The organism is Periweissella beninensis, assembly GCF_016908275.1.
GTDB classification, from domain to species: domain Bacteria; phylum Bacillota; class Bacilli; order Lactobacillales; family Lactobacillaceae; genus Periweissella; species Periweissella beninensis.
Map to the genome: position 1 here is coordinate 1 of NZ_JAFBDN010000005.1, position 57,671 is coordinate 57,671.

Below are 57,671 nucleotides of genomic sequence, written 5' to 3' on the forward strand. Positions count from 1 at the left end.
ATACACCTGTACCCATGCCGAACACAGAAGTTAAGCTCTGTAGCGCCAAAAGTAGTTGGGGGATCGCTCCCTGCGAGGATAGGACGTCGCCATGCAAGTGCAAAGGTTGAAGTAATTACTTTAACCTTTTTTTGTGTCTTGGGAAAATAGTACGAATTGCCAAACATACAGATGTTAGTTTCTAAATGATTAAACTATGGTCGCAAAAAATCACAAAAATTGGTAATCGCTAAGAAATGCGATAGGCATTATTATTGTCTAAGGAGCTATTCATTTACAAGGGGTTGTATGTTGCTGTTAAGCGCTAGCCTACAGCATATAAATGGAGCGCCGATAAGGTTTATTTTAAAGACGGGCAACTGTAAATAAATGTAGTTTAGATATTAAGTATAAAAAGTAATCGATATCTTCCAAAAGAGATATTGGATAACGTAGCATGTATTAGGGATAGGTGGGTGATAAGCATCTATACGAATAAAAAGACCCTTACTTGGAAGTATTCCAAGTAAGGGCTTTAAGTCATAATTTGCTAAGTAAATCAGCTAATCATCTTTAGTGAAATCAGTTATTCATTAATGTGGCAAAATTCAACGACTTCGCCATTAGGGCCAGTGATATTGAAATATTGAATACCATGATCCCAGAATGGTAAATGTTGAATTTCATTTTCAACCATCTTAAAACCATGTGCCTTAACATCATTAAAGGCTTTTTGAATATCAGTTGTATCAAGTGAAATGTGATTGATTGCACCAGCAATACCAGTTGCTTCAGCACCTTCCCAAGACTCGATGACAACGTTTTTATATTCAAAAAATTTTACTGTAACGCCATCGTTGTCAAAAGTCCCTTTAACGGTAAAGCCAAGACTTGTCCAAAATGCAGTTGTTGCTGCCATATCTTTAGTGGGAATACCGATATGTTGCAAACCGGTTGTAAAATTATCAATTAAACTCATAATTAGTTATTATCTCCAATATCAATATTTTGGTGTGCTAAGGAAGGAATGACGCGTTTATCAGCCCAACCAGTAATGTTTCCTTGGAGAAGGAAGGCAAATAATGTTCCTAGACCAAAGTTTTCAAAGTTGTGAGTAATAATTAAAGCAATAATTGCCATAATTGTAGGTGGGATATATGAAGCCCACATCGCGATACCAGCCCGCCCGTTGAAGTATTTAAAGCGTAAAATTTGCATTAAATCATCTGCTGGATGCAAGACTAAATTAGCTCGTTGATAGATTGAAATAGCTGTTCCGATTAAAGCAACCCCGAAAAAGTTAATTACAATATACAGACCAATCATGAAAGGTGTCGTTGCATCGGGCATGTGTGCATTGAAAAAATTAGCGAAAATTTGAATGAAAGCAGAGAAGGGAACCATAAAAACTAAGTTACCAAAAATACGTCGCCAATTAAGTTTACCAACTAAAAGAGCATTAAGAAACGAGATCAACATTCCTAAGACTAAAAAGGTCCAAAATAGGTTAACACCGAGGGCTTTTCCTAAATTAGTTTCTGCAGCAGTCCAGTAAGCGGAACCAAGATAACTAGGGTGTATATGGGCACTAGTTACGATTGTCAAAACATTTCCCAATGAATTAATGACTAATGACAACACAAAGAAAATAATGCGGGTTGTCATGTTAGCTTGTTGTGGACTCGTTGAAATGTTTTCTTCCATACTAGGCTTCTTCACTAACTTTTACGATCGCTTTTGATACCGTACCAAGCTTACCAGTTAGATAATCTTCAACAGTGTTAAAGTCTAATTCATGAGAGATAAGTGATAGGACATCAAGTTTATCAGCTGCTAATAATGCTAGTGAGTCTTCAAAAGCATTTGGATTAATGAATGAACCTTGCACAGTTAATTGTTTTTGGAAAACTTCATAGGTATTCATAGAGAAATGTTGATTTGGTTTACCAACACCAAACATAAGTACTTGGGCACCCTTAACTGTCGCTTCAATTGCTTGTTCTTGGGTTTCAGGTAAACCAACGGCTTCGATGACAACATCGTAATCTGCAGGAATTTTTTCTTCCGGCATCTTAAAGGTCCGGGTTGCCCCAAAGTTATCTTTATTATTTTGGAGTTTTTCAGCACTGCGTCCAGCAAGGTCAACTTGGTGAACACCATAGGCTTGAAGTAATTGGACAAAAATTTGCCCCATAAAGCCATCACCAATAACAAGGGCTTTTTGGTAAGGAGTTAATTTTAATAATTTAACACCGTGTACGGCACAAGATATTGGTTCAGTAACGGCTGCAGCCTTTAATGAAACGTTATCTGGCACATGGTAAACCACTTCAGTAGGAGCAGTGAAATAGTCTTCAAAACCACCATCACGAGTAACCCCAACAGCTGAAAGGTGATCACAAAGTTCGGGACGACCAGTCCGACAGTACCGGCATTTGCCACAGTAGATGTTAGGATCGACAGTTACACGATCACCAACTTTAAAATCAGTAACAGCCGCACCGACTTTAGCGATAACACCTGAATTTTCGTGACCTAAAACAATTGGTGGTACAGCATCAGCTGAACCTGGAAGACCAGCATATAAAGCATGATCAGTTCCACAAATCCCAGCATAGGCAGTGTGAATTAAAACTTCATCATTAGCTAAAGATGGTTCTTTTACGTCTTGGACATCTAATTTTTTAGTACCATTTAAAACAAGTGCTTCCATTACTCTATCTCCTCTAAAAACAAAAAGTATATATTTATTTGAACAACTACATTGTAGAACTGTTCACAAATTAATTCAATATGTAAATACTAATATTACGATAGCTTAATTAACGATTATCATTTGTAATTAGCTAAAAGCCTATTTAATCAGGTTTTTACTTTATTATTTTGAAATATAAATTATAAAAAAGATTTTTTTGATATATATCATTAGTTATAACTTTAACTAATCATTGTTAAAGCATTACTTATTAAAGCTATTTTGTTAACAAGCCTGTGGTCTTTAAATACCATAGGCAGTATATTATGACAGATATGCTAAAATTAGTTAAAAGAAATTAGAAAAAGAGGGGCTTGACAATGATAAAAAAATGGCAACAGGTGCGCGATAATAAATGGTTAAAAGTAAGCCAGGAGTATTTTCTACGGGCAGATATTAGTAATGCCAGCGCTACAATTGCTTATTATTCACTATTAGCGCTTTTTCCAGCAATTATTGCATTAGGTGCAATTTTGCCTTTTTTAGGAATTAACATTAATCACTCGTTAGAATTACTAAAAACGGCAGTGCCTAATAATATTTACCAAGTATTAACACCAATCATTCGTTCTGTCTTAGCACGGCAGAGTGTCGGGTTGTTTTCAGTGGGGATCATAATTACACTGTGGTCATTGAGTAAGGTGGTTGCTGCGTTTAGACAACGTTTGGATATTATTTATAATATTAAAAAACCTAAGTCACCCGTCTTAGTTCGTATTATATCAATGGCGTGGTTGGTCGCAACAGTTGGATTATTAGGGTTAGTGATTATTATTATGTCATTGAGTCGTTTGATTCTTGAACAGCTCACAACCTTCAAAGAATTAAGGGGTTGGGTAACCTTAATACAAAATGCAAAATGGCCGATTGTCTGTGTGGTTTTAGTCATTGGTGTAATGATTTTAAACTACGCGCTACCTGCCAAGCGCCCAAAGTTTAGATGGGCACTATTAGGAAGTAGCCTTGAAGTGGGTGGCTTTTTAGGATTGTCACAGTTATTTGGGCTTTATGTTAATATCGCTGCTGCCAAATACAGTTTTTATCAAGCAATTGGTACTTTTATTATCTTGTTAATTTGGCTAAATTTAGTGGCATCGATTGCTCTAATTGGGGCAACTTTTATTGCAATTCTAAATCATGTAGAAACTGAGCAACACACAGCTAGCCAAAACGATGATGAGCAGCCTAACCAAATTAATGAAAATTGGGGTAAAACAAGATTTTTAAGAAAGTAGAAAGGGACTCGTTATAGCATGAATGATGAACAAAAAAAGGAGCAACAGCGTGTTGATTTAGTTATTACTGAAATAAAAGCACAACAAATTTTAGTAGATGACCAATTAAATAAAGCACACCAAGAAACGCGGGCAGTTGAAGGTAACTATACCGATAATGCTTCAATTAACACCTTTGAAATTGATGATGCGAGTGAGACGAATGCTGAGGTGCAACAGCAACGGCAATTAGTGGCGCGCGTTGTCGAGACTGAAAATATTTTAAAGAAACAAGGTGCTACGTTAAAAGCGCTAGCGCAAGCACCGTATTTTGGGAAAGTAGATATTACTGAAGCAGCCCAACCAATGAGCCTCTATATTGGCTTAGCATCGTTTCAAGACAAACAGCAGCATTTTTTAGTGTATGATTGGCGAGCCCCGATTGCGGCAATTTACTATAATGGTACCTTAGGGCAAGTCACATATACCACACCGAGTGGAGCTAGGACAGTTCAATTAACCAATAAACGGCAATTTACGATTGAAAATGGGCAGATTACCAATATGTTTGATACCGACGAAACAGTTGGTGATGAAATGTTACAATATGCCCTAGGGCAACAAAGTGATGCATATATGCAAAACATTGTCGCCACCATTCAAAAAGAGCAAAATGATATTATTCGCGATACTAAACATGACGTCTTATTAGTACAGGGGGTTGCTGGTTCGGGCAAAACTTCAGCAATTTTACAGCGGATTGCGTATTTGTTGTATCATGCACGGCGTGAATTAACGGCTGATCAAATTGTTTTATTCTCGCCTAATCGTTTATTTAGTCATTATATTGCTGATGTGTTACCAAGTTTGGGTGAGCGTAATATGCGTCAAATTACGCTAGCCGAATTTTTAGATGCTCGGTTAGAGGGCTTAAATGTTCAGAGTTTATTTAACGAATATGAGATTAATCAAATTAGGCATGTGCCTACTGCGCTTAATCAAGCGATGGAAAGTGTTAAATTAGTTACTAATTTAGATGCATATGTTGCCCAGTTAGCACCAACTGATTTAAAATTTGCGGATATTTATCATGTTGATCAGGTTATATTTAGTGCATATCATAGTCGGATTATTTTTAATCGATTATCACCTAAATTATCAATTGGTGAACGTCTATTACAAACTAAAAATACGCTAATAAAAGAATTGAAACGCAAGTTAGCTCACTTAGCTGAGTCAGCGATTGTTGCAAAAGAAGTTAATCAATTAACCGTTGATGAATATCAGGCATTATTAGGATCACAATCGGCTTTTCATGACTTGGCCCGGCAGCAAGCATATGCGCAAAAACAATATGTATATAAAAAATATCAACCTATTTATGATGCAATTTATAATAATTATTTCATTGATATTTTTAAGCAATATGCTGCTTTTTTACAATATTATGGCACACAAATTGGGCAAAACGCCATGTTAGCAGCTAAGGAAGAGACCTTTTTAACAGAGCTTGAGTATCACCGCATTGATTTACAAGATGCAGTACCATTATTGTTACTTCGTGATATGTTAACTAAAAATGGCCAAAATCGTGAAATTAAGCATTTATTTATTGATGAAATGCAGGATTATTCATTAGTCCAGCTAGCATATTTAAAACATGCGTTTCCTAATGCCAAATTAACGATCTTAGGGGATATGCAACAGGCCTTATTTAGAACCAGTACTAATTTACATTTTTTAGCGGCTAATTTAAAGACCTTATTTAAGACAAATAATTTAGCAACAATTGTTTTAAACAAAAGTTATCGATCAACACAAGAAATTACTAACTTTGGCAAGGCTTTATTAGAGAAGGGTGCTGCCATAACAGCCTTTACCCGGCATGGTGAACTGCCTGTATTGTTAAGAACAGGTTCGCGTGGCTGCTTGCCAGTGTTACTTGAACTTTTGCAGCAACCAACGCAGCAAAAGACCACAGCAATTATTACGAAAACGCAACAACAAGCGGCAATGGTCAGTCACCAACTAACTAACGCTAAGCTTGCTAATAATTTAATGACCGCCACGGATCGGGAACTAAAAGCGGATCTCGTCGTGTTACCAATTTACTTAGCAAAGGGTTTGGAGTTTGATCGTGTGATTGCATATGATGTATCAGCTGAAAATTATGCCAAACCGACTGATGCAGCGATTATATATACTATTGCATCGCGGGCAATGCATGAATTAGTATTAATAGCAGATGGACCAGTTAATCAGCAATTAGCCCAAATTGATCCATCTTTGTATCGTAAATTAATTGTTAATAAATAGAAGATAGGTGGAAAATCATGGCAGATATTAAATTAATCGGTTTAGATTTAGATGGAACTTTATTAACGAGTAACAAAACAATCACGGCTAAAACAACATTGGTGTTAAAACAGCTGCATGCTAAGGGCTACCATATTGCGATTATGACTGGTCGACCAATTGCAGCGATTGGCCCCTTTATTGAACAATTGGGCTTAACAGGGCCAGAGGATTATAGTTTAACGTTTAATGGCGCCTTGGTTTTAAATAATGTTACGCGTAAAAGTATTGCTAAATTAACTACAACTAAAGCAGCGTTGGCACCGTTACATGATTGGTTAAAAGAACACCACTATCCGATGGATATTCTTGATTTTGATCAAAATTGGCAAATGGCCCAAATGGGGGAACGTTCGGTGTATGCCTCAATTATGAAAGCACCGCTTTTATTTGAATATGTACCATTTAGCGCCTTACCAGACAGGCATGATTATGCAAAAGCAGTGGTGGCGACAACACAACCGCGAGTTGACCAGTTAGTAGATACTTTGCCAACTGCGATTAAAGCGCAATTTCATATCGTGCGCTCACAGCCACAGATTTTAGAATTTTTACAACCAATCCTAGATAAACGGGTGGGTGTACAAGCCTTAACTGAATATTTTCAGTTAACACCGGAAAATGTGATGGTCTTTGGGGATGCCGAAAATGATTTAGGTATGTTTGATTACGCTAAATATCCAGTTGCGATGGCTAATGGGACACGTGAAGCGAAAGCAGCCGCAGTATATGTAACACCGACAACCAATGATGAAGATGGGATTGCTAATTTTTTGACAGCATATTTTAAACTGTAATTACAAGATGGGATGGGCTAATGAGGGCACTCAATTATATTAAAAGTGATTTATATCGGTATACTGGTAAACAAAATGTGGGGGCTTTTGTTAAGTTATACTTTGTGGATGCTGGCTTTGCAACGCAAGTATGGTTTAGATTAATGCTATTACCTAGTATTTTTGGTAAGTTTGCTAAGGGCGTATCCTTTTTTAAACAACGGTGTCATGGAATTTATTTAGGGTTTTGACCGCTAAATGTTGGCCAAGGGGTATACATTGGACATAACAGGCCAATTGTCATTAATTCAAATACCAAAATTGGCAACAATGTTAATTTGGAGCAGTACACGTCGATTGGTTCAAATTCGAATAATTTTGCCCATATCGGTGATGATGTTTATGTTGGGCCAAACACCTCGATTGTTGAAGGGGTGACGATTGGCAGTGACGTTACCATTGGTGCTGGGAGTGTTGTGACTAAAGATATTCCAGCAGGGGTAACGGTTGCCGGTAATTATGCCAAAGTGGTGAATCAACACAACCATGCTGAATATATTGTTAATCGGTGGGGTGTTAAATAATACAAAATTTTAAACGCTGACATAGAAAATATCGGGACACCATCAGTATTCTAGGGTATAATTAAGCAGAATATCCGCGTTGGGTCATTTGTCAACGCATGGAAAGGAAGATAATTTTAAATGACAACAAACGATAAATTTTATATTACAACGCCGATTTATTACCCCTCTGGTAAATTACAACTAGGTAACTCATATACAACGGTATTGGCTGATGCCGCCGCTCGTTATAATCGTTTACTTGGTAAAGAAACTTATTTTTTAACTGGTACTGATGAGCATGGCTTAAAAATTGAGCAAAAAGCAGCAGAATTAGGCAAGACACCTCAAGGTTATGTTGATGAAATGGCCCAACAGTTTAAAGATTTGTGGCAATTGATGGATATCTCATATGATCAATTTATCCGCACCACTGATGCTATGCATGAAAAGGCTGTCCAACAAATTTTTGAACAATTATTAGCCCAAGGCGACATCTATAAAGGAGCCTATGAAGGTTGGTATTCCGTTTCAGATGAAGAATACTTTACCGAATCACAGTTAGCGGAAGTTTATCGAGATGCTGATGGTAATGTGATTGGTGGGAAAGCACCATCGGGCCATGAAGTAGAATTAGTTAAAGAAGAGTCATATTTCTTCAAAATGAGTAAATATGCGGATTGGTTATTGGACTACTATCAAAAGCATCCCGACTTCATTCAACCAGATGCACGGATGAACGAAATGATTAATAACTTTATCAAACCAGGCCTTGAAGATTTAGCGGTTACGCGTACTTCGTTTAACTGGGGTGTTAAAGTGCCATCTGATCCTAAACATGTTGTGTATGTTTGGATTGATGCGTTGGCTAACTATATTACGGCCTTGGGGTACGGTAGTGCTGATCAAACGTTATTTGAAAAGTTTTGGCCAGCTAATGTCCATCTTGTTGGTAAGGAAATTGTTCGCTTCCACACCATTTATTGGCCAATTGTATTACATGCTTTAGGGCTACCACTTCCCGATCAAATTGTAGGGCATGGTTGGTTAGTGATGAAAGACGGTAAAATGTCGAAGTCTAAGGGAAATGTGATCTATCCAGATGTCTTAGTTGAGCGCTATGGCTTAGATGCTGTCCGTTATTATTTATTAAAAGCAATGCCATTTGGTAATGACGGGGTGTTCACACCAGAAGACTTCATTGGTAAGTTAAATTATGACCTAGCCAATGATTTGGGTAACTTGTTGAATCGGACCGTCGCCATGATTAATAAATACCAAGATGGTCACATTCCAGCTTTAGCCAGTGGGACCACTGAGTATGATGCTGACTTAGCTCAAGTGGCCACGGCAACGATTGCTGAGTTTAATGCACAGATGGCACAAATTAGGACTGCTGATGCGCTTAGCACAGTTTGGAAATTAATTGCCCGGGCAAATAAGTACATTGATGAAACAGAACCTTGGGTATTAGCTAAGCAAGGAGCAAGTGCTGAGCTAGCCGATGTGATGGCGCATTTAGCTGCTAGTTTACGGATCGTAGCTATCCTATTACAACCATTTATGACGCATGCACCAAAACAAATCTTTGCACAACTGGGCTTTGATCCAGCCGCAATGCAAATTGCCGGGTTAGCCTTTGCGGACTTACCTGCTAACGCGCAAGTTGTTAAAAAGGGTGAGCCAATTTTCCCTCGACGTGATGCCGATGCCGAAATTGCCTTTGTTGCGGGCTTACTTACTAAATCAGATAAAAAGAAGGGACGTGCAGTGATGGAAGATGCCAAACAAGCAGAGACAACACCGTTTGATCCAAGTAAAACTGAATTAGTATCAACCAAGGATGCCCAAATTGAGTATGCCGATTTTGACAAGGTTGAGCTAAAAGTGGCTGAAATTATTGAAGTCCAAGAAGTACCTAAATCAGATAAACTATTACAGTTCCGTTTGAATGCTGGTGACAAGGATGATCGACAAATTCTTTCAGGAATTAAGAAGTGGTATCCAGACTTTGAAAACCTCGTAGGTAAAAAAGTTGTGATTGTTGCTAACATGAAGTCACGTAAAATGATGGGTCGGTTATCACAAGGAATGATCTTATCAGCTGAACATGGGGATGCAGTGCAACTTACGATTTTACCAGATACAATGGTTCCAGGTAGTGAAATCGCCTAAGCCTTGGTAGAAATGAAAAATTGTCCAAATAAGTAATTAGCTAATTAAGAAGGCGATTTGACACCACTCTCTTTTGAGTAGTGTCAAATCGCCTTATCTATTTATGCAAACTGTAAGTAAAGAGGGTAAAGATGCTTAGAATCTTATTATTAGGGGATAGTTTATTGGCACGCTATGAAGGGGCCAAACAACCGATGATTAATTATCAGTTGGGTGTTTTAAATCCGGATGTAGTAATTGATAACTGGGCGCTAGCAGGTCAAACTTCAGCTGATGTTTTAAATCAGTTAAAGCAGACTAGCATTCGTAAAAAATATGATAAAGTCTGTTTGTTGATTGGAACCAATGATGCCCGGTATCAAACGATTAAGCCGGTTAACTTTGCGGAAAATTTACTAGCAATTACAACTTATCTAACTGATTTTTCCGTGATTTTAATTACGCCACCGCCAGTTGATGAAAGTAAACAGCGGCCAAAACGAACCAATGCTAATTTACGGCAATATGGTAAAATAGTAAGTGAACTTGCAGATAAGCACCAATATCAGTTAATTGATTTGTATCACTTGTTCCATCGTCAAACCAATTGGTTAGAATTATTAAAAGGACAACTAGATGACGGTCTTCACTTTGGTGAGACTGGCTATAAATTACTAGCGACTGCGATAAATACACAAATACAACTAAGATAAAGTGAGGAAAAAAGATGCCAATATATGATCCAACCAAAATGCCAGCAGATAGTTTTGATACGCACACTCATTTGAATGATGATTCATTATTTGAGGAATTAGCCGCGTATGTTGGGCGGGCCCATGAATTTCGGGTAATGGAAATGAATGTCGTGGGATATGACGGAATTGGTAACCAACGGGCGCTTGAAATTGCCCATCAATACGCTGGCATTAATGCGATTTTAGGTTTTCAACCGGAAGATGCAAAATTATTCAGTGCCGATGAAGCAGCGCTTTTAAAAAGCCAGATTAGTGACCCGGCAGTGGTTGGCTTGGGCGAAATGGGGCTAGACTATTATTGGGACACTTCAACTAAAAAGCAACAATGGGATGCTTTTGAACAACAACTAGCTTGGGCAAAAGAGTTTAATAAGCCGGTAACAATTCATGCTAGAGATGCCATGGATGATGTCTACAGTATTCTAAAAAATGCTGATGTTAGTACGATTGGTGGCGTTATGCATAGTTTTACTGGGAATGCTAGCGAAGCTGAAAAATTTCTTGATTTGGGGATGCATGTCTCATTTAGTGGTATTGTAACCTTTAAAAATGCGAAAGAAATTCAAGCAGCTGCACAAGTAGTACCCATGGAACGGTTATTAGTCGAAACGGATGCCCCATATTTGGCCCCCACTCCATTACGTGGTAAACAAAACGAACCAGCGTTTGTTAAGTATGTTGTTGATGGCTTAGCTGCGGTACTAGGTCTTGATCCCCAAGAGGTTGCGCAACAAACAACTGCAAATGCGCGACAATTATGGAGTATTCAGCATGACTAGGATCCAAGAAGTGATTGTTGTTGAAGGTAAAGATGATACTTTGCAACTTAAAAAAGCAGTGGATGCTGATACAATTGAGACAAATGGTTCTGCTGTTTCACGTGAAACATTAGCACAAATTAAAATGATTGCCCAAAAGCGAGGGATAATTATTTTTACTGACCCGGATTTTAATGGTGAACGCATTCGCAAGATTGTGAGTGCTGCTGTTCCGAATGCTAAACACGCCTTTATTAAGCGACAAGATGGCGTGCCAAGGACGGCAGGTGGCAGCCTTGGCGTTGAACATGCGAGTGTTACTACGATTCGTGAAGCCTTAGCGAACCTTTATCAAGAAAGTAGTGCAGCACCACAGGTGATTACGCAACATGATTTGTTAGAAGCTCAATTGATTGGGCATCAAGCAGCCCGGATGCGCCGTGAACAATTGGGCCAAAAGTTACAGATTGGCTATAGTAATGCCAAACAATTATTAAAACGATTACAAATGTTTGAAATTCAAAAAAGTGAATTTTTAGCAGCGATTAGCGAAATTGATCGAGGAGAATAACATGACACCAGAATATCCAGAAATTGCAACACCGGTTCGGACGCAAGCAATTATGAATCAATATGGGATTGCTACCAAAAAAAGTTTAGGGCAAAACTTTTTAACTGATCTCAATATCTTACGAAATATTGTGGCCGCTGCCGAACTTGGCCCTGACGATGATGTCGTCGAAATTGGCCCCGGAATTGGTGCTTTAACAGAGCAATTAGCTAAGAATGCACATCAGGTTTTGGCATTTGAAATTGATGATCGGTTAATTCCAGTATTAGCTGATACTTTAAGCCCTTATAAAAATGTTAAAATTTTACAGCAAGATATTTTAAAAACAGATTTACCAACGACTTTAGCTCAAGAATTACCCGGTAATGGGCCTAAAAAGCTCGTTGCTAATTTACCATATTACATTACAACACCAATCCTGATGAATGTGTTACAAAGCGGAGTGGCGTTGACTAACATTGTGGTTATGATGCAAAAAGAGGTGGCTGAGCGATTAGCAGCAAAGCCTGGGACAAAAGAATATGGTTCATTATCAATCATTGTGCAGTATCGAATGAATGCCGAGATTGCTTTTATCGTGCCCAAAACAGCCTTTGTACCACAACCAAATGTGGACTCAGCGATTGTTAAATTAACTGAGCGAGAGCCATTAACAGTCATGCCGTTTGATGAAAAAGCTTTCTTTAAGTTTGTTAAAGGTAGTTTTGTGCATCGGCGGAAGAGCTACTGGAACAATCTGTTAGTCTTGTTTGGTAAAAGTGATGATACGAAAGCAAAAATTACAGCGGCCTTAGCAGAATGTGCAGTTGATCCTAAAATTCGAGCTGAAAGGTTAGACTTACGGCAGTTTATTACGTTAACAAATGCTTTTCATGCGCAAGGGCTAATTTAAATTTAATCAAGGTATTGTATAATTAGGTTATTACGTAGAAGGAGAAAATAGATGGCAATTTTAGTTTTAGGTGGTGCTGGTTATATTGGTTCGCATATGGTTGATCAATTAGTTGCTAATCAGCAAAAAGTAGTAGTTGTTGATAATTTACTAACCGGTCATCGGCAAGCAATTCCAACCGAGGTGCCGTTTTATCAAGTTGATATTCGGGACAAAGCGGCCCTAAGTGCTGTTTTTGAGCAAGAAGAGATTGAAGCAGTCGTTCACTTTGCGGCATCATCAATTGTGCCTGAATCAATGGAAAATCCTTTAAAATATTTCGATAATAACACTGGGGGGATGATTACTCTATTAGAAGTAATGCATGAACATGGTGTTAAAAAAATTGTCTTTTCATCCACGGCAGCAACCTATGGCATTCCCCAACAAGTGCCAATTAAAGAAGACGATCCGCAACAACCAATTAATCCATACGGTGAATCTAAGTTACAAATGGAACATATGATGCATTGGGCTGACCTAGCTTATGGAATTAAATGGGTTGCTTTACGGTACTTTAACGTTGCGGGTGCTAAACCTGATGGGTCAATTGGTGAAAATCATGGGCCAGAAACACATTTGGTGCCAATTATCTTGCAAGTGGCGGCTGGTAAACGAGATAAAATTATGATGTTTGGTGATGATTATGCCACTCCAGATGGCTTTAATGTGCGCGATTATGTGCACGTTGTCGATCTCGTGACAGCCCATATTTTAGCCTTAGACTATCTTGCCAAAGGGAATGATAGTAATCAATTTAATTTAGGCTCATCAACTGGTTTTTCAGTGAAGGAAATAGTAGAAGCGGCTCGCATTGCGACTGGTCATCCTATTCCAGCTGAAATTGGCCCACGGCGTCAAGGTGATCCAGATACTTTGATTGCGGCTTCGGATAAAGCACGTGCTGTATTAGGTTGGACACCGCAGTATGATGATGTCACTGAAATCATCAAAACGGCATGGACCTGGGTACAAAAACATCCGAATGGTTATCCTGATTAGCTATATACTATCTGTTTCTTGATTTGTCAAGATAAAAATGTTAAAATTATAATTATCTTGCGAAGAAAGGTCAGGTGGATAAAATGCCAAGCACATTAGCAAGTATAAAGAAGAAGTTAGATGCTCATCTTGGGCAGGAAATGACCGTCGTTGCGCAAGCCGGCCGCAAAAAAACGACTGAACGAACAGGCGTTTTGCGGGAGACTTATCCAGCAGTTTTTGTTGTTGATTATGATAAAACACAAAGCTCAGTAGAAACTGTATCATATAGCTATACTGATATCTTAACCCAAAATATTGAACTTTCTTTTGCGGATTAAGTCGCCTTTAAGGCGTAACCTATCTACTTAGTATTAGTTAGCCAAATTATTGTTGCAAACAATTTGGTAGAACATATCGTATATGTAAAGCTTTTAAAATAAGGATATCAAAATGACAATTGGCAATTGGCAATGAATTAAGCTGATTGACAAAGTCATTGTTGAAAAAGATAGTGCAAAAACCTGAGCGGCCACAATTTTTATTGAATTGTGGTCGCTCAGGTTTTTTTAATCAAGGATTTGTTGTCAAACGCTAGCCAAGGTTCCGATAATTAAGTATTACTTCTTAGCAGCTGTTGGGCGTAATCGTACTGGTTTTAGATAATTAGTGACAGCGGCAACTGATTTTTTGTATAATTTTAATATAAATGCGCCATAGTTGGCAGAAAGGGCGTCATGAATATGCAGATTATTGAAAAAGCAGCTGCTAAAATTAATCTAAGTTTAGACACACCATTTAATCATGCCGATGGCAAACAAGAATGGCAAATGATAATGACCTCAGTTGATTTGGCGGACTATGTTACGATTGAAACTTTGGATCATACGATGCGCATTGAAGTGCTAAATGATACGGGCTTTTTACCAAATGATCGTCGTAATTTAGTTTATCAAGCAGCTAAGTTATTACAGAAAAGCTTTAAAATTAAACAAGGTGTAAAGATTTCAATCGAGAAGCATATCCCAGTTGCAGCCGGGTTAGGTGGCGGATCTAGCGACGCAGCTGCCGTGTTGCGGGGGTTGAATAAGCTATGGGACCTTAATTTAAGCTTGGCTCAATTAGCGATTTTGGGCTTGGATATTGATGCTGACGTGCCATATTGTGTGTACTCACAAACCGCCTATGTTCACGGAAAAGGTGAGAAGATTGAATTACTCGAGAAGCTACCGACTGCGTGGGTTATTTTAGCTAAGCCCAATATTAGTGTTTCAACACCGTCTATTTTGAGACAAATCGATCATGCTAAATTAAAACATATTAATACGCCAAGGCTCAAGCAAGTAATTAATGATCAAGCATATCAACAAATGTATCAGTTAATGGGTAATGTGTTAGAACCGGTTACTTGTCAACAGCATAATCAGATTATGCAGCTTAAAGAACGAATGCTAACTTATGGGGCAAACGTTGCGCAGATGAGTGGGACTGGACCGACAGTCTTTGGTATTTGTGAGAAACAATCACGAGCGCAACGCGTGTATAATTCAATGAAGGGGTTTTGCCGTGAAACCTATTTAGTAAGAACATTAGGATAATGATCAATGGAGATGTAAAACATGTTTAAGGCACAAAATATCATTAGTATCGGTGTTTTTGCATTTTTTGGGGGAACACTCAGATACTTATTAGGTGAATGGTTAAGTTATAACGGGACGATTCTCGTTAACTTGAGTGGGAGCTTTTTATTAGCGCTATTAACCTATTATGCGATTGCCAATAACCGTTGGCCAGAGTGGCTCACCGTCGGCTTAGGGACCGGCTTTGTCGGCTCGTATACGACATTTTCCACCTTTAATATTGATATGCTAAAGATGATTACACAAAACCAAGCTGGACTTTTGAGTTACTTTCTTACGACGGTAATCGGTGGGCTTGGTTGTGCATTTTTAGGTTATCTGGTAGCCAAGCAATTTAATAAGCGAGAGCAGCGATGATATTAATGATTGGATTAGGGGCAGCCGTGGGGTCAATTATCCGCTATGTGTTAACCCAGATCGTGAAGCAAAAGCAAAAAACAGTCTTTCCGTTAGCGACCTTTGTGATTAATTTGAGTGGTAGTTTTTTACTAGGGATGTTGCTAGGCCTAAATAGTACCCCAGTGGTTTATAAAATTTTTGGCACGGGCTTAATTGGTGGCTATACGACATTTTCCACCTTTAATACCGAAATTATATTACTTAAAAATAGTGACCAACCGAAAATGGCAATGGCCTATCTGCTAAGTAGTTATCTCGGTGGCGGTTTGCTAGCCATAATTGGTTGGCAGTTAGGTAAACTATTAGGCTAAGATAAATTGATTGATATATAAAAAAGCGGATTCATCAAGGACCAGTTAGTTACGTTTAGTGTTAAACGAGTGGTCTTTTTGATGCATCCGCTGTTTGCGTAGTAGGTAATGCCTAGCTAAATGTTATTTAAAAAGTAAGAGAGCTAGTAAGGCTAAAATGGCCGGAGTTCCTTGCATTAAGATAATTTTAGGATTTTTGGCACTCAGAGCACCATAGACCGCTGCAATTACGACAAAAATAACAAAGAGTAGGCTACCGTAATAATGAATATTAGTAGGGAAGATAAACCGATTTATTAATAAACCAATCCCGATAAAGCCATTATATAAGCCTTGGTTTTTCATCGCAATTTGCGCATTGGGTAATTGTGTGTAGGTTAAGGGCATCGAAAAAGCTTGGGCGAGTTTGGTTGGTGATCCAAACATTTCAAGGAACATAATACCTAATGCTTCCAGTGCCACGATCGTAACTAAAATTGTTGAAATTAATGACATAAATAAGTTTCCTTTACATGAATAATTGTTAATGTTATTATATATCGTGCACGATATATAATCAAGGCTAGGATACACTATGGATAAAAATAATGAATTATACGATGAACTTTGTTTATCAGTTTATAACACGAATCGCTATTTTCACCGCTTATATCAAAGTGTTTTAGAAGACTTTGATTTAACCTATTTACAGTATTTAAGTATTTTAATCGTTTGGCGCCATCAGGAAACACAACTGATGGAAATTGGTAAGTTACTCGATTTGTCAAGTAACACCTTAACACCAGTGATTCAAAAATTAGTAAAAAAACAGTGGCTTTGTAAAATTGAAAATCCTAATGATAAGCGGGTCAAGTTATTGACGATTGATGAGACGCATCGGCATGATTTTGAACTTATTTTGGGTCGTTTAAGTCAAGTACAAGCGGTATTTAGTGAAAAAACACAACACGATTTACCAAATATTATCGAAAATCAAAATAAGTTGAATAAGATACTATTAACATTAATTACAAAGGAGTTTCGAATCGATGAAAGCAGCACAAATTAATAATTATGGTAGCGCCGATGAACTGTTTGTCGGTGAGCTAGCAGTACCTGAAATTGCGAATGATGAGGTTTTAGTACACGCTAAAGCAACTAGTATTAATCCGATTGATTGGAAAGCCCGCGAAGGACTGATGCAAAAGATGTTTGCTTGGCAATTTCCAGTTGTTTTAGGTTGGGATGTCGCTGGAATCATTACCGCAGTGGGGAGTGAGGTCAAGGATTTTAAAGTCGGTGATGCCGTCTTTGCACGGCCTGATATTTATAATGATGGGCGCCGGGGCACGTATGCGCAATATGTCGCCGTTAAAGAAGATAAACTAGCTCTTAAGCCAGCGAATGTCTCATTTGCCGAAGCAGCCAGTGTACCATTAGCAGGACTAACAGCGTTACAAATGTTAAATAAATTACAAGTAACTGCTGGTACGAAAGTGTTAATTCAAGGGGGTGCTGGTGGTGTCGGTTTATTTGCTATTCAGTTAGCCAAAATAATGGGGGCGACAGTAGCCACAACCGCCAGTGCGCATAATCATGATTTTGTGCGTGCATTAGGTGCAGATATTGTAATTGATTATCATCAAAATAAAATTACAGATGTGTTGGCTGACTATGATGCGGTTTTTGATACCGTTGGCGATATTGATGGCGGCTTAGCAATCTTACAACCCGAAGGTAAGTTGGTTACGATTACTAAACAACCAACTAGCGAGCAACTGGCTGCGGCCCAAACGGTAATATACGGTTGGCTACAACCAAATGGTAAAGAATTAGCCTATTTAGGTGAGTTATTAAGTAGTGGCCAGTTAAAAACAGTGATTGATAGTACTTTTGATTTAACTACCGCGGGAATTCAGGCTGCTCACCGTAAAAGCGAAAGTCATCATGCTCGTGGGAAGATAATTATTAATATTGACTGATTATTTAGTAAAAAATGATTGTAATGTTCGGGTATTTCTTGCATAATTAAGGTACATTATGAAAGTTGAAGGTTATGTTAGCTATGCAAACAGGTTTACAAAGTCGAATTTACTTAGCAGGGCCATTTTTCTCTGATGGTCAAAATGAACGGTTAGCAACGGTTAAAGCTGTTTTAGATCAAAATCCAACGGTGGGTTATGTTTTTGAACCCGCAAAACACCAACAAGATGCGATTGTGGCCGAATTTGGGAATGGTTCATTAGTAGAAGCGATGAAGACACCACAATGGCAAAATGCAACTTATCATGCCGATATTCAAGCGATCAATCAAGCGGATGCTGTCGTTGCGATGCTAGATTTTGATGTTGAAGGTGGTAATCCACGGCCGGATGAAGGAACCATGTTTGAAATTGGTTATGCCATTGCTAACCATAAACCCGTAATCATTGTGCAGTTTACCCAAGATGATGAACCTTTGAACTTAATGTTAGCCCAAGCTTACACCGCTTTCTTTTGGGGGCAAGCTGATATTGCTAATAACTTAAGTCAATATGACTTCATTAACTTACCGAAAAAACTAGTTGCTAAACCAGTTATTTAACGTAATTTAAAAAAGTTAGAAACGTGAGCGAAATTTTAAATTTCAATCACGTTTTTCTTATTTTACCACGGCTTAATTATTAAAAATCTTGACAATTTAAAAAAATATCGATATAGTTAACTGGTTAATTAATCGGTTAACTATATACTGGGAGGTCAAGATGACAAATCGAGCAAAGGTAATTGTTAATATTCAAACGCAGTTAAAGTATTTTATCCGTAAGATGACTACGAAAACTGAATTTTTAAATGCATCAATTAATGAAGAGGTTAATGAAACCCAAGCACATATTTTAATGCTATTAGACCAAGCGGACTTAGGGAAATTAACTAATAGTAGACTAGCCGTGTTAATGAATGTTTCTAAACCAGCGATTACGAAGATAATTAAAGTGTTAGAACGTGAAGGGTATTTAATTTGTAGGCGTGATGAAAATGATCGCCGTATTAGTTATCCGGAGTTAACGGCAATGGGCCGCCTGGTTGCAGCAACCCATGTTACGGTACATATGCAAAGCAATGCCCGCTTAGTGGCCGTGTTTGATAAGTATTCAGAAGATGAATTAGTCGTTATTCAAAAATTCATTGGTGATATCGGACAATTATTTAAGGATGTGAAATAGTAGATGCGAGATAAGATTAAGATAAAATGGCTGCTAGGAGTAATATGTTTGGTGCTCGTTTTAGCAGGTTGTAGTGGTGTTAAAACTAAAAATAGTACTAAGCAAATTAATGTCGTGGCAACAACTGATTTCTACGCGCAAGTTGCCCAAACTGTCTTAGGCAAGCATGGAACCGCGACGGCCATTATCCATAACTCAAGTGTTTCACCAGAAGAGTATGAAGCCAAGCCAGCAACGGCCAAGTTAGTCGCACAAGCTGATCTGGTGGTGGCGAATGGATTAGGCTATGATAGCTGGTTAAGCAAATTGGTTAAAGCAACCGGTCAACCGGATAAGGAAATAACGGTAGGGCAAGATGTGCTTAAGCAGCCAATGGGGAGTAATCCGCATGTTTGGAATAATCCACAAAATATGATTAAACTGGCCAAGGCACTCGCTACTAAGTTTAGTAAAATGGATAAAAAGCATGCGCGTGAATACCAACAAAACGCCCAAAAATATATTAATCAACTAAAACCAGTAACACAATTACTGAAGCAATTAACGGTAAATGGGCAACATAATCAGGTGATTGTCAGTGAACCAGTGTATAATTTGATGCTACAAGCGTTAGGGTATCAAGTTGTTAACGCTAAATTTGCTATGGCGGTTGAAGAAGGTAATGATCCAACACCCCAAGTCTATCATCAGTTACAAAAACAGATCAAAAAGCACCAAGTACAATTTTTAGTTGAGAATACCCAATCAACTAGTAATATTGTAAAGCAAGTGGTAACACTAGCGAAAAAGAATAATTTACCAATCGTGAAGGTCACGGAAACATTGCCCACAGGGTTAGATTATGTAAGTTGGCAACTACAAAACTTACGGCAAATTGAAAAAATTCAAAAGGAGTAATTGATGGAGACGATAATTAGCATTAAGAACTTAGCGGTTAATTTTCCAGATAAACAAGTTTTTAATGATATTAATTTAGAGATAAACCGCGGGGATTTTCTATGTGTGGTGGGAGATAATGGCGCTGGTAAAACCACTTTTTTGCGGACATTACTTAAGCAACTGAAACCCAATCAGGGTAAGATTGTCAATCACGCCCAGACAATGGGCTATGTGCCACAATTTAGAAATATCGATAGTGAATACCCGTTGAGTTTACGTAATTTCGTAGCGCTAGGGTTAACCACTAGTATGCGTCCTTGGTTGAGTCGACTGGAAAAGCACAAATTGACGAATATTTTAGCAGAAACAGAGCTAACCAGCTTAGCCAATATTAGACTTGGTACTGCTTCGGGTGGCGAAAAGCAAAAAGCCTATCTAGCCCAAGCCTTAGTTAATCAACCGGAACTCTTGATTTTAGATGAGTCAACAGCGAATTTAGACAATGTGATGAAATATGAATTATTGGATTTGGTGGCGCATTACCGACAAGTACATGAATTAACGGTGATTTTTGTCACCCATGATTTACCACTGGCCAAACAGTATGGCACCCATTATTTATTAATTCAAAATGGGCGTGGTGTGACAGGGGCGATGGCGAACCTAGATACGACGCAACTTATGGCGAGTGGTGAAAATCAGATTGCGTGTGGAGAGGAGCATCTTAATGTTTGAGTTTGAATTTATGCGCAATGCCTTTATGGCGGGGACACTGATTGCGATTGTTAGTGGCTTCGTGGGTGTTTTCGTCGTGGCGCGCCAATTATCATTTTTATCACATACCCTAAGTGAAATTGGGTTTGCGGGCGCCGCATTCGGTCTTTTTCTCGGGTGGAGTCCTCTGCTAGGAATGCTATTGTTTACGGTCATTAGTTCCATGGCAATTGGCGGATTATCATTAAAGGAAGCCCGGCGGGAAGCGGCAACGAGTAGTATTTCGGCATTGGCCATCGGTTTGGGGATTTTATTTTTATCATTGTCGAATAAAAATGCTAGTTATGCGACAAATATCTTATTTGGTTCGGTCTTAGGAATTAGCCAGCAAGATATTCAACGCATGATAATGTTAGCGTTGGCGGTATTAGTGATTATGCTGGTTAGCTATCGTAAAATGAAATTTTCGTCGTTTGATAGTATTGGTGCAAAGGTCAGTGGTATGGCTTCATGGAATATCACGATTATATTTCTAATTATTGTGGCGTTGAGTGTGTCGATTGCCGCACAAGTTGTCGGATCACTGCTAATTTTTATCTTATTAACAATTCCAGCGGCAGCAGCTAAATATTTTGCTAAAAGTACGAGTGGCTTAATCTGTTGGGCCGTCGTGTTTGCGTTGATCGGGGTATGGTGTGGTCTGGCATTAAGTTATTGGACTAATTTACCGGTTAGTTTTTTCATCGCAGCCATTGAAGCCGCCCTATATTTTATCGGTATTAGTTGGAATAAATTACAAAATAATTAGAAAATAGTTGCAAGTATGATAAAAACACGCTAAATTAAGCAGTAATAATAATTAAGTGAGGTTAAGGGAATGGTTAATGAATTTCCACAAGTCGTCACAATTGCTGGTTCAGACAGTGATGGTAGTGCGGGGATGCAGGCAGATTTGCATGCTTTTTTCACGCATCAAGTTTATGGAGCGAGTATTCTAACTGCAGCTGTTGCGGGTAATTCGTATGGAATTCACGCCGCAATCAATTTGCCGACTGATTTTATTGATCAAGAATTTGCGACATTAGCTGCGGATTATCACATACGAGCCGCTAAAACAGGCATGTTAGCAGATAGTACATTGATTAGAACCGTCGTAAAAAATTTAAAAAAGTATGATTTTGGCGCGCTGGTCGTCGATCCGGTAATTTATACAAAGCATGGTGATATGTTACTCGAAGAAGCGGCTTTTGCAACTCTTAGAAATGAATTAGTACCGCTAGCAACGGTTATTACTCCTAATTTCTTTGAGGCTCAAAAATTAGCAGAAATGCAGATTGTTACCGAGGCGGATACGATTGCCGCTGCACATAAACTACAAGATTTAGGCGCTAAAAATGTTGTTATTAAAGGGGATCATCCAGTTGGGAAGACAGATGATGTGCGTGATTTTATCCTGTTAGAAAATCAACAAAGTTTTTGGTTGGCAGATGAGTATGTGGCGACACAGCGAGTTAATGGTACCGGTGATACGCTTTCAGCCGTGATTACCGCTGAATTGGCTAAACATACGCCAATCGCCGAAGCAATTAGGCGTGCCCACGACTATGTCCATCTAGCGATTGAACAAGAAATTGCGGTTGCCCATAAATATGGTCCAATTAATCATTGGGCTAAATAAATTAAAAATATTAAGTTTATTACATGGTAAATAAGAGTAGCGTAAAAAGGACCGAATTTTTAAAATTCGACCCTTTTTTATTTTATGCATATATTTGTTGTTGAATAATTACCAACAACAATAAAGCAATTACAGCACCATTTTTATTTGTTAATTAATAAGTATTCGGTTGAAACTAATTCTTTTTAAATAAGTCAGTTAATAATTGCATGAAGTAAGCAAGATAAGCTACATCATCAACACCGACAGCGGCTTGCATATTAATACGCTTATCATGGAGCCGGTCCGTATCACCAATTGTCCGGCCATAGTCCGCCCCATCATGGGTTACTTTCATATTTAGCGCAAGCGTGGTGACAAAAGCTGGATTAATTGCAACACCGACAGCTAATGGATCATGCAAGGCACAGCCGTTTTTATCAATGTCTAAGTTATAGTAAGCATCAATATAGAAATCAACAATATCAGCAAATGCTTTCCCTGCTTTTGTGTCAAGTTGGCGCCATTGGTTAGTTTCATTTTTGGTTAACAAAGTACGTAAAGTAACATCTAAACCAATCATGGTCATTTTAGCAGGTGAACGGAAAACCCGATCAGCCGCTTCGGCATCTTGGTTGATGTTAGCTTCGGTGAAAGGCGTTACATTACCAGGAACCGTTAGGGCGCCACCCATGAAGGTAATATTGCCGATTAACTCAGCAATACTAGGATCTTTGGCAATTGCCGCATCTAAATTAGTCATTGGACCAGTGGGGATTAAAATTAAATCATCTTGATACTTATGTGCAGCTTCGATTAAGAAGTCAACCCCTGATTGGGTTTCAAGGGCGCGGTTGGCTGTTGGTAATTCAACTTCACCAATTCCGTTTTTACCATGAATTAGTTGTGAAATTTCCATAACATCGAAGTGATCAGTCGTGCTTGAATGACTTTCTCCTAAAAATACCGGTACGTCAGTTTGTCCTAAAAGTTCTAACAGCTTTAATGAGTTTTTACCAGCTGTTTCAACCAAGGTGTTACCATATGAACTGATGATACCAATTAAATCAACCGCCGGATCAGCGATTGCATAGGCTAATGCTAAGGCATCATCGATACCAGTATCTAGATCAAGAATCATTTTCTTTTGAGCCATGTCTTATTTCTCCATTTCCAAATCCAACAATATATAGGTGACAATAACGTCATTAGTTTAATTTTACCTAACTCGCCCCATTATTTCAAACTAGTTGGCATAATCTAAATTAGGTGATAACTAATGATATAGGCAACAATCTAAAAAAAGCGTAAAATAGTAATTAATACAAAAAACAGTGAGGGCAATAGCTATGGAAGAATATGATTTAACAATTATTGGTGGTGGCCCAATTGGCATTTTTGCGGCATCCTATGCTAATTTACGGTCATTAAAAGTACAACTAATTGAAAGCCTAGAACAATTAGGTGGGCAAATTACCGCTTTATACCCTCATAAAAATATCTTAGATGTGGCTGGTTATCCAGCCGTTGAAGGGGAACAATTAGTCAAAAATTTGGTGGCTCAATTACAACAATTTAAAACGACAGTTAAATTGGCGACCTTAGTGACAGATATTACTAATCCAGCCCCTAATGAATTTATTATTACGACTAACCGAGGAATATCAAAAAGTAAGGCCGTCATTATGGCGACAGGAAAAGGCCGTTTTGAACCGCGTCGACTCCCTTTTGATGGTACGTTGACACCAGCAATCCAAAAGCATATCCATTATGCCCTTAACCAACCGGCCATATTTCAAGGGAAGCGCGTCTTAGTGGCGGGTGGTGGGGACTCGGCCGTTGATTTAGCGCTTCAAGTGAACGCGCTTGCTAAACAGACCTATTTAGTTCACCGCCGTGACCAGTTTAGAGCGTTGGAGCATAGTGTTGCCCAACTTAAGGCTTCGACAATTATTAAAACAGTCCCGTATTTAATTGATAGCATCACCCAGGCCGCAGATGGTAGCTTAGCAGTGACATTAAAAAAACTCAGAACTGATGAAACGCAAGTGATCGTTGTTGATGAAATTATTATCAGCTACGGTTTTATTTCGGAAAACAAAATGTTACAAGCTTGGTCAGTTAATGTAGCACAGGATCCTAAAACCTTAAATGTCCTAGTAAATCAAGAATTGATGACCAATGTAGCCGGTCTTTTTGCGATTGGGGATGTTAGTCAATATCAAGGGAAAACTGATTTAATAGCAACTGGTTTTGGAGAAGGCCCGTTAGCCGTGAATGCGGCGGTCCGCGGATTTGCTCCCAACCAACGAGGGCCAATCCATTCTAGTTCGTTAAAGATTGCTAATGGTGAAATTGAAAAGTAGGGTTTAAAGATGGGTGCAAAGAATAAAACGTATGATGTTTTTAAATATACCGCGGTACCAGTTGAAAATGATGCGAGTGGTAATTATGTGATTAAAAAAGATGCTAAGGCGCACGTGTGGCGCACAGGTAAACATACGAAGGGTAAATTTAGTGAACTTGGTCAGATTTTTCTAACTGAAAATAATTTACCGATGGCCGTAATTGATGTTACAGCAGTGCCTTTTAGCCAGCGCCATGCTTACCAACCAATGCAAAGATGGACGACCGCCAAAACTGATGTGACCAAATGGAGGCCCTCATGCTAGATCGAACACGTTTACAAGTCGTAGGGCATGCGATATTAATTGGGATTGGTGTTGGAATAGTTGTCAGTTCATTTCGTTTTCTAATCGAAAAAAGCTTAAAAATGTGGCAACTGGGTTATCACTGGGCTCACAGTAATGCTTCTTTAATCCTAGTGATGATCGGCCTGTTATTACTAATAGGGGTCTTTATAGGCAAACTACTAAAAAACACCCCAAACGCAATGGGGTCTGGAATTCCGTAAGTCGAAGGCCAATTACACGGTCAACTTGCGCTTAAAGCCTGGCCAATTTTATTGCTCATCAAATATTTGGCTTGCAACCAGTATTACGCATCATATACGTACAAAGTTTTCCACTTAATAGTTATTGGCTGTTACTTTTAATGGGATTAATATTAGGGCTACTTGGTTATCTTTATCAAATTTTTTTACTACATACGGACTATTTTTACCGGTATTTTAGAATGATACCACGGCAATATCACGGAATTATCGCCTTCCTATTAGTGATACCAATTGGTTGGCAATTTACTGATACCTTAGGTGGTGCTCCAATTTATGAATCACTACTAGCTAAAATTGTTGTGCCTAAGCAATTAGCAACATTGCGTGGGCAAACCGATACGGTGGAAATAATTATTAATCAACCGAGTCATTTAGCTGAAAAGCAAGTTCGGGATATTAACTGGCCAAAGGGGGCTTTATTGGTAAAAATTTTTAGAGGTGAGCAAGAATTGGTGCCTAACGGTGACTTAATTTTACAAGTGGGTGATCGTTTGGAAATTTTGACGGATGGTAATCAGCGTTCCCTTGTATGGCAAACGATGACGAAGCTTAATTAATAAGTAAAGTGGTATTAAAGGGACCGTACCTAGTTTCAAATACACAAAAAGGGTCGAATTATTAAAATTCGACCCTTTTTACTATGTTTAATTATGAAGGATAACTATTTTTGCCCAAGAGCAACAACATAGTTGGCTTGATAAAAGGTACGGTGGCGATAATAAATGCTTAAACCAATGCCGGCCCCAATCACGGCTGGAAATAAGAAATCTAATTGATAACTATACAATGGAATATACGTTTTTGCCCAAGAAGCAAAATGATTAAGCCATGGCACATTAATTATTTGGGTTAAACTACCAAGTGTATCAACAAATGAGGCCAAAAAAGTTAGATAGATGGCCCATTGATAAACGGGTTTCGCACCGTAGAATAACGGCCGGGTTAACGACAGCACAATTAAAACAATGGCAAGCGGGTAAATAAAGTATAAGAGTGGAACAGAAACTTTAATTAGCGTAGTTAAGCCCACATTGGAAACGATAAAACTAATTAAGATAGCTACTAAGGCGAACCGTTGGAAGCCCACCTTTGGAGATGCTTCATGAAGTGTTGTTGCAAAAGCAGATGTTACCCCAATTGCAGTTGTAATACAGGCTAAGTAGATAATACCCGCAAATAAAATATTACCAGCACTACCAAAGTAATGGGTCGCAATGTTAGCGAGAATAAGGCCACCATTAGCATTATGGCCGAATGTTGTGGTTGAGGTGGCACCGGCAAAAAGGAGGCCCAGGTAAATTAAACCCATCCCGAGCATGCCAACACTGCCCCCTTTGAGGGTGGCCATGGCTTTAGCACGGGGCTCAGTAATCCCAAAACTAGTAATAATTGAAACCGCTAGGATGCCGTATTCTAGTGATCCAAGCGCATCCATCGTGTTATAGCCAACTAAAAAACCGTCTGTATAGGCACGCTTAGTTAGTAATTGTTGCCAATGTGTTGATAGGTTTCCAAAAGGTTGAAAGAAGACAAAAAGCAGAAGGGCAATTAGTAAAACTAAAAAGATGGGATTCAAATATTTACCGATGTAAGCCATTAACTTATTTCTATTAAGGGCAAATAAAAATGTTAAGGTAAAGAAAATGCCAGAAAAAAGAGCTAGGAAAAGCGTATTATGACTTGCTTTGACATAGGGTTGGATAGCCATTGAATATGGAACGGTTGCTAACCGGGGTAACGCGTATAAAGGACCGATTAAAGTGAAGAGGGCAATGACCATGAACTTAGCAAAACGTGGACCGACTGGTTTCGCTAAATCATAGATCCCATTAGCTTGCGTAAAAGCAACGGCAATGATCCCTAATAAAGGTAACAGAATCGCTGATGATAAAAAACCGATACTAGTAGCCCAAAAATGATGAGTAGCTTGTTGACCTAAGCTAACCGGGAAAATCAGATTACCAGCCCCAAAAAAAAGGCCAAAAATGGTTGATCCAACTAGCAATAATTGCTTGAAGGAGAGTTTATTATTTGTTGTCATAAAAACCTCGAATATAAATTATGAATAAGCATGTTTGTAAAGCTCAATCATAGCATATCGGCAAACCCACAAATTAAAGATGATTAAAAGTAAAGCTGGTTTTAATCGTATTCTTAATTTGTTTTAAGGCAAATACAACAATTACAATTTCCAGAAGGTCTATGATAATATTTAAGAGATAATGATATCGAGGAGTTAACGATGGCTAAGAAAAATAAAAGCAAAAAAACGTTAGTAGAACAAATATTAGATAAAGCTAGTATCGCTTATGAACCATTAACCTTTGCCACCTATGAAGAGCATGGAGTTGTGCAGTTTGAACATGGTGATATTGACGAACATACGATTTATAAAACGTTAGCATTAAATGGTAATAAAACAGGGCCAGTGGTGGGAGTGGTACCACTTGACTGGCATTTATCAGAAAAAAAACTCGCCGCTGTTTCTGGTAATAAGAAAGTAGAAATGATTCCATTAAAAGATTTAGTTAAAACAACAGGCTATATTCATGGTGCTAATAATCCAGTCGGGATATATAAAACCAAACATTTTCCCATTTTTATTGAACAAGAAGCCCAAAAACAGGGAACCATCATTGTTTCAAGTGGTGAGGTTGGGCGATCAATTAAGATTGCCGCTAGTGATTTAGCCACATTTGTTGCGGCACCATTTGTGGATTTACAGCGATAAACTGGGGGGAAGCGATTTGACACAAGCTGAACAATTATTAGCAATTAAAGCTTTTGTGGCACACATGTTTGAGCATGAGCAGACAGGTCATGATTTACCACATTTACAACGCGTAGTGTTATTAGCGCAAAAAATAGTGCTAACTGAGCCAACTGCTGACCAATTTATTGTTGAAGCAAGTGCTTGGCTACACGATACATATGATGATAAGTTGGTTGCCAATCAACTTATTGCTAAACAGCGTGTCGGGGCTTTTTTGACTACAATTAAAGTTCCATTGGCGCAGCAAAAAGTAATTTTTGCAATTATTGATAATATGTCATGGTCAAAAATGCTAACGCAACAAGCAAAGAGCCTTGATATTAATGGTAAAATTGTGCAAGATGCTGATCGCCTTGATGCAATCGGGGCGATTGGGATTGCTCGGACCATTATGTATGGGGTCAAACACAACACACCACTATATGATCAAACGATTAGGCCCCGTCAGGAAATGGATAAGCAGACGTATCGGCAAACCACAAATACGACAATTATTAATCACTTTGATGAAAAATTATTAAAAATAAAAGATCACCTCAATACCCAGTATGCGCAACAAGTTGGTCAGGATCGGCATCAAGTCATGCTTACTTATTTAGCAGCCTTTAAACAGGAATGGCAACTAGCTGAGCTTTAATAATTGGTATTTAAACTTAAATAATTGGTTATAATTTAAAATAAAAGTGGTCAGACCAATTGAAGTTGATTATAATAGACATTGGATAATAACGATTAATTGTATCGTGAAAGGATTGATTATGGCTGATGTCATTTATATGAAAGTATTACAAGATTTAAAACATCGGATATACAGTAATGAATTTCCGGATAAAAAATTACCAGATGAACGTTCATTATCAGAAAGTTATGGGGTTAGCCGTTCATCGATTAAGCGTGCGTTAAATATCTTAGCAGCGCAGGGCATTATTTTTAAAAAAAGGGGCTCAGGGACGTTTGTTAATCCGTTATACCTTAAAAATCAACCAATATTTCATAACGAAGGGTCAAATTTAGGGGTTACCGATAGTTACCAAATTGATGGCCAAGCACCATCGATTAAATTACTTAATTTTCAAGTGGTGCCAGCTAATGAAGACTTGCAACAGGCATTATTTTTAAGTCCGGGTGATTTTGTGTATCAAATTGAACGTTTACGGATTCTCGAAGATGTTCCGTTTATGATTGAAACGGGTTTTATTCCCATTAAGATTATTCCAGAACTATCGCTGGGGGATGTGGAAGGCTCTATCTTTAATTATGTAGAAGAAAAAAAGAAAAATGCGGTAACCAAATCATTTATGTCAGTGATGGCAGCACCATCAACGGCCAATGATCAAGCATTATTAGCTTTAAAGCCCACTGAACCAGTTGGTATTATGGAAGGGATTTTCTTTCTAGATGATGGGACACCGTTTGAGGTATCGACGATGCGGCTAAATTACAAATACATGCGCTATAATGCCTTTGTCAGTTTAGATTCAGAATAAATTTTTGCGGTAAGATTGTTTTAAGGATTATTAGATTCGGTTAAAAAAGGCACAAGCTTAGATTTATTGATGGAATTTAGTTCATAAAACAGGTAAAATGATGGCGTAGTTTGGTAGAGGGATAATTTTTATTAAAAATTGGTGCGGTCCAATTAATTAATTAATTGACTTTTACGCAAAAAAAGCTACAATAAGATTGTAAGCATTGACAATTGTGTCATGTTTTAAACTAAACTATAACAAATTAATTAAGGAGAGCTATTCCAAATGGCAGTAGATTACGATTCAAAAGAATATTTGGAAAACGTTGACGCCTGGTGGCGTGCAACTACTTACATCTCAGCTGGTGTTATCTTCTTGAAGGACAATGCATTGTTCTCAGTTACTAACACTCCACTTACACGCGAAGATGTTAAGGCTAAACCAATTGGACACTGGGGTACTGTTTCAGGACAAACATTCTTGTATGCACACGCATCACGTTTGATTAACAAGTACGACTTAAACATGTTTTACGTTGAAGGTCCAGGACATGCTGGTCAAGTTATGTTCTCAAACTCATGGATTGACGGTTCATACACTGAAGATTATCCAGAAATCACACGTGACCTTGAAGGTTTGAACCGCTTATTCAAGCGTTTCTCATTCCCAGGTGGTGTTGGTTCTCACGCAACTGCTCAAACACCAGGTTCACTTCACGAAGGTGGCGAACTTGGTTACTCACTTTCACACGGTGTGGGTGCTATCTTAGATAACCCAGATCAAATTGGTTTCGTTGTGGTTGGTGATGGTGAATCAGAAACTGGTCCACTTACAACTGCATGGCAATCAAACAAGTTTATTAACCCTGCAACTGATGGTGCTGTGTTACCTATCTTAGACCTTAACGGCTTTAAGATTTCTAACCCAACAATCCTTTCACGTTACAGTGACGAACAACTTGTTAAATACTTTGAAGGTTTCGGTTGGTCACCTCGTTTCATTGAAAACGACGACATTCACGATTACATGGCATACCACGAATTGGCTGCTAAGGTATTCGACGAAGCTATCGAAGATATTAAGCAAATCCAAAAGGATGCTCGTGAAAACGGTCGTTACCAAGATGGTGAAGTTCCAGCTTGGCCAGTAATCGTTGCACGTCTTCCTAAGGGTTGGGGTGGTCCTACTCATGATGAAGCTGGCATGCCAGTTGAAGATTCATTCCGTTCACACCAAGTGCCATTGAAGTTCTCTTCAAAACACTTTGACGAAGACATCGATGCCTTCAACGAATGGATGAACTCATACCGTCCAACTGAATTATTCAACGAAGATGGTACACCAAAGCAATTCCTTATTGACCTTGCACCTAAGGGTGACAAACGGATGTCAATGAACCCAATTGCTAACGGTGGTGTTGCACGTGGTGAAGAACCTAACCAATTAGACTTACCAGACTACCGTGATTTTGCTAACGATGTGACAGCTGAAAACCGTGGTCACGAATTAGCAGATGGTAACCGTAACATGGATATGTTTGTTCTTTCAACTTACCTACGTGAAGTTACTGATCGTAACATGAAGGACTTCCGTTTCTTTGGTCCTGATGAAACAATGTCAAACCGTCTTTGGGATATGTTTGAAACAACAGATCGTCAATGGATGGAAGAAGTACGCACACCAAATGACCAATTCGTTGGTGCTAAGGGTCGTATTATTGATTCACAACTTTCAGAACACCAAGCTGAAGGTTGGTTAGAAGCTTACACATTGACTGGTCGTCGTGGTTTCTTTGCTTCATACGAATCATTCTTGCGTGTTGTTGACTCAATGATTACACAAATCTTCAAGTGGTACCGTCAAGCTGATGAAATCAAGTGGCGTAACAAGTACCCATCATTGAACTTGATTGCTACTTCAACAGCCTTCCAACAAGATCACAATGGATACACTCACCAAGATCCAGGTCTATTGACTCACTTGGCTGAAAAGAAGACTAAGTACATTCGTGAATTCTTACCAGCTGATGGTAACACATTGTTAGCTGTTGCTGATAAGGCATTACGTTTGAACCAAACTATCAACTTGATTGTTGCTTCTAAACAACCACGTCAACAATGGTTTACTATTGATGAAGCTACTGAATTAGTTGAAAAGGGTCTTAAGATCGTTGATTGGGCATCAACTGTTGCTGACAATGAAACACCAGATATTGTCTTTGCTTCAGCTGGTACTGAACCAACTATTGAATCATTGGCTGCTGTTTGGTTACTTAACCAAAACTTCCCAGAATTGAAGATTCGTTACGTGAACGTTGTTGACCTTCTTCGCTTGAAGAAGCAAGACCCACGTTCATTATCAGATGATGAATTTGATGCGATCTTCACAACTGATAAGCCAGTTGTCTTTGGTTTCCACGGTTACGAAGATCTTGTTAAAGATATCTTCTTTGATCGTCACAACCATAACTTGGATGTTCACGGTTACCGTGAAGAAGGTGATATCACAACTACATTTGATATGCGTGTATACTCACAACTTGATCGTTTCAACCAAGTTAAGGATGCGCTTAAGATGCTTGATGGTGTTATTGATGCCGCTAAGTCTGCCGAAGTTTCTGCTAAGATGGACGCAATTTTGGCTAAACACTTTGAAGTTACTCGTAATGAAGGTATTGATATTCCTGAATTTACTGAATGGAACTGGTCACCACTTAAAAAGTAATCTACTGCCGATTATTTTGAATGGTTACCAAAGAAAGGTCGTTGCCTAGGCAACGACCTTTTTATTATGCAAATATCGTAAAAACGCGTTGGAATAGCTAGTTGTGTATAGTTATTTGCACTATAAAGGTAACTCGCAGGATAAAATAGCCTAAAAAAGCTGAATTTGCATAAATTCAGCTTTTTTTAGGCTATTTTAACTTTTATCGGTTGATGAAAGCTGATACTTTGCGTATTTACTAGCATCAGCTAAGGTTAATTCGACCTTGACTTGCGTACCTTCAGCGACATAATTGGTTTCAATCACGTGGGCATTATCATTTAAATAGGTGATGATCTGACCATCGCTAAATGGAATTAGGAGATCAACAGTTGTGTAATCATTAAAAATATGTTCTTTGATGATTGCTAATAAAGCCATGAGCGAAGCTTCGTCTCGCGCTGAATACACTAAGGTATCACCTTCACGCGTAGGATAGGCAATTGGATCAAGTAATTTATCAGCTTTGTTATAGCCAACAATCATAGGGATATTAGTAACACCGATGGCTTTGAGGGTTTGCTCAGTCGTTTGCATCATATCCTGATAATTAGGATCAGCATAATCAACAACTTGAATTAATAAATCAGCTTGGGCAGCTTCGGCTAATGTTTGACGAAAAGCACTAATTAAGTTATGTGGTAATTTCGAAACAAAACCAACCGTATCACTGAGTAAAAATTGCTTTTGATCAGGTAAGGTTAACACTCGAACTGAGGTATCAAGCGTTGCAAAGAGCATATCTTTTTCAAAGACTTGTTTGTCTAAATGTTGACCAAATAAGCGAACTAAACCATTCATCGTGGTTGATTTACCCGAGTTAGTATAGCCGACTAGGGCAACCGTGGGTAAACCAGCTTTGACTCGTTGATTACGGCGGGTAGTATCAGCTTTTTCAATCGTTGCGAGTTCCTCTTTAAGATGCGCAATTTGTTTTTCAATCGTACGCCGATCTAATTCGAGTTTAGTTTCACCGGCACCACGGTTAGTGAAACTACCGCCACCCGCACCAGTTTGTTGATCAAGCCGGATATTCATACTAGTTCTTAGGCGAGGTAGTTGATACTGTAACCGGGCAATTTCAACTTGTAGTTTAGCAGCCCGACTTTGGGCACGACTCGCAAAAATATCGAGAATTAAACCGGTACGATCAAGCACTTTAACTTCAGTCTCGGCTTCGATATTCCGAATTTGGGAAGGCGATAATTCATCATTGGTGACAATCATATGACTATCGTGAATGGTCACTAACTCCTTTAGCTCGGCGATTTTACCTTTACCAAAGTAAGTTGCTGGATTGGGATGGTCCAATTTCTGGGTCATTTGGGCACTGACTGTCATGTTATTAGCAGCTACTAAGTTGGCAAGCTCTTCCATTGAGTAAGCAAAGCGTTTTGCACCATCATCTAAACCGGCCAGAATTACATTTTGTATATTTGTTTCCATTAAGTATCCTTCTAATTTTTAAATTAAGCTTCAGGGAGCTGTTCTGTTTGACTATAGAAAATGACTTTTACATCATCTGGGGTTAACGTGAGCTTAGTAATGCTACCATTTTCAGGGGCAATGCCTTCATATTCTTTTTTACCGAAATGACCAGCAATACTACGGATAGTTGAGCCATGCGATACAAGCAGAATGGTTGCGCCATTCGGATGGGCTTGGCGTAAGAAATCAAAACCAGCATCAATACGTGTCCAGAATTGCGCGGCATTTTCGGCATCATGATATGGATCAGCCGCTTTTAGCGCGTTAAGGGCGTTATCAACACCTTGTTTAGTTAGGAGTTCACTAAAACTTTCAATGTCAGTTAGATGATTAGCTTGCGTAATTTTTTTAATTGCTGCAACGGTATCAGTTCCCTCAAATGAACCAAAGAATTGCTCACGAAATTCAGGAAGGGTAGTTGGAGTTTTGATAGTGGTATGTGGGTTTTCGCTTAAAATATATTCAGCTGTTTTAACGGCTCGTGATAAATCACTAGAATAAGCAGCATCAAATTTAATATTTGCAAGCAAATGACCACTACGATGTCCATCGGCCACACCTTTTTTGGTTAATTCAATATCTGACCAACCTTGAAAACGTCCGTAAAGGTTAAAATAGGTTTGACCATGACGGACAAGATAGATGTTTATGTTATTCATAATTTACTCCTTTAATCTGCTAATTCAATAGTTTCTTAACTTATATAGTAACATAAGATGGCAATAAAACGTTGGCTAGCGTATAATTGTATGCCAATGGGATAACAATGTGGTTAGCATAGCAAAATTGTTAGCTTCCATGACTTAATTAATTTAGGTATGATTTATCTAAAATAAAAAATAGAAATAAAGTGAGATAGATAATGTCAAATTCAAACTACACATTCGAACAACAACACTTGAATGAAGTAATTGAAAAAATTAAAACTGCTCAAGTAAAAACACAACAAGAAATTACAACCGTAAAAAAGGACCGAACAGATATTGAATCTGGTTGGAATGATGTCCGGATTAAAACTAGTACCTACGAAAATATGTTAGATACTGCTTTATCAGTCCGGCAACAACAGCAATTATTAATGGAACGAGAAAATAATTTACAGCATGCTACGGGACGCCTAGCAACGTTAGATAAATTACGAGCTAATCCTTATTTTGCGCGGATTGATTTTCAAGAAAACGGTGAGCAAAATGCGGAAACAATTTATATTGGGTTAGGCTCATTTTCAGATACGCCTGATAACTTTTTGATTTATGATTGGCGAGCTCCCATTTCATCAATCTATTATGATGGTGGGCTAGGCAAGGTAGAATATAACACGCCAGATGGACTACAAACCGCAGATGTTAAGCTCAAACGCCAGTTTCAAATAGAAGATGGTGTTATTGTAACAATTTTTGATACTGATGAAGCGGTTGGCGACCAAATGTTGCTTGATGCTTTAAGCGGCGAGTCAGATACTAAAATGAAAAGTATCGTAACGACGATTCAAAAGGAACAAAATAAAATTATTCGAAATACTGATGCGGATCTATTATTTGTGCAAGGGGCTGCAGGTTCAGGGAAAACAGCTGCGGTGTTACAACGGGTAGCATACTTGTTATACCGTTATCGTGGAAATTTAAATAGCGGGCAAGTAATTTTATTTAGTCCTAATCAACTTTTTAACGATTACATTGATCAAGTCCTGCCTGAACTTGGTGAGCAAAATATGGTGCAGTTAACCTATTTCCAATATGCTAATCGGCGCCTACCTAAGATGCAGGTTGAAACTTTGCAAGAACGCTTTGAAAAAGAAAATCCCACTTTACGGAAAATTAACGGCTTGAAAGGGAGTGCTAAGTTTTTTGATATTGTGACACAATATGCGCAGACTTTGAATAAGAAGGGTGTTCATTTTAAAGACATTAAATTCCAAGGCGCACCATTTTTTGATCAGCAAAAAATCGCAAAGTTATATTATGGTTATAATGAAAATTATAAATTGGGTCAACGGATTAATGCAGTTAAAGACACATTGATTACTTCATTAAATGGGCGCGTTGGGAATACATTAAAAGAAAAATGGGTTGAAGAAGCAATTCAGAATTTGACCAAAACGGAAATTGACTCACTCTTTGGAGACCAACCACGTGAATTTGCTTCAGAAGCAAAAGAATATAATTTTATTGCTAGAAAAATCGTTATGAATGCCTTTAAACCGATAGCTAAGGCAATTCGGCGTAATCGATTTATTAACTTTAATGCGCAGTTTGTACAACTCTTAAAGAGTGTGCCAACTTATATTAATTTAGCAAACTGGGATATTAGTGAAGAAGAATGGCAAAGTCATGTAAATGAAGTTGTGCGTGACTTTAAACAACATCGGATTACGATTGCTGATGTTTCAATTTATTTATATCTATATGATTTAATTACTGGTGCGCACGGTGAACGGGATATCCGCTTTGTATTTATTGATGAAATTCAAGATTATTCTGCGTTTCAATTAGCATTTTTGAAGTTTAGTTTTCCAAAAGCGAAATTTACCATGTTAGGGGATCTTAATCAGGCTATCTTTACCAAAGAAAATGCGCGAACACTCTTACATGAGTTAAATAAACTGTTTGTCAGTGCTAAAACTGAGGTTGTCCAATTAACCCAGACTTATCGCTCAACGCAACAAATTACTGATTTTTCAAAGGCTATTTTAGTCAATGGGGAAAAAATTACGGCCTTTAATCGGCATGGTGCGTTGCCAACGGTCTTAGTTAGTGCGAACCAAGCCACTTTAGCCACTGCGCTATTAAATCAACTAGCGGTGCATAATGCCCACGAAGATACAACGGCCATCATTACTAAAAACTTAGCTGATGGCCAAGCGGTCGCCGACATGCTAGCAGCCAAGCAGGTTACGGCAACGTTAATTAAATCGGAAAATCAAAGGTTAGCTAGTGGGGTTTTAATCGTACCGTCGTACTTAGCTAAAGGGTTAGAATTTGATGCTGTTATTATTTGGGATGCATCAAAAAAGAATTATCCAAGTGAAGGCGATCGTCAATTACTGTATACGATTGCTTCACGGGCAATGCATCAATTAAGTGTACTGGCTTATCAAGAACTAACGCCATTATTAGCACGGGTAAGTCCGACTTTATATGAGGTAATTAATGAATAAACTAGATGATTTTCAAGTGGTTGACCGTACAACATGGCAAGCCATTGAACCACATACGATTTTTACCAAACAGCAACTTGAAAAATTAGCGCAGACTTTTCCAATGTTTGATCCAACGGAAATTAAGGTTATTTATCAGCCACTAATGGCATTATTAGAGTTGAAATTGGCGATTCAAAGCAAGCAAATGCAACAATTTAGTACATGGTATCCTAAAATTAATGCGCAACCATTTGTGATTGGAATTGCTGGGAGTGTTGCGGTTGGTAAATCAACAATGGCCGCTTTACTAGCCGCTGCGCTAAAAATTATTTTTCCTAATTTGCAGACGGAATTAGTTTCGACCGATAGCTTTTTATATAATAATGCTTATTTAGATCAAAATGACTTAATGCAAGCGAAAGGATTTCCAATTTCATATGATACGGCAAGTTTTATTGCGTTTTTAAAAGCCTTTAAACAACGCCAAACTAATTTGAAAATTCCAATTTATTCACATCAAAAGTATGATATCTTAACCAACCAACAGCAACTTGTTAATAATGCCGATATTTTAATCGTTGAGGGGATTAATGCTTTGCAACGAGTATCAAAAGACGAAATGCCAGTTGATTTGATGGATTACAAAATTTATATTGATGCTGATGAAAAAATAATTGAAAAATGGTTTTTAGAGCGTTTTGAACGGTTAGTAAAAGAGGCAACGCCAAATACGTATTACTACCAGTTTCAAGCAGACTTAAATGTCGGGCGTTCATTAGCAAAGAACACTTGGCATAGTATCAATGGGGTGAATTTGCATCGCTATATTGGTCCATCAAAAATCAATGCCAACTTAATTTTAATAAAAGGACCTAATCATCATTTAGAAGCTGTTGCTTTTAAGAAATATTAGTAATAAAGCTGTAAAATTTACTTGATTTTACAGCTTTTTTTGATGAAAAAAACTTTTTTATGTATTTTTTTAATTTTTTTTGGCTAAAAAAGGGATTTATTTTGTAATAATTAAGGGGGTTAACTATTTTGCATAAACGCTTGTATGATAGGTTTGAAACCACGAGATTAATTTAAATTAAAGCAAATATTACGAAAAAAACTACTTATATTACATTAAACCAGGTATCTTGCAATCAAATCGCGAAGTCACTGTCATATAAAGCCAGTAGTATATAGCATGTTGATTGATACGAACGAATCAACTTAAAAGAAAAATAACTGCAAAGATCAGTTATATAAAACGAGAAGTAATATAAAGTATAAAATTCAAAAACATTTCAATCATGAAGGAGAATTAATAAAATATGTATAGTTTAAAAAATGCTAAGAAAATTGTTTTAACGGGTGCCGGTGTTGTGGCTGCTTTAGTATCAACTGGTGTTGTGGCTCACGCCGATACAACTGTTACTGTAAAAAGTGGTGATACTATTTCAAAAATTGCCAATGCGCATAATACAACTATTTCAGCAATTGCTAATGCTAACAAATTAAGTAACGTTAACTTGATTTTTGTTAACGAAAAGTTGACGATTCCAACAAGTAGCACAGCTTCAGTTAACCAAACTCCTAAAACAACTACGACCCAAGCGCCAGTTTATAAAACAAGTACAACTAAAAACTATGGGTCAACAAATAATGTAGCTAAAGCAGCAACAACTAAGAGCTATAGCTCAACTAATACAACTGCCAAGGCTACTACGACAACTCAAACTGCAAGTACTACTGCTAAGACAACTAATGTTTCAACAAGGACGTCAACTTCAACGTCAAGTAACTCTGCTAAAACTTGGATTGCACAACACGAATCAGGTAACAGCTATTCAGCACGGAATGGGCAATACATTGGTAAATACCAATTGAGTTCATCATACTTAAATGGTGATTACTCAGCTGCTAACCAAGAAAAGGTAGCTGATAATTACGTTTCAAGTCGTTACGGTTCATGGGAAAATGCTAAGCAACACTGGTTAGCAAATGGTTGGTACTAAAATAAGGTTTAAGCATTAAATCAGGTTAGGATTAAATTCCTAACCTTTTTTGTGTTAATTAGTAATTACGGCTAATTGAGGCAAACACGTGATAAGCTAAGTTTTAATTTTTTGTCAAATAAATTGACAAAAAATTATAAAGTAAGTAGACTATACTATTGTACGAAAAACAAAAAAATGTTTAAAAGCACGCATAAAAGAAGAGGAGAAATGTATGATTGATACACAAGGGAAACCTTTTAATCGAGGTTTGTTGATTGCTGTGTTATTAACGGGGACATTTGTAACAGTTTTGAATCAAACCGTTTTAGCAACAGCCTTACCGACATTAATGAAGTCATTGCACGAATCATTGGGAACGGTGCAATGGTTGACAACTGGATTTATGTTAGTTAATGGGATTTTAATTCCCATATCGGCATGGTTAAGTCACCGGTTTAATACTAAGTGGTTATATTTAGGTTCAATGCTTATTTTTTTAATAGGGACGGTGATTGCATTCACAGCCGATAGTTTTAGCCAATTACTAATTGGACGGTTAACTCAAGCGGTCGCTGTTGGAGTAACGATGCCATTATTACAAGTTATTATGTTATCGATATTTCCCGCTAATAACCGTGGGGCAGCCATGGGAATGGCAGGATTGGTCATTGGTTTAGCACCAGCCTTGGGGCCCACTTTATCTGGTTGGATTTTGGACAACTACAAGTGGCAAATGCTATTTGGGATTATGATTCCAATTATTTTAATCGTTCTAGTTGCTGGTTTTTTCTTTATGCGGCCGGTTATTGCAACCAAAAAGGAAAAGCTTGATTATTTCTCAGTAATTTTATCAACGATTGGTTTTGGGAGCCTATTGTATGGCTTCTCAGAAGTTAGTTCTAAGGGATGGGGCGATATTAATTATGTTATTGTACCGTTAATTATTGGTTTGATTTTTATTGTGTTGTTCGTTTATCGGCAAACTAAAATCGAAAAACCTTTACTACAAGTCAAAGTGTTTAAAAATGTGCAATTTACAGTTGCAACTATTTTGGGAGCATTGGTCATGATGACCATGATTGGTGCAGAAATGGTTATTCCACAATACTTACAAACGGTGCGCGGGATGACACCATTTCATGCGGGATTAACATTACTAGCAGGGGCCTTTATGATGGGAATTATGTCGCCCATTACTGGTCGCATTTATGACCAAATGGGAGCCAAGCGCTTAGTAATTGCTGGGCTCGTAATCTTAACCGCCGGATCACTGCCATTCACGGCGTTAACTGAAACAACCCCAATTGTAACTGTGACGGTTTTATATGCTATTCGGATGTTTGGTATCTCGATGGTCATGATGCCGGTAACAACGGCTGGTATGTCAGCGTTGACTGGGGAGATGGTGGCTCATGGAACCGCAGTTAATAACACCACCCGGCAAGTAGCTGCTTCAATGGGAACGGCCATTATGATTTCAGTTTTATCAAATGTCATCAATAATAATATGCCAAGTAAACATTTATTAACGACAACACCGTTAGAATATAAAAACCAAGCCCTTAATGCTGCAATTGATGGTTATCACGCCGCTTTTTGGGTCGCCATTGGTTTTGCCATTATTGGTTTAGGGGTATCGTTCTTTTTAAAGGCGAAACGTAATAAAAGTCAGACATTGCAAAGTGGAGGTGCTAAATAATGATATTAGTAATAATTGCAATTAGTACCATCTTATTTTTCATGAGCTTTGTTTTGATTAAAAAAAATAGCTATCGTTTTATAACGGCTGGTCTGTTTTTAATCATTTTAATGGTAAGCGTTGCTGCGTTGGTTGCTAATGACAAAAATCATTTTGGTATGGAACAAAAGACAACTAGTAAAACAATTAGCATTAAACCGATGGTTGCTAATAGCCAAATGCCATTGAAAATTGTCCTTTATCAGCCAGTTGGCACGTCTGGTAAAGATAATGTTTACCTATACAAAACTACTAATAATAAGAAAACTAATACGCAAACTGATGGTAAAACTAGCAACAAGGTTTTGTTGACTACCACTAAAGAAGCGAGATTGACGGTAAAGACAACTAAATATGTCTATAAAAATAATTTAACTAAATGGTTATTTAAATTAGATAAGAAGCAACAAATTGTGCGCCGTGAGAATAAATTTATCTTACCAAAAACTAATTGGGTGCAATTAAGTGTTGCCCAAGCAAAGAAATTACAAGTGGCAGCTACTAAAGCACAAACTAAAACAGCACAAGCGCGCCAAAAACAAGCCGCAATGGCTTTTGTAAGTCAAAAACTAAAAGGTGCAATGACGAAAAAACCAGCGTTAATGACTGATAAGCAAGCCCAACAGGCATTAACGCAAAAATATTTAGCTGAATATAAAATGATGGTGGCGCGACAATTAATTGAAAAGATTAAAAAATAGCGTAAAAAAAATATCTAGTAAAGAAAACTTTTAATTACAAATTAATCATGTTATAATTACTCGTGTAGTTTGGTTCGGTAAAAATTAGGTCTTGTTTCATCAGTTTTGAGAAATATCTCCAGTTGCACCAATCAGTTACATAAACAATATGCTACTTTATTAGTAGTCAATAATAAGGAGATTCATCTAATGGAACAAGGTACAGTTAAATGGTTTAACGCAGACAAAGGTTTTGGCTTCATCACTCGCGAAAATGGTGACGATGTATTCGTACACTTCTCAGCTATCCAAGGTGACGGTTTCAAGACTCTTGAAGAAGGTCAAGCCGTAACTTTCGACGTTGAAAGTTCAGATCGTGGCCCACAAGCTGCTAACGTTAACAAAGCTTAATTTTAAATTACTTATTTAAAATTTGGAAAAAGACTAGGATCATAGATCCTGGTCTTTTTTGTGCGGTCAAAACTTTTGTGGTGCGCTATTGTAATGACCAAAGGTGGTAATTATGTGTGACCAGTTGAACTGAAATCTGTTCCAAAATAAGTTTAAAACTAAAAGTAAGATGGTCTGATTTTAGTTTAGAAAATGATAAAATATTTCCCAATATTCTTGAACAAATGTTTGAGCAAACAACGTTTTTAAGGTATTATTAATTTATGTGAAGTTACCAAGATATTCACAATTTGGAGGGATCTGATGAACGAAGAACAATTTGTGGCAGCATTAGCAGCACAAGACATTACGTTGTCAACAAAGCAATTACAGCAATTTGCTGATTATTATGATTTGTTAATTGAAACTAATGAAAAATTCAATTTAACAGCAATTACTGAAAAATCAGATGTATATTTAAAGCACTTTTATGATTCAATTAGTGCCGCTTTTTATTTTGAAGATTTTAAAACAAAGGAATTACAAATTTTAGATGTCGGTGCTGGTGCCGGCTTTCCATCAATTCCATTAAAAATCGTGTTTCCGCAGTTACAAGTGACCATCGTTGACTCCTTGCAAAAAAGAATTAATTTTCTAGGAGCGTTAGCTAACAAATTAGGACTAACGAATGTCGCGTTTGTTCATGATCGCGCGGAATCATATGGGGCTAAAAAAGCCCCCCACCGGGCAAGTTATGATGTTGTCTTGGCACGTGCGGTCGCTAGAATGACTATTTTGAGTGAATTGACATTACCGTTATTGAAACTAAATGGTAAGTTAGTGGCAATGAAAGGTTCTAGTGCTCAAGTTGAGCTAGCAAATGCCCAAACGGCATTGAAAATTTTAGGCGGACAAGTGATTGCCACCCACGCGTTTAAGTTGCCAAATGGTGATCCACGTGAAATTGATATTGTGGAAAAGATTAAGGTAACGCCTGCTAAGTATCCCCGTAAACCAGGGACACCTAATAAAGAACCATTAGGAGAATAGTTAAGATGATGCTAAAGGGGGTTGATTAGCTGTGACGGATGAGATACACAAAAAAGTGCAGCTATCGCCAATACAAGTTGATAGATTGGTGCAAGAGTTACGTACCAAAACAACACAGCATCAGCTATCAATTTTGGCAGAAGCGAAGTGTTACGCTGAAATCATGCGGTTGAGTGATTATACCCAAGTCGCATTAGCACATGAATTAGGTAAATCACAAGCAACAATTGCAAATAAAGTACGGTTGTTAAAATTAGGGCAACCCGCAAAAACTGCACTCGAAGAGGGTTTGATTACGGAGCGACATGCGCGCGCCTTATTAAAATTAGATAAGCGCACACAAGCAAATGTGGTCAAAAAAATAATTCAACAAAATTTAACTGTTAAGGTTACGGAAATGTTGGTTAAAAAATTATGCTATAACCAATTAGATTTGCCAGCTCAACAGGCAGTTGTCCAGGATTATTTAACAGTAGGAATTGAAAAATTCAAGAAACAGGGGATTTATCTTGATTATCATGCTAGTAAAAATCAAATCACATTAAAATTTATATCGAGAGAAGAAGCAGAAAGGAAAACGTAAATGGCACATGTTATTGCAGTTGCAAATCAGAAAGGTGGGGTTGGTAAAACAACTACCAGTGTAAATCTTGGAGCAGCCCTAGCAACCGCGGGAAAACGCGTTTTATTAGTTGATATCGATGCCCAAGGTAATGCTACTAGTGGGACAGGGATTCAAAAATCAGCAATTGAAAAAGATATTTATGATGTCTTAGTAAACGAGGTTCCTTTAGCGGAAACAATCTTAGCGTCAACCCATGAAGGTATGGATGTTGTACCCGCAACAATTCAATTATCAGGAGCTGAAATTGAATTAGCCCCACAAATGGCACGTGAAATGCGCCTAAAAGATGCTTTAGATACAGTGCGTGATCAATATGACTATATTATTGTTGATAATCCGCCTTCGTTGGGAGTTATCACGATTAACGCCTTTACGGCAGCGGATTCAATTTTAATTCCAGTGCAAAGTGAATATTATGCGTTAGAAGGATTAGGGCAGTTATTAAATACTGTTAAGCTAGTTCAAAGACATTTCAATACAGATTTAAAAATTGAAGGTGTTTTATTAACGATGTTTGATGCGCGAACTAACTTAGGACAAGAAGTAAATTCAGAAGTTCGGACATATTTTGGGGATCAAGTATATAAAACAATTATTCCCCGAAATGTCCGATTAAGTGAAGCACCTGCCCACGGATTAGCAATTACTGATTATGATCCAAGTTCACGTGGAGCAGAAGTGTATACTGCTTTGGCAAAGGAGGTCTTAGCGGCCCATGGCGACTACTAGAAAGAAAAGTATTTTAGGTGAAGGTAAAGGATTAGGCGCATTATTGAGCAGTAATAATATTGACATTGATATTGAAGATTTAAATACTGAAAAAATCCACAAGATTAATATTACTGATATTGTTGCTAATCCATTTCAACCAAGGATTACATTTGATCCAACCGCATTAGAAGAACTTGCAGAATCGATTAAAAATGAAGGGGTTTTTCAACCGATTATTGTCCGGCAACCAAACAGAACTGAAAAAAAGTATGAAATTATTGCTGGTGAGAGACGGTTTAGAGCGTCTAAGTTAGCCGAACAAAAAAATATTCCGGCGATTGTTCGCGATCTATCAGATAATCAGATGATGGAATTGGCAGTTGTTGAAAATTTACAACGTGAAAATTTATCCCCTTTAGAAGAGGCACAAGCATATCAAACGTTAATGGAACGTTTGAATTTAACCCAAGCACAAGTCGCTAAACGGCTCGGTAAGTCACGCCCATTTATTGCTAATTACTTACGGCTTTTAACCTTACCAGCTACGGTTAAGGATATGGTCCAAAAAAATGAATTATCAATGGGGCAAGCACGGACACTACTTGGCTTAAATGACAAGCAAAAAATTACACCATTAGCTAAAAAAGTGCTTGATCAAGGGCTCACAGTTCGCCAATTAGAAGCATTGGTTAATGAATATAATGGTATGACTGAACCATCAGCTAAAGTAGCAACTAAAGATGTGCAAAAACCAAATAAAAAGCCCAGTCTGTTTATTAAAGCAGCTGAAAATCAATTAGAAGAGAAGTTTGGCACAAAAGTAGCCTTAAAGGGGAATTCCAAAGGACAAGGTAAGATTGAAATCAATTATTTATCAGATAATGACTTGAATCGAATTTTGGAAATGTTAAACATTACTTTAGATTAGGTGGTAAGTGAGATGGACTATCAAATTTCTGATATAGTAGAAATGAAAAAAGCACATGCATGTGGGACTAATGCATGGAAAATTTTAAGAATTGGTGCTGATATCAAATTAAAATGTGAGGGTTGTGGGCATATGATTATGCTTACTCGCTTGAATTTTAATCATCGTATAAAAAGAGTTATTTCATCAGCAGCCGAACCAACAAAATAATTAATAAATAAAGGAATAAAAAATAATGGCATTAACAGCAGGAATTGTTGGGTTACCAAATGTAGGTAAATCAACTTTATTTAACGCAATTACTAAAGCAGGGGCCGAGATGGCTAATTATCCATTTGCAACGATTGAGCCGAATGTGGGGATGGTGGAAGTACCAGATGATCGGTTAGCCCGCATTCAAGCAATTGAACCAGCGGATAAAATTATTCCAACAACTTTTGAGTTTACTGATATTGCCGGAATTGTGAAGGGTGCGTCAAAAGGTGAAGGTTTAGGAAATAAATTTTTAGAAAATATCCGGCAAGTAAATGCCATTGTGCATGTGGTGCGGGCCTTTGATGATGATGAAATTACCCATGTTAATGGTGTGGTTGATCCAATTAGTGACATTGATACGATTAATACAGAGTTGATCTTAGCTGATTTAGAGGCTGTTGATAAGCGCTATGCTAAAACGGAAAAATTAGCAAAAACAGCGACAAATAAGGAAGCACAGGCAGAATTTGCGGTGCTGACAAAGATTAAACCAGTTTTGGAAGCTGGCAAGGCTGTCCGGTCAATTGAATTTAATGAAGAAGAACAAAAGGTTGTTAAAGGCTTATTTTTATTAACTGCAAAACCAGTATTGTATGTGGCTAATGTAGCTGAAGATGATATGGGTGACCCAACACAATCACCATATTTCCAAAAAATAAAAGAATTTGCAATGACTGAACATGCCGATGTAATTGGTTTATCAGCACGGGCAGAAGAAGAAATTGCAGAGTTAGCAGATGAAGATAAAGCAGAATTTTTAACGATGGCTGGAGTAAGTGAACCTGGTTTGAATAAATTAATTCGAGCTGCTTATCATTTACTAGAACTACGGACATTTTTTACTGCTGGTGGTAAAGAAACGCGTGCTTGGACGTTTAAAGCAGGAATGAAAGCACCACAAGTGGCCGGCGTGATTCATTCTGATTTTGAACGAGGTTTTATCCGTGCAGAAACGATTGCATTTACTGACTTAGATCAATATGGTTCAGTTAAGGCCGTTAAAGAAGCAGGTAAGCGCCGTTCAGAAGGTAAGGAATATATTGTTCAAGATGGCGATATCATTGAGTTCTTGTTTAATGTATAAATTTAAGTGGAATAGGATATTATGATGGGTGAAGAAAAGAAGATTAATGAAGATGTAATTCAACCGCACCATGGTGCAGTTAGTCATAATGCAACATTTGCGGATGACGGTTTAACTAGTAAGAACCAAGACTTTATGTTCCAATTAAATAAGCATTTAGGTGATCAATTAGCAGCGGCTGATAAGCAAGCAGCTTTGACAGCGGTGATTACTGAACTAAAAGCTGGTCAACTTAAAGGGCAAACAGCTAAGCAATTGTTTGGAACACCTAGTGCTAAAGCACAAGCAATTTTAAATCCACAAAAAAAAGTGAACAATAGTACCGTTAGGGCTGGCTATTGGGCCAATGTTATCGATACAGCATTAATGTTTTTGGCAATGTTTAGTGCAGTATTTGGCTTTTTCTTATTAACATCCAATGGTAAAATACAAACGCAAGGCACACCATATGGGCTATTAAGCTTGTTACTAACAGCCTTCACGGGAGGTTTAATTTTTGCTTACATTCAGCAATTGTTAGTACCTGTAAACCCTAAGGATAAAAAGCCACTGTGGTTTAGATTAGTGTTCACACTTGGGGCGATTGCACTATGGATGGTAGTATACATCGGTGTAACTGCAATTCCAAGTGCTATTAATCCAATATTGCCGGGTTATGTTTATCTAGCATTAGCAGTATTAGCTTTCGTTGGATTTGTTTTTGAAAGACGAATTACCGGTATTACCGGTGGTGTCTTTGATAGTTCTAAACGAAATAATTAAAATTAAAATTAACTCGAGGTAAAAATAATGACCAAAATTCTTGTTGCTGATGATGATCGTGAAATTGCAGAATTACTTGAAATTTATATTAAAAATGAAGGCTATGAACCTGTTTTGGTAGCTGATGGTCGCGAAGCCGTATCAAAAATTCATACTAATCCTGATATTGCATTAATGATTTTGGATATTATGATGCCTGAGTTAAATGGCTTAGAAGTTGTTAAAGAAATTCGTAAAGACTCTAAAATTCCAGTCTTGATGTTATCTGCGAAATCAACTGATATGGATAAAATTCAAGGTTTGATAACCGGCGCTGACGATTATGTCACCAAACCATTTAACCCACTTGAAGTTATGGCACGGGTTAAGTCATTGTTAAGACGTGCGGAAAATGCGGTTCAAAATGATAAGCCAGATATTCTAAATATTAGGTCATTGGTGATTAATCGTGATTCACATGAGGTGAAAACTGTTCAGGGTGAACCAATCACACTAACTGCCTTGGAATTTGGCATTTTATATTTATTAGCTAGTCATCCCAACCGGGTATTTTCGGCTGATGATATTTTTGAACGGGTATGGCAACAAGAATCAGTAGTCTCAGCGAAAACTGTGATGGTTCACGTATCGCATTTACGTGATAAAATCGAAGAAGCAACCAACGGTGAACAAGTTATTCAAACTGTTTGGGGTGTCGGTTATAAAATTGAACAAGTATAAAGGCGGATATTAGCTAAAATCAGTTCAGTAGTTAGGTTAAAGTACTAATTAGGCTAATAAGGATAAAGGGGCTAGGTCACATTTACTTATGACCCAAGTCCCTTTTATTAATGTAATGACAAAGTATTATCTGAAAGGAGTGCTATGAGACTAACTGGTAAAGAATACTGGCTACTATTTTGGGAAGCAATTGTGACAATAGGGGCGTTGTTGATGATTGACTGGGCCGTTTTAACAATGTTAGCCCATTTCATATATAGTAATCCGGGGGTTGAAAATGGGATTTTTGAAATTAAAAGAAGTATTAATATTGGGCCTCAAAGAATCAAAATATGGAGTTATCAGTGGATTGCGATTTTCTTAGCACTGATATGTGATATCTTAGTATTAACATGGCGCTTAATTCGGAGATATCATTTATATCAGATGGGCCATATCATTCAAGAATTACATTATATTGCGGAAGGTAATTTTAAACATCGAATTCCTTATAAATTAGGTAAACGCCTCCAACCGATTATTGATAGTGTTAATGCACTGGTCGATGCCCAAATTAAAGCGCGGGAAGATGAACGTGCGGTTGAACGATCAAAAGACGAAATGATTACAAATGTATCACATGATTTAAGAACACCGTTAACATCAATTATTGGTTATTTGGGATTAATTGAAAGTAGTCAGGGTCATTTACCACCAGCTGATGTAAAAAAATACAGCCATACTGCGTATACTAAAGCGATTCAAATGAAATCATTAGTGGATGATTTATTTGAATTTGCACAAGTACAACAGTTAGATATGCGAATGAAAATCAAAAAAATCAGTTTAACTGATATGTTGGATCAACTAGCAGCAAGTTTTGAACTTGAAGCGCAAAATAAGCACATTAAAATTGAAACGATGGTACCTACAAACGAAATTTTTATTGAAGGTGATCCTGATAAATTAGCCCGCCTATTTATGAACTTAATTCAAAATGGTTTGAAATATGGGGAAAAGGCGACATATATTAGATTGATCGCAACGATTGAAAATAAATATGTGCATATTATTGTCGCTAATGATGGGATTGCAATTCCGCAAGAAGCGGTTAAACACTTATTTGATCGTTTTTATCGAGTCGAGAGTTCACGGTCACCAAAAACAGGCGGAACTGGTTTAGGTCTAGCAATCTCACAGGGAGTTGTGGAGGCCCATGGTGGTGAAATTTTAGCTAGATCAAACTCACAGATAACTGAATTTGAAGTTATTTTGCCGATTGAACAAAAAGGTAATAAGGAGACCGAAGATGCAAGTAAAAAATAAAATACGTCAGCGTTGCTTATTCAGTATAGTTGTTTTATTAATTAGTTTTTTGCTACCATTGCCGATTTTGGCTGCTAATACAGCTACTAATACACCAGTGGCAACTAAAATCGCTGCTAAAGGCGCAATTGTAGTAGATGCTAAAAGTGGGCAAGTCTTAGGTGGTCAAAATATGACTAAACTGTTACCTGCGGCATCGACATCAAAATTATTAACAGTCTACCTTGTTCACCAAGCAATCGCGGCGGGAAAGTTAACTTGGCAAACACCGGTTAAAATTTCTAAAAACATTGCTAAAGTTAGTGTTGAACCTGAATTAACGAATGTGACATTAACAGCTAATAAAAGCTATCGTGTGATTGATTTATATCGGGCAGCTTTACTAGACTCAGCTAATGCTGCAGCTATGGCATTAGGGCAAGCAGTTAGTGGTAGTCAAAAAGCATTTGTGGCCAAAATGCAGCAGCAACTTAAACATTGGGGGATAACTGATGCTAAGATTTATGGCGCCGCCGGTTTAAAAAATAGTCAGGTTTATACAGATGCAGTGGGTACTAATCGAAATGCGGAAAATATGATGTCAGTCCAAGATATGGCAATCATCGCAAGTCATTTAGTAAATACATATCCAAGTGTTTTGAAGACGACCAAACTAACAACTGCAAAATTTAATACCACTACAACACTAACATCGACTAATTGGTTATTACCAGGTGGTCAGGTTAGTACTAAATACCATTTTGATGGTTTAAAAACTGGCGCATCACTAAAAGCACTGGGTAATTTTGTAGGAACGCTGACCTACAAGCAGCGGCGCTTAATAACGGTCGTTTATGGCGCAGGGACCGCCAATGCTGCGACTGATCCAGCACGCTTTATTCAAACCAATAATTTATTGAATACCGTGCTTAAACAAAAACATTATATAAAGCTCGCAGCCCATCGTAAAAATGTTAAAATTAAAGTTAAAAATGGCCAAAAGCAAGTAATTACAAGTACGAATAAGCAAGCCATTGGTGCTTGGGTTAATCATAATGTTAATAAACTTGAGGTCAAGGCAGTAAAAACTGATAATAATCAAGCTCCATTAAAGAAAGGGGCGAAAGTTGGTAAATTACAAGTAGCGCGAGTATACTTACCAACCTATCAAAAAATTAATGCTGACCTAGTTACTAAGAACAAAGTTAGTCGCGCTAATTTTTTGATATTAGCATGGCGTAATATAACCAGTTGGTTTTGAGATTAGTAAGGGAGTTTAGGTAGATGGCAAATGATCCGATTGAATTACATATCATGAAAAAGATATTTAATGCTGAAAAATTATTTTTTCGAATTGGTGAACTAAGTAGTATGACCGGTGTTTCTACGCGACAGTTACGCTATTGGGAACAAAAAAATTACATTCATTCTATTCAACGTGATGATGAACAAAGTGCACGCGTATTTCATTTCAAAGAGTATGCCCGTGTTAGTGGGATTAAATACTTTTTAGATCAAGGCTACTCGTTACAAGCAGCCGTAAAACAAGTAAATCAATATATTGATGTTTCTCATTTTTTACATAAATTTGTTAAAGAGGGAATTAAAACAGTTAAGACAAGTAATAATACATGTGAAATTGATTTAGGCTGGCTAGATGAAGCTAAAACACAACATTTATACGCCCGATTGGAAGATGAAAAATTTAAATATTATGTTGAATGATAAAAAATTATGGTCTTTATCAATTAAACGATCATATTTGCTTGAAGATAAGCACCAAAACTAATAAAATTAACTTAGATAGTTTTGTTAAAATTAACGAGATAGGGTAGAGGACAAAAATGAGAACATATGCCGATCCAAAGTTTAAATTGTTTTCATTAAGTGCAAATCAACCACTTGCAGAAAAAATTGCCGAAACAATAGGTGTTGAGTTAGGTAAGATAAAGGTTGATCGCTTTAGTGATGGTGAGATCCGGATTAATATAGAAGAAAGTATCCGTGGAGATAACGTATACGTTGTGCAAGGAACATCAGCCCCCGTAAACGATAATTTGATGGAATTACTAATTATGATAGATGCATTGCGCCGGGCCAGTGCAGCAAGTATTAATATTGTGATGCCATATTATGGGTATGCACGGCAAGATCGTAAGGCCCGTTCACGCGAACCAATTACTGCTAAGTTAGTTGCAAATATGTTGGAAAAAGCTGGTGCCACAAGAGTAATCGCCTTAGATTTACATGCTGCCCAAATTCAAGGCTTCTTTGATATTCCGATGGATCATTTAATGGGCGCACCATTATTAGCTGATTATTTGTTAAGTAGCGGGATTGCTCAAGAAGATCAAACGGTTGTGGTATCACCAGATCATGGTGGTGTTACACGAGCACGGGCACTGGCCGAACTATTAAAAGCACCGATTGCTATTATTGATAAACGACGGCCAAAGGCCAATGTGGCGAAAATAATGAATATTATCGGGGATGTTAAAGGTAAGCGCGCCATTATGATCGATGATATGATTGATACTGCTGGCACAATTACCCAAGGGGCACAAAAGATTATGGATGAAGGGGCCAAAGAAGTTTATGTTGTCGCTACACATGCTGTTTTATCTGGTCCAGCAATCGAGCGTTTAGAAGCTTCAGCCTTTACAAAGGTTATTTTAACTGATTCCATCAAATTACCGGATAATAAAAAGTTTAGTAAATTAGTCCAAATTTCAGCAGCTGATTTGTTAGCTGATGCAATTATGCGCATTAATGAAAACAAACCGGTTTCACCGTTATTTACTAATCGTTTTCGGCGTGGTGCACATAAATAATTAGTTACTAGCAGCTAAAATGTAAATTTACTAAGTAATGCTGATAGTAAAATAACAAAAAAGATTGACTTAAAATGATTGAATGTAAATTATTTTAAGTCAATCTTTTTTGTGTAGCGCTAAATAAAAATAAATGTAATATTTTATGACATTAATTACTGAAAAAGATGCTAAAAAGCGTCAGCTACCAAATAGTAGTAGCAAAAAGTAAGACGAACGATTTTTAAAAAAAGTGACATTAAAGGGTGTTAATGACGAATTGATTAAAAAAAGATGAGTTTTTTATTAGCTTTTTTAATTAACAGGTTGTATGCTATTCATCAATACATCCATATAGTTGCTTAAAATTGTTCTAAAAAGTAATGATGGGATGGATGGTTAACGATTTGATTGTAAAGCATCAGTGATAGGAAAAAAGGAGAATGCTTATGGATGTCTTTAGAAGAAAACAAGTTGCAGATTTACTGAAAGAAACATCACCATTGAAACGAACATTGCGGACATGGGATTTAATCTTTTTAGGAATTGGAGCCATTATTGGAACTGGGATATTTGTTTTAACAGGTAAGGGTGCGTTAACTGCTGGACCAGCATTATCAATTTCATTTTTAATTGCTGCGATTTGTTGTGGTTTTGCAGGGTTATGTTATGCAGAATTTGCTTCATTAGCACCTGTTTCTGGTTCAGCATATACATATTCGTATATTGCATTTGGTGAAATTATTGCATTTATCATTGGTTGGGATCTGATTTTAGAGTATGCACTAGGGGCAGCAACTGTATCAGTTGGTTGGTCGGGCTACTTAGTAAGTTTATTAGCTGATTTTGGCATTCATATTCCGACCGTTTTAACCGCTGCGGCTGGAACGACACCAGGAGTTAGCACGTATTTTAATTTACCGGCATTTTTAATTGTCTTAGCAATTACGTGGCTAATTTCAGTTGGAATTAACCAAACTAAAAGAGTTAATGATACCATGGTAATTATCAAGTTAATTGTAATTGTGCTATTTATTATTTGTACCATTTGGTTTATTAAACCTAGCAATTGGCACCCCTTTAGCCCATATGGTAGTTATTCGTTCCATAATGGGACTGCGGCAGGCGTTATTCCAGCGGCATCAGTAGTCTTCTTTTCATTTATTGGTTTTGATTCAGTATCTTCGAGTGCGGAAGAAACGATTAATCCAAGTAAAACATTACCACGTGGAATTTTATTATCACTATTAATTTCGACGCTTCTTTATATCATCATGACTTTAATTATGACTGGAGTTGTTAAATATACGGTCTTTACTAAGTATTTAAATGCACCAATTTTAGCTGTTCTGCACGAAACTGGTCAAACATGGTTATCGATTATTGTTAGTGTTGGGGCCATCTTGGGGATGACGACTGTTATTTTGGTTCAATTATATGGTCAATCAAGGATTAGTTACTCAATGGCGCGTGATGGGCTTTTTCCTGAATTTTTCGGGCATATCAACAAAAAATATCAAACACCTTTTAAGGGTACTTGGTTTTTTGGAACTTTAGCAGCATTAGCAGGGGGCTTTATTAATTTAAATATTTTATCGGAACTAGTAAATGTGGGAACCTTAACGGCATTTATTCTAGTATCGGCTGGTGTTTTGGTGATGCGGTATCGTCAGCCTGATTTACACCGAGGGTTTAAAGCCCCTGGACTACCAGTAACGCCAATAATTGCCATTCTTTTCTGTATTATGTTAATTTTAGGGCTAAACTGGGAAACTTGGGTTCGTTTTATTATTTGGTTTACTTTTGGTTTGTTAATTTATTTTGGGTATTCTAAAAGACATTCAAAACTTAATCAGTGATAAGGAATCAAGGATATTTGCAAGGGATGTGATAATCCTAACTGACTTTGGCTTAGGTAGGAAACTTAACGCGATAGTGTCAAAGAAATTAGGTAGTTGATAGTACTAAAAAGGACCTACATGAGAGGCCCCCCAATGTTGAAGGTTAGTTCAATATTGGGGGGCCTCTCATTTATTTTTTAAAGAAACCTGCTCGCCAAAGTAAATACGTAACAATTAACATACCAATTAAAGTAAAGAGGATGGTTAACTGCCAACCATATTTAGCGTTCATAAACGGTAAGGCGACATTTTCACCGTAAAAACCGGAAATAATTGTGGGAACAGTTAAAAGAATTGAGTAAACTGTTAATAATTTCATGGTTTGGTTTAAATTGTCATTAACGAGGTTCGCGTAAGAATGGGATAACGAATCTGTGACTTCCTGGGCTAATTCAGCCATGTCAATGGCTTGGGTCACCTCTACTAATACATCTTCTAAATGTTCAAGTTGGAGATTAGTAAAGACATTAGCACTACGGCGTTGTAAATCTTGTAGCAGAAATTTGTTAGAGCGTAGTGAATTTAAATAGTACACTAATGATGTTTCTAGTTGTAATAAATCGTTGGTTTGTTTTTTAAATGACTTGCTCGCGCGTAACTCATCTGTTAATTCACGTCGACGCCGATTAATACCAATAATTGCGGTTACATAGTCACTATTTAAAGAGTACAAACCATTAAGAATAATATCGATTGGCGTTAATGAAGTATGTGTTGGTAATAATTGGTGATTATTAGGGGCTAATAGCGTTTGATTAGTGAATTGGGTGGCCGGTCTGACGAACACAAATAGGGCATTGTTTGTAAACAAAATACCAACTGGCTCTGTTGCTTCTAGGTTTGAGTCAGGTGTTACAACATCAAAAATCATCAATGTTAAATTATGATCATAATCATACTCCATACGCGCACTTTCATTTGGATCAGTAGCATAGTAGATTAATTCATCAGAAATATTGTGCTGATCATGTAATATTTTGCGTTCAGCAAGCGAAAGATCAGTTACCTCATACCAAGCAAAGTTTTTATTAAAATGATGCTGTTTAATCATAATTATCCTCTTAAAATATAGTTATTACCAATAACTATAACATTAGGGCCAAAGAGGGTACATTAAATATAATTGCACAATTAAAATAATACATAAAGCAACCCCCATATTCCAAGTTGGAATCGGCATTACTTGATAGTAAGTTCTAGGGGCCCCTTCACTAAAGCCATGGGAAGTCATGGCTTGTGCAAGATTATTTGACCATCTTAATGACGTCAAAATGGCTTTGAAAAAAATCTGGGGTGACCAAAAATGCAACGTTACACCACGCATTTGGGCCGCAATTTTAATCGTTTTGATTTCCTGACCAATCTTAGGAATGAAATTAAAGGCGGCAAGCATACCATAAACAAATGTATTAGGAAGTTTAACATTTTGTTCTAATGCCTTTAAAATTTCATCAATGTGAGTGGTTAAGGTTAGTGTTGCACCAAGCCATACATAGGCAAAAATACGGCTAAACATAACCCAGGCCATATGATGGTTATCACCAGTACCATAGAAATAAATAGATGACCATGAACCAAAGGCTGGTAGCAAGGGGATGCAGGCAGTATAGATAAAATTTTTCAAATTGATTTTTTTACCTAGTAAATAAATTAGACTACTAATGACTAAAAGACAGTTTAAGCTAATAGATTTTGTAAATGAGATTTCTAAACTAAGTAATAGGACGATGCCTAATTTTACACTAGCATTCATTAAAGTACCTCCTCGTAGGTAATTGACTGATGATTAAAGACAAGGTGATAGTCAAAGTAGTCAGGGATACCAGTCAGCTGATGACTAATCATCAAAACGGTTTGGTTTTGTTTGCGAGTCATTTGTTTTATTAATGACATAATCCTATCAACTGAAGCTAAATCTAGTCCAGCTAGTGGCTCGTCTAATAATAAAACAGGAGTACCAATAATCAACATAATTAATATTTGCAACTTTTTTTTCTGTCCGCCAGATAATTGATAAATAATATGATCTTGCATCTCAGCCATGTTTAAGAAAGCAAGGACTTCAGTTAGTTTAGTTTCTGACCATAATTCTGGATAATTGGCATACTTTAAACTCAATTCAAGTTCTTCTTTGAGGGTCATTTTTAAAAATTGCATCTCAGCTTGTTGAAAAATTAAAGCTACCTGACGAGCATATTGCGGTGTTTTTATTTTCTTTATATTTTGATCTAAATAAAAAATACTACCAGTATAGGGATGTAATTTAGTTAACGCACCAAAGAGGGTTGACTTACCAACGCCATTAGGGCCAGTAAGTAAAGTCATCTTATTCTTTAACAAATTAAAATTTTCGGTTGCTAATAGTTTTGTTTGACCGGTGGTAATCTGTAGAGAAGGTGCGTTAAGGACAATTTCAGCATTTGCAGGTGGTAGCGTAAAATTGGCCTGTAAAGTATTAAATGGCTTAAATAGTGCAGGAGCTGGTGTAATTTTTTTTACCTGATGCGCTTCAATCGCAAAAAGATTAGGTGCTAAGTTTTGGTAGCCAGCCAGATCGTGATCACTAATAATGATTGTATGGCCGCGCTTTACTAATTCTTTAAGTTTTGTAAGTAGATCAAGGCGCGCTAACGGATCGACACTAGCAAAAGGTTCGTCTAATAAAATAATGTCACTTTGCATGGCTAAAACAACTGCTAGGGCAACTTTTTGAGCTTCCCCACCGCTGAGAGTTTTAAGTTGCCGATGCGCAAGGTGGCTAATACCAACAAAGGCAAGGGCATATTGAGCCCGTTCATCAATTTCTGAGGCGGTTAATGATAGATTTTCAAGCGTGAAGATAATTTCATGAAGTGGTGTCGTCATGGCAAATTGTTCACTAGGATTTTGAAAAAGCATACCAATTTTTTTAGTTCTTTGTTGAATGGAATAAGTCGTAATTGGCTGATCATCAAGCAGAATGGTCCCAGTAACATTGCTGCCATACTCAGGGTATAAGCCCGCTAAAGCTTTTAAAAAAGTCGACTTACCTGAACCTGATGGCCCAATTAATAGGTTAAATGATGGCTCAACAAATGTTAATGAAGTATCAGTGATCACGGATATATTTTGATGCTCAGTGGGATATTCGATTGTAAGATTTGAAAGTGCTAAGCTTGTCATAAAATGCCTCATGTTTTTTTGCGAATATTCAAATTATAGTTAGTTAATAGTAGCTAAAAAGGCATGGTTATTGCGAAATTAACCATGTCTTTTTTAGATAAAAAGTAAAGTTAAGCATAATTTACTTTAAAATACCAGCTTTATTAATTAGGTGGGTAATTGCATCAACAAGAATGCCACAAAAGAAGCCAATTGAAATAAAGCGAATGATTAATAGTGTTAGTAACATACCTAAATGATAGCTACCATAACCATTTGCATACAAATCCCAAGCAAATGTAACAATAGTAGAGGTTAAAGTTGATAAAAATAAACCAAAGCGATTCCAGGCCTTGTAACCAGTGAATGCAAATCCTAGTTCAGAACCAATACCTTGAATAATACCAGAAAGAATCGTTGAAGCCCCCCATTGTGAACCAAT

At 37.5% G+C, this 57,671-nt stretch carries 62 protein-coding genes and 1 rRNA gene (1 of these 63 running past the window's edge); 51 read left to right on the forward strand and 12 right to left on the reverse strand.

Going from position 1 to position 57,671, the window contains the following annotated elements; all coding sequences use genetic code 11:
• Window positions 1-95 (forward strand): 5S ribosomal RNA (rrf, locus tag JOC59_RS02950); the annotation flags it as partial.
• Between the two features lie 470 nt (window positions 96-565).
• On the opposite strand, the gene JOC59_RS02955 is transcribed toward rrf, so the two are convergent.
• The 3 genes from JOC59_RS02955 to JOC59_RS02965 are packed head-to-tail and all read right to left on the reverse strand — an operon-like array spanning window position 566 to window position 2,692.
• On the reverse strand, window positions 566-958 hold the full coding sequence (locus tag JOC59_RS02955; protein WP_205143314.1) for a VOC family protein: 393 nt from the start codon (window positions 956-958) through the stop codon (window positions 566-568).
• 2 nt (window positions 959-960) lie between these two features.
• Window positions 961-1,683: a DUF6198 family protein gene (locus JOC59_RS02960; protein ID WP_205143315.1), complete on the reverse strand. Its 723-nt coding sequence runs from the start codon at window positions 1,681-1,683 to the stop codon at window positions 961-963.
• Between the two features lies 1 nt (window position 1,684).
• Complete coding sequence (locus JOC59_RS02965; RefSeq protein ID WP_205143316.1) at window positions 1,685-2,692, reverse strand: zinc-dependent alcohol dehydrogenase family protein; 1,008 nt, start codon at window positions 2,690-2,692, stop codon at window positions 1,685-1,687.
• A gap of 362 nt (window positions 2,693-3,054) precedes the next feature.
• Here JOC59_RS02965 and JOC59_RS02970 point away from each other — a divergent pair, with 362 nt between their 5' ends.
• The 15 genes from JOC59_RS02970 (at window position 3,055) to crcB (ending at window position 16,142) form a co-directional block, all read left to right on the forward strand.
• On the forward strand, window positions 3,055-3,969 hold the full coding sequence (locus JOC59_RS02970; RefSeq protein ID WP_205143317.1) for a YihY/virulence factor BrkB family protein: 915 nt from the start codon (window positions 3,055-3,057) through the stop codon (window positions 3,967-3,969).
• Between the two features lie 18 nt (window positions 3,970-3,987).
• Window positions 3,988-6,264 (forward strand): RNA polymerase recycling motor HelD, encoded by a 2,277-nt coding sequence (gene helD, locus JOC59_RS02975; protein ID WP_205143318.1) that lies wholly within the window; start codon window positions 3,988-3,990, stop codon window positions 6,262-6,264.
• A gap of 17 nt (window positions 6,265-6,281) precedes the next feature.
• Complete coding sequence (locus JOC59_RS02980; protein ID WP_205143319.1) at window positions 6,282-7,100, forward strand: Cof-type HAD-IIB family hydrolase; 819 nt, start codon at window positions 6,282-6,284, stop codon at window positions 7,098-7,100.
• Window positions 7,101-7,120: 20 nt separating this feature from the next.
• Window positions 7,121-7,330: a hypothetical protein gene (locus JOC59_RS02985; RefSeq protein ID WP_205143320.1), complete on the forward strand. Its 210-nt coding sequence runs from the start codon at window positions 7,121-7,123 to the stop codon at window positions 7,328-7,330.
• 87 nt (window positions 7,331-7,417) lie between these two features.
• Window positions 7,418-7,663 carry a DapH/DapD/GlmU-related protein gene (locus JOC59_RS02990; protein WP_239517002.1) on the forward strand — a complete coding sequence of 82 codons (246 nt, stop codon included), beginning with the start codon at window positions 7,418-7,420 and terminating at the stop codon, window positions 7,661-7,663.
• A 120-nt stretch (window positions 7,664-7,783) separates the two neighbouring features.
• Window positions 7,784-9,817, forward strand: coding sequence for a methionine--tRNA ligase (metG, locus tag JOC59_RS02995; RefSeq protein WP_205143321.1), 2,034 nt, complete (start codon window positions 7,784-7,786; stop codon window positions 9,815-9,817).
• 131 nt (window positions 9,818-9,948) lie between these two features.
• Window positions 9,949-10,509, forward strand: a complete 561-nt coding sequence (locus tag JOC59_RS03000; protein ID WP_205143322.1) for a GDSL-type esterase/lipase family protein — start codon at window positions 9,949-9,951, stop codon at window positions 10,507-10,509.
• Window positions 10,510-10,523: 14 nt separating this feature from the next.
• Complete coding sequence (locus JOC59_RS03005; protein ID WP_205143323.1) at window positions 10,524-11,330, forward strand: TatD family hydrolase; 807 nt, start codon at window positions 10,524-10,526, stop codon at window positions 11,328-11,330.
• On the forward strand, window positions 11,323-11,880 hold the full coding sequence (gene rnmV, locus JOC59_RS03010) for a ribonuclease M5 (RefSeq protein WP_205143324.1): 558 nt from the start codon (window positions 11,323-11,325) through the stop codon (window positions 11,878-11,880). Before JOC59_RS03005 ends, rnmV begins: the two co-directional genes overlap by 8 nt.
• A gap of 1 nt (window position 11,881) precedes the next feature.
• Window positions 11,882-12,772, forward strand: a complete 891-nt coding sequence (gene rsmA, locus JOC59_RS03015) for a 16S rRNA (adenine(1518)-N(6)/adenine(1519)-N(6))-dimethyltransferase RsmA (RefSeq protein WP_205143325.1) — start codon at window positions 11,882-11,884, stop codon at window positions 12,770-12,772.
• Window positions 12,773-12,823: 51 nt separating this feature from the next.
• Window positions 12,824-13,813, forward strand: a complete 990-nt coding sequence (galE, locus tag JOC59_RS03020; RefSeq protein WP_205143326.1) for a UDP-glucose 4-epimerase GalE — start codon at window positions 12,824-12,826, stop codon at window positions 13,811-13,813.
• Window positions 13,814-13,896: 83 nt separating this feature from the next.
• Window positions 13,897-14,133, forward strand: coding sequence for a Veg family protein (locus tag JOC59_RS03025; RefSeq protein ID WP_205143327.1), 237 nt, complete (start codon window positions 13,897-13,899; stop codon window positions 14,131-14,133).
• Window positions 14,134-14,535: 402 nt separating this feature from the next.
• Complete coding sequence (gene ispE, locus JOC59_RS03030) at window positions 14,536-15,390, forward strand: 4-(cytidine 5'-diphospho)-2-C-methyl-D-erythritol kinase (protein WP_205143328.1); 855 nt, start codon at window positions 14,536-14,538, stop codon at window positions 15,388-15,390.
• Window positions 15,391-15,411: 21 nt separating this feature from the next.
• Window positions 15,412-15,789: a fluoride efflux transporter FluC gene (locus JOC59_RS03035; protein ID WP_205143329.1), complete on the forward strand. Its 378-nt coding sequence runs from the start codon at window positions 15,412-15,414 to the stop codon at window positions 15,787-15,789.
• Window positions 15,786-16,142, forward strand: coding sequence for a fluoride efflux transporter CrcB (crcB, locus tag JOC59_RS03040; RefSeq protein ID WP_205143330.1), 357 nt, complete (start codon window positions 15,786-15,788; stop codon window positions 16,140-16,142). Before JOC59_RS03035 ends, crcB begins: the two co-directional genes overlap by 4 nt.
• 123 nt (window positions 16,143-16,265) lie before the next feature.
• Here crcB and JOC59_RS03045 read toward each other — a convergent pair whose 3' ends face one another.
• Window positions 16,266-16,637 (reverse strand): DUF1304 domain-containing protein, encoded by a 372-nt coding sequence (locus JOC59_RS03045; protein ID WP_205143332.1) that lies wholly within the window; start codon window positions 16,635-16,637, stop codon window positions 16,266-16,268.
• 79 nt (window positions 16,638-16,716) lie between these two features.
• Here JOC59_RS03045 and JOC59_RS03050 point away from each other — a divergent pair, with 79 nt between their 5' ends.
• The 8 genes from JOC59_RS03050 (at window position 16,717) to thiD (ending at window position 22,598) form a co-directional block, all read left to right on the forward strand.
• Window positions 16,717-17,190 carry a MarR family winged helix-turn-helix transcriptional regulator gene (locus JOC59_RS03050; protein ID WP_205143333.1) on the forward strand — a complete coding sequence of 158 codons (474 nt, stop codon included), beginning with the start codon at window positions 16,717-16,719 and terminating at the stop codon, window positions 17,188-17,190.
• Complete coding sequence (locus JOC59_RS03055; RefSeq protein ID WP_205143334.1) at window positions 17,171-18,103, forward strand: NADP-dependent oxidoreductase; 933 nt, start codon at window positions 17,171-17,173, stop codon at window positions 18,101-18,103. Before JOC59_RS03050 ends, JOC59_RS03055 begins: the two co-directional genes overlap by 20 nt.
• Window positions 18,104-18,186: 83 nt before the next feature.
• Window positions 18,187-18,705, forward strand: coding sequence for a nucleoside 2-deoxyribosyltransferase (locus tag JOC59_RS03060; RefSeq protein ID WP_205143335.1), 519 nt, complete (start codon window positions 18,187-18,189; stop codon window positions 18,703-18,705).
• Window positions 18,706-18,865: 160 nt separating this feature from the next.
• Entirely contained in the window at window positions 18,866-19,327 is a 462-nt protein-coding gene (locus JOC59_RS03065; protein ID WP_205143336.1) for a MarR family winged helix-turn-helix transcriptional regulator, read from the forward strand.
• A 3-nt stretch (window positions 19,328-19,330) separates the two neighbouring features.
• Window positions 19,331-20,224, forward strand: a complete 894-nt coding sequence (locus JOC59_RS03070) for a metal ABC transporter solute-binding protein, Zn/Mn family (protein WP_205143337.1) — start codon at window positions 19,331-19,333, stop codon at window positions 20,222-20,224.
• Window positions 20,225-20,941: an ATP-binding cassette domain-containing protein gene (locus JOC59_RS03075; protein ID WP_205143338.1), complete on the forward strand. Its 717-nt coding sequence runs from the start codon at window positions 20,225-20,227 to the stop codon at window positions 20,939-20,941.
• Window positions 20,934-21,728 (forward strand): metal ABC transporter permease, encoded by a 795-nt coding sequence (locus tag JOC59_RS03080; protein ID WP_205143339.1) that lies wholly within the window; start codon window positions 20,934-20,936, stop codon window positions 21,726-21,728. The genes JOC59_RS03075 and JOC59_RS03080 overlap by 8 nt, the downstream gene beginning before the upstream one ends.
• A 69-nt stretch (window positions 21,729-21,797) precedes the next feature.
• Window positions 21,798-22,598: a bifunctional hydroxymethylpyrimidine kinase/phosphomethylpyrimidine kinase gene (gene thiD / locus JOC59_RS03085; RefSeq protein WP_205143340.1), complete on the forward strand. Its 801-nt coding sequence runs from the start codon at window positions 21,798-21,800 to the stop codon at window positions 22,596-22,598.
• 175 nt (window positions 22,599-22,773) lie between these two features.
• Here the strand turns inward: thiD and JOC59_RS03090 are convergent, their stop codons facing one another.
• Window positions 22,774-23,733: a nucleoside hydrolase gene (locus tag JOC59_RS03090; protein WP_205143341.1), complete on the reverse strand. Its 960-nt coding sequence runs from the start codon at window positions 23,731-23,733 to the stop codon at window positions 22,774-22,776.
• A gap of 193 nt (window positions 23,734-23,926) precedes the next feature.
• Between JOC59_RS03090 and JOC59_RS03095 the strand changes: the two genes are divergently transcribed.
• Genes JOC59_RS03095 through JOC59_RS03110 form a run of 4 tightly spaced genes read left to right on the forward strand, consistent with a single transcriptional unit; the run spans window position 23,927 to window position 26,090 of the window.
• A complete protein-coding gene (locus JOC59_RS03095; protein WP_205143342.1) occupies window positions 23,927-24,943 on the forward strand; it encodes an NAD(P)/FAD-dependent oxidoreductase in 1,017 nt (338 codons plus the stop codon).
• Window positions 24,944-24,952: 9 nt separating this feature from the next.
• Complete coding sequence (locus JOC59_RS03100; protein ID WP_205143343.1) at window positions 24,953-25,249, forward strand: DUF7671 family protein; 297 nt, start codon at window positions 24,953-24,955, stop codon at window positions 25,247-25,249.
• On the forward strand, window positions 25,243-25,491 hold the full coding sequence (locus JOC59_RS03105; protein ID WP_205143344.1) for a hypothetical protein: 249 nt from the start codon (window positions 25,243-25,245) through the stop codon (window positions 25,489-25,491). The genes JOC59_RS03100 and JOC59_RS03105 overlap by 7 nt, the downstream gene beginning before the upstream one ends.
• Window positions 25,492-25,541: 50 nt before the next feature.
• Window positions 25,542-26,090, forward strand: a complete 549-nt coding sequence (locus JOC59_RS03110; protein WP_338090189.1) for a chloride channel protein — start codon at window positions 25,542-25,544, stop codon at window positions 26,088-26,090.
• Window positions 26,091-26,194: 104 nt separating this feature from the next.
• Here the strand turns inward: JOC59_RS03110 and brnQ are convergent, their stop codons facing one another.
• Entirely contained in the window at window positions 26,195-27,574 is a 1,380-nt protein-coding gene (gene brnQ, locus JOC59_RS03115; RefSeq protein ID WP_205143346.1) for a branched-chain amino acid transport system II carrier protein, read from the reverse strand.
• 201 nt (window positions 27,575-27,775) lie between these two features.
• Between brnQ and JOC59_RS03120 the strand changes: the two genes are divergently transcribed.
• The 4 genes from JOC59_RS03120 to JOC59_RS03135 all read left to right on the forward strand — a co-directional run bounded on the left by JOC59_RS03120 (window position 27,776) and on the right by JOC59_RS03135 (window position 32,499).
• Window positions 27,776-28,264, forward strand: a complete 489-nt coding sequence (locus tag JOC59_RS03120) for an aminoacyl-tRNA deacylase (protein WP_205143347.1) — start codon at window positions 27,776-27,778, stop codon at window positions 28,262-28,264.
• 16 nt (window positions 28,265-28,280) lie between these two features.
• Window positions 28,281-28,943: an HD domain-containing protein gene (locus tag JOC59_RS03125; RefSeq protein ID WP_338090188.1), complete on the forward strand. Its 663-nt coding sequence runs from the start codon at window positions 28,281-28,283 to the stop codon at window positions 28,941-28,943.
• A 121-nt stretch (window positions 28,944-29,064) separates the two neighbouring features.
• A complete protein-coding gene (locus tag JOC59_RS03130) occupies window positions 29,065-29,793 on the forward strand; it encodes a GntR family transcriptional regulator (protein WP_205143348.1) in 729 nt (242 codons plus the stop codon).
• A gap of 267 nt (window positions 29,794-30,060) precedes the next feature.
• Complete coding sequence (locus JOC59_RS03135) at window positions 30,061-32,499, forward strand: phosphoketolase family protein (protein ID WP_205143349.1); 2,439 nt, start codon at window positions 30,061-30,063, stop codon at window positions 32,497-32,499.
• 195 nt (window positions 32,500-32,694) lie between these two features.
• Here the strand turns inward: JOC59_RS03135 and hflX are convergent, their stop codons facing one another.
• Both hflX and JOC59_RS03145 read right to left on the reverse strand, forming a co-directional pair.
• The gene (hflX, locus tag JOC59_RS03140) at window positions 32,695-33,984 is read right to left on the reverse strand and encodes a GTPase HflX (RefSeq protein ID WP_205143350.1); all 1,290 of its coding nucleotides are present in this window, start codon (window positions 33,982-33,984) and stop codon (window positions 32,695-32,697) included.
• A 23-nt stretch (window positions 33,985-34,007) separates the two neighbouring features.
• Window positions 34,008-34,685 carry a histidine phosphatase family protein gene (locus JOC59_RS03145; protein WP_205143351.1) on the reverse strand — a complete coding sequence of 226 codons (678 nt, stop codon included), beginning with the start codon at window positions 34,683-34,685 and terminating at the stop codon, window positions 34,008-34,010.
• Window positions 34,686-34,888: 203 nt separating this feature from the next.
• On the opposite strand from JOC59_RS03145, the gene helD (JOC59_RS03150) reads away from it, so the two are divergent.
• The 19 genes from helD (JOC59_RS03150) to JOC59_RS03240 all read left to right on the forward strand — a co-directional run bounded on the left by helD (JOC59_RS03150) (window position 34,889) and on the right by JOC59_RS03240 (window position 54,046).
• Window positions 34,889-37,183, forward strand: a complete 2,295-nt coding sequence (gene helD, locus JOC59_RS03150; RefSeq protein WP_205143352.1) for an RNA polymerase recycling motor HelD — start codon at window positions 34,889-34,891, stop codon at window positions 37,181-37,183.
• Window positions 37,176-38,078: a type I pantothenate kinase gene (gene coaA, locus JOC59_RS03155; RefSeq protein ID WP_205143353.1), complete on the forward strand. Its 903-nt coding sequence runs from the start codon at window positions 37,176-37,178 to the stop codon at window positions 38,076-38,078. Before helD (JOC59_RS03150) ends, coaA begins: the two co-directional genes overlap by 8 nt.
• 406 nt (window positions 38,079-38,484) lie before the next feature.
• Complete coding sequence (gene apf / locus JOC59_RS03160) at window positions 38,485-39,168, forward strand: aggregation-promoting factor (RefSeq protein WP_205143354.1); 684 nt, start codon at window positions 38,485-38,487, stop codon at window positions 39,166-39,168.
• Between the two features lie 214 nt (window positions 39,169-39,382).
• Entirely contained in the window at window positions 39,383-40,849 is a 1,467-nt protein-coding gene (locus tag JOC59_RS03165; RefSeq protein ID WP_205143355.1) for a DHA2 family efflux MFS transporter permease subunit, read from the forward strand.
• Window positions 40,849-41,589 (forward strand): DUF4811 domain-containing protein, encoded by a 741-nt coding sequence (locus JOC59_RS03170; RefSeq protein ID WP_205143356.1) that lies wholly within the window; start codon window positions 40,849-40,851, stop codon window positions 41,587-41,589. Before JOC59_RS03165 ends, JOC59_RS03170 begins: the two co-directional genes overlap by 1 nt.
• 189 nt (window positions 41,590-41,778) lie before the next feature.
• A complete protein-coding gene (locus JOC59_RS03175) occupies window positions 41,779-41,979 on the forward strand; it encodes a cold-shock protein (protein ID WP_168721656.1) in 201 nt (66 codons plus the stop codon).
• A 303-nt stretch (window positions 41,980-42,282) separates the two neighbouring features.
• Window positions 42,283-43,008 (forward strand): 16S rRNA (guanine(527)-N(7))-methyltransferase RsmG, encoded by a 726-nt coding sequence (gene rsmG / locus JOC59_RS03180; protein WP_205143357.1) that lies wholly within the window; start codon window positions 42,283-42,285, stop codon window positions 43,006-43,008.
• 31 nt (window positions 43,009-43,039) lie between these two features.
• Entirely contained in the window at window positions 43,040-43,591 is a 552-nt protein-coding gene (locus JOC59_RS03185) for a ParB/RepB/Spo0J family partition protein (RefSeq protein ID WP_205143358.1), read from the forward strand.
• Complete coding sequence (locus JOC59_RS03190) at window positions 43,592-44,362, forward strand: ParA family protein (RefSeq protein WP_205143359.1); 771 nt, start codon at window positions 43,592-43,594, stop codon at window positions 44,360-44,362.
• Window positions 44,349-45,272: a ParB/RepB/Spo0J family partition protein gene (locus JOC59_RS03195; protein ID WP_205143360.1), complete on the forward strand. Its 924-nt coding sequence runs from the start codon at window positions 44,349-44,351 to the stop codon at window positions 45,270-45,272. The genes JOC59_RS03190 and JOC59_RS03195 overlap by 14 nt, the downstream gene beginning before the upstream one ends.
• Window positions 45,273-45,284: 12 nt before the next feature.
• Complete coding sequence (locus JOC59_RS03200) at window positions 45,285-45,482, forward strand: DUF951 domain-containing protein (RefSeq protein WP_205143361.1); 198 nt, start codon at window positions 45,285-45,287, stop codon at window positions 45,480-45,482.
• Window positions 45,483-45,507: 25 nt separating this feature from the next.
• Window positions 45,508-46,611 carry a redox-regulated ATPase YchF gene (ychF, locus tag JOC59_RS03205; protein ID WP_205143362.1) on the forward strand — a complete coding sequence of 368 codons (1,104 nt, stop codon included), beginning with the start codon at window positions 45,508-45,510 and terminating at the stop codon, window positions 46,609-46,611.
• A 21-nt stretch (window positions 46,612-46,632) separates the two neighbouring features.
• Window positions 46,633-47,373 carry a DUF1129 family protein gene (locus tag JOC59_RS03210; protein WP_205143363.1) on the forward strand — a complete coding sequence of 247 codons (741 nt, stop codon included), beginning with the start codon at window positions 46,633-46,635 and terminating at the stop codon, window positions 47,371-47,373.
• A 27-nt stretch (window positions 47,374-47,400) separates the two neighbouring features.
• A complete protein-coding gene (locus tag JOC59_RS03215; RefSeq protein ID WP_205143364.1) occupies window positions 47,401-48,093 on the forward strand; it encodes a response regulator transcription factor in 693 nt (230 codons plus the stop codon).
• Window positions 48,094-48,237: 144 nt separating this feature from the next.
• Window positions 48,238-49,398, forward strand: a complete 1,161-nt coding sequence (locus JOC59_RS03220; protein WP_205143365.1) for a sensor histidine kinase — start codon at window positions 48,238-48,240, stop codon at window positions 49,396-49,398.
• Window positions 49,382-50,638 (forward strand): D-alanyl-D-alanine carboxypeptidase family protein, encoded by a 1,257-nt coding sequence (locus JOC59_RS03225; protein WP_205143366.1) that lies wholly within the window; start codon window positions 49,382-49,384, stop codon window positions 50,636-50,638. The genes JOC59_RS03220 and JOC59_RS03225 overlap by 17 nt, the downstream gene beginning before the upstream one ends.
• Before the next feature lie 23 nt (window positions 50,639-50,661).
• The gene (locus JOC59_RS03230) at window positions 50,662-51,102 is read left to right on the forward strand and encodes a MerR family transcriptional regulator (RefSeq protein WP_205143367.1); all 441 of its coding nucleotides are present in this window, start codon (window positions 50,662-50,664) and stop codon (window positions 51,100-51,102) included.
• 119 nt (window positions 51,103-51,221) lie between these two features.
• Window positions 51,222-52,208 (forward strand): ribose-phosphate diphosphokinase, encoded by a 987-nt coding sequence (locus JOC59_RS03235; RefSeq protein ID WP_205143368.1) that lies wholly within the window; start codon window positions 51,222-51,224, stop codon window positions 52,206-52,208.
• A 428-nt stretch (window positions 52,209-52,636) separates the two neighbouring features.
• Window positions 52,637-54,046: an amino acid permease gene (locus JOC59_RS03240; RefSeq protein ID WP_205143369.1), complete on the forward strand. Its 1,410-nt coding sequence runs from the start codon at window positions 52,637-52,639 to the stop codon at window positions 54,044-54,046.
• A 172-nt stretch (window positions 54,047-54,218) separates the two neighbouring features.
• On the opposite strand, the gene JOC59_RS03245 is transcribed toward JOC59_RS03240, so the two are convergent.
• From JOC59_RS03245 to JOC59_RS03260, 4 genes are all read right to left on the reverse strand, one after another.
• Window positions 54,219-55,139, reverse strand: coding sequence for a magnesium transporter CorA family protein (locus JOC59_RS03245; RefSeq protein WP_205143370.1), 921 nt, complete (start codon window positions 55,137-55,139; stop codon window positions 54,219-54,221).
• Window positions 55,140-55,181: 42 nt separating this feature from the next.
• A complete protein-coding gene (locus JOC59_RS03250; RefSeq protein ID WP_205143371.1) occupies window positions 55,182-55,841 on the reverse strand; it encodes an energy-coupling factor transporter transmembrane component T family protein in 660 nt (219 codons plus the stop codon).
• Window positions 55,841-57,250 carry an ABC transporter ATP-binding protein gene (locus tag JOC59_RS03255; RefSeq protein WP_205143372.1) on the reverse strand — a complete coding sequence of 470 codons (1,410 nt, stop codon included), beginning with the start codon at window positions 57,248-57,250 and terminating at the stop codon, window positions 55,841-55,843. The genes JOC59_RS03250 and JOC59_RS03255 overlap by 1 nt, the downstream gene beginning before the upstream one ends.
• A gap of 121 nt (window positions 57,251-57,371) precedes the next feature.
• Window positions 57,372-57,671, reverse strand: partial view of an ECF transporter S component gene (locus JOC59_RS03260; RefSeq protein ID WP_205143373.1) — the 3' portion only. Its footprint extends 258 nt past the window's final position; 300 of the gene's 558 nt are visible here — the last part of the coding sequence; the start codon falls outside the window, past its right edge; its stop codon occupies window positions 57,372-57,374.

Excerpts from the sequence above, each read along its gene's own strand:
- JOC59_RS03235 (WP_205143368.1), top strand. The coding sequence starts at position 51,222 with ATGAGAACATATGCCGATCCAAAGTTTAAATTGTTTTCATTAAGTGCA.
- JOC59_RS03005 (WP_205143323.1), top strand. The coding sequence starts at position 10,524 with ATGCCAATATATGATCCAACCAAAATGCCAGCAGATAGTTTTGATACG.
- coaA (WP_205143353.1), top strand. The coding sequence starts at position 37,176 with ATGAATAAACTAGATGATTTTCAAGTGGTTGACCGTACAACATGGCAA.
- JOC59_RS03245 (WP_205143370.1), bottom strand. The coding sequence starts at position 55,139 with ATGATTAAACAGCATCATTTTAATAAAAACTTTGCTTGGTATGAGGTA.
- JOC59_RS03135 (WP_205143349.1), top strand. The coding sequence starts at position 30,061 with ATGGCAGTAGATTACGATTCAAAAGAATATTTGGAAAACGTTGACGCC.
- JOC59_RS03045 (WP_205143332.1), bottom strand. The coding sequence starts at position 16,637 with ATGTCATTAATTTCAACAATTTTAGTTACGATCGTGGCACTGGAAGCA.
- JOC59_RS03165 (WP_205143355.1), top strand. The coding sequence starts at position 39,383 with ATGATTGATACACAAGGGAAACCTTTTAATCGAGGTTTGTTGATTGCT.
- brnQ (WP_205143346.1), bottom strand. The coding sequence starts at position 27,574 with ATGACAACAAATAATAAACTCTCCTTCAAGCAATTATTGCTAGTTGGA.
- apf (WP_205143354.1), top strand. The coding sequence starts at position 38,485 with ATGTATAGTTTAAAAAATGCTAAGAAAATTGTTTTAACGGGTGCCGGT.
- JOC59_RS03090 (WP_205143341.1), bottom strand. The coding sequence starts at position 23,733 with ATGGCTCAAAAGAAAATGATTCTTGATCTAGATACTGGTATCGATGAT.
- JOC59_RS03080 (WP_205143339.1), top strand. The coding sequence starts at position 20,934 with ATGTTTGAGTTTGAATTTATGCGCAATGCCTTTATGGCGGGGACACTG.
- metG (WP_205143321.1), top strand. The coding sequence starts at position 7,784 with ATGACAACAAACGATAAATTTTATATTACAACGCCGATTTATTACCCC.
- crcB (WP_205143330.1), top strand. The coding sequence starts at position 15,786 with ATGATATTAATGATTGGATTAGGGGCAGCCGTGGGGTCAATTATCCGC.
- JOC59_RS03250 (WP_205143371.1), bottom strand. The coding sequence starts at position 55,841 with ATGAATGCTAGTGTAAAATTAGGCATCGTCCTATTACTTAGTTTAGAA.
- JOC59_RS03210 (WP_205143363.1), top strand. The coding sequence starts at position 46,633 with ATGATGGGTGAAGAAAAGAAGATTAATGAAGATGTAATTCAACCGCAC.
- ychF (WP_205143362.1), top strand. The coding sequence starts at position 45,508 with ATGGCATTAACAGCAGGAATTGTTGGGTTACCAAATGTAGGTAAATCA.
- JOC59_RS03175 (WP_168721656.1), top strand. The coding sequence starts at position 41,779 with ATGGAACAAGGTACAGTTAAATGGTTTAACGCAGACAAAGGTTTTGGC.
- JOC59_RS03230 (WP_205143367.1), top strand. The coding sequence starts at position 50,662 with ATGGCAAATGATCCGATTGAATTACATATCATGAAAAAGATATTTAAT.
- JOC59_RS03220 (WP_205143365.1), top strand. The coding sequence starts at position 48,238 with ATGAGACTAACTGGTAAAGAATACTGGCTACTATTTTGGGAAGCAATT.
- JOC59_RS03055 (WP_205143334.1), top strand. The coding sequence starts at position 17,171 with ATGAAAGCAGCACAAATTAATAATTATGGTAGCGCCGATGAACTGTTT.
- thiD (WP_205143340.1), top strand. The coding sequence starts at position 21,798 with ATGGTTAATGAATTTCCACAAGTCGTCACAATTGCTGGTTCAGACAGT.
- JOC59_RS03225 (WP_205143366.1), top strand. The coding sequence starts at position 49,382 with ATGCAAGTAAAAAATAAAATACGTCAGCGTTGCTTATTCAGTATAGTT.
- JOC59_RS03255 (WP_205143372.1), bottom strand. The coding sequence starts at position 57,250 with ATGACAAGCTTAGCACTTTCAAATCTTACAATCGAATATCCCACTGAG.
- ispE (WP_205143328.1), top strand. The coding sequence starts at position 14,536 with ATGCAGATTATTGAAAAAGCAGCTGCTAAAATTAATCTAAGTTTAGAC.
- JOC59_RS03215 (WP_205143364.1), top strand. The coding sequence starts at position 47,401 with ATGACCAAAATTCTTGTTGCTGATGATGATCGTGAAATTGCAGAATTA.
- JOC59_RS03050 (WP_205143333.1), top strand. The coding sequence starts at position 16,717 with ATGGATAAAAATAATGAATTATACGATGAACTTTGTTTATCAGTTTAT.
- JOC59_RS03065 (WP_205143336.1), top strand. The coding sequence starts at position 18,866 with ATGACAAATCGAGCAAAGGTAATTGTTAATATTCAAACGCAGTTAAAG.
- JOC59_RS02985 (WP_205143320.1), top strand. The coding sequence starts at position 7,121 with ATGAGGGCACTCAATTATATTAAAAGTGATTTATATCGGTATACTGGT.
- helD (WP_205143318.1), top strand. The coding sequence starts at position 3,988 with ATGAATGATGAACAAAAAAAGGAGCAACAGCGTGTTGATTTAGTTATT.
- JOC59_RS03130 (WP_205143348.1), top strand. The coding sequence starts at position 29,065 with ATGGCTGATGTCATTTATATGAAAGTATTACAAGATTTAAAACATCGG.
- JOC59_RS03120 (WP_205143347.1), top strand. The coding sequence starts at position 27,776 with ATGGCTAAGAAAAATAAAAGCAAAAAAACGTTAGTAGAACAAATATTA.
- JOC59_RS03240 (WP_205143369.1), top strand. The coding sequence starts at position 52,637 with ATGGATGTCTTTAGAAGAAAACAAGTTGCAGATTTACTGAAAGAAACA.
- JOC59_RS02955 (WP_205143314.1), bottom strand. The coding sequence starts at position 958 with ATGAGTTTAATTGATAATTTTACAACCGGTTTGCAACATATCGGTATT.
- JOC59_RS03195 (WP_205143360.1), top strand. The coding sequence starts at position 44,349 with ATGGCGACTACTAGAAAGAAAAGTATTTTAGGTGAAGGTAAAGGATTA.
- JOC59_RS03105 (WP_205143344.1), top strand. The coding sequence starts at position 25,243 with ATGCTAGATCGAACACGTTTACAAGTCGTAGGGCATGCGATATTAATT.
- JOC59_RS02970 (WP_205143317.1), top strand. The coding sequence starts at position 3,055 with ATGATAAAAAAATGGCAACAGGTGCGCGATAATAAATGGTTAAAAGTA.
- JOC59_RS02980 (WP_205143319.1), top strand. The coding sequence starts at position 6,282 with ATGGCAGATATTAAATTAATCGGTTTAGATTTAGATGGAACTTTATTA.
- JOC59_RS03070 (WP_205143337.1), top strand. The coding sequence starts at position 19,331 with ATGCGAGATAAGATTAAGATAAAATGGCTGCTAGGAGTAATATGTTTG.
- galE (WP_205143326.1), top strand. The coding sequence starts at position 12,824 with ATGGCAATTTTAGTTTTAGGTGGTGCTGGTTATATTGGTTCGCATATG.
- rsmG (WP_205143357.1), top strand. The coding sequence starts at position 42,283 with ATGAACGAAGAACAATTTGTGGCAGCATTAGCAGCACAAGACATTACG.
- JOC59_RS03200 (WP_205143361.1), top strand. The coding sequence starts at position 45,285 with ATGGACTATCAAATTTCTGATATAGTAGAAATGAAAAAAGCACATGCA.
- JOC59_RS03000 (WP_205143322.1), top strand. The coding sequence starts at position 9,949 with ATGCTTAGAATCTTATTATTAGGGGATAGTTTATTGGCACGCTATGAA.
- JOC59_RS03145 (WP_205143351.1), bottom strand. The coding sequence starts at position 34,685 with ATGAATAACATAAACATCTATCTTGTCCGTCATGGTCAAACCTATTTT.
- JOC59_RS02960 (WP_205143315.1), bottom strand. The coding sequence starts at position 1,683 with ATGGAAGAAAACATTTCAACGAGTCCACAACAAGCTAACATGACAACC.
- JOC59_RS03025 (WP_205143327.1), top strand. The coding sequence starts at position 13,897 with ATGCCAAGCACATTAGCAAGTATAAAGAAGAAGTTAGATGCTCATCTT.
- rnmV (WP_205143324.1), top strand. The coding sequence starts at position 11,323 with ATGACTAGGATCCAAGAAGTGATTGTTGTTGAAGGTAAAGATGATACT.
- JOC59_RS03035 (WP_205143329.1), top strand. The coding sequence starts at position 15,412 with ATGTTTAAGGCACAAAATATCATTAGTATCGGTGTTTTTGCATTTTTT.
- JOC59_RS02965 (WP_205143316.1), bottom strand. The coding sequence starts at position 2,692 with ATGGAAGCACTTGTTTTAAATGGTACTAAAAAATTAGATGTCCAAGAC.
- helD (WP_205143352.1), top strand. The coding sequence starts at position 34,889 with ATGTCAAATTCAAACTACACATTCGAACAACAACACTTGAATGAAGTA.
- JOC59_RS03100 (WP_205143343.1), top strand. The coding sequence starts at position 24,953 with ATGGGTGCAAAGAATAAAACGTATGATGTTTTTAAATATACCGCGGTA.
- JOC59_RS03095 (WP_205143342.1), top strand. The coding sequence starts at position 23,927 with ATGGAAGAATATGATTTAACAATTATTGGTGGTGGCCCAATTGGCATT.
- JOC59_RS03170 (WP_205143356.1), top strand. The coding sequence starts at position 40,849 with ATGATATTAGTAATAATTGCAATTAGTACCATCTTATTTTTCATGAGC.
- JOC59_RS03060 (WP_205143335.1), top strand. The coding sequence starts at position 18,187 with ATGCAAACAGGTTTACAAAGTCGAATTTACTTAGCAGGGCCATTTTTC.
- hflX (WP_205143350.1), bottom strand. The coding sequence starts at position 33,984 with ATGGAAACAAATATACAAAATGTAATTCTGGCCGGTTTAGATGATGGT.
- JOC59_RS03190 (WP_205143359.1), top strand. The coding sequence starts at position 43,592 with ATGGCACATGTTATTGCAGTTGCAAATCAGAAAGGTGGGGTTGGTAAA.
- rsmA (WP_205143325.1), top strand. The coding sequence starts at position 11,882 with ATGACACCAGAATATCCAGAAATTGCAACACCGGTTCGGACGCAAGCA.